General features: G+C 38.0%; 51 protein-coding genes and 1 pseudogene (1 of these 52 only partly in view). 7 read left to right on the forward strand and 45 right to left on the reverse strand.

What is annotated here, in order from left to right; all coding sequences use genetic code 11:
- Positions 1-37: 37 nt before the first annotated feature.
- From EHW90_RS08220 to EHW90_RS08350, 27 genes are all read right to left on the reverse strand, one after another.
- The gene (locus tag EHW90_RS08220) at positions 38-1,522 is read right to left on the reverse strand and encodes a bacterial Ig-like domain-containing protein (protein ID WP_124952331.1); all 1,485 of its coding nucleotides are present in this window, start codon (positions 1,520-1,522) and stop codon (positions 38-40) included.
- Between the two features lie 51 nt (positions 1,523-1,573).
- Positions 1,574-3,994 (reverse strand): phenylalanine--tRNA ligase subunit beta, encoded by a 2,421-nt coding sequence (pheT, locus tag EHW90_RS08225; RefSeq protein WP_124952332.1) that lies wholly within the window; start codon positions 3,992-3,994, stop codon positions 1,574-1,576.
- Between the two features lie 31 nt (positions 3,995-4,025).
- Positions 4,026-5,045 carry a phenylalanine--tRNA ligase subunit alpha gene (gene pheS / locus EHW90_RS08230; RefSeq protein ID WP_009445297.1) on the reverse strand — a complete coding sequence of 340 codons (1,020 nt, stop codon included), beginning with the start codon at positions 5,043-5,045 and terminating at the stop codon, positions 4,026-4,028.
- 76 nt (positions 5,046-5,121) lie between these two features.
- Entirely contained in the window at positions 5,122-6,399 is a 1,278-nt protein-coding gene (locus tag EHW90_RS08235) for an adenylosuccinate synthase (protein ID WP_124952333.1), read from the reverse strand.
- A gap of 15 nt (positions 6,400-6,414) precedes the next feature.
- On the reverse strand, positions 6,415-7,794 hold the full coding sequence (gene purB / locus EHW90_RS08240) for an adenylosuccinate lyase (protein ID WP_448946179.1): 1,380 nt from the start codon (positions 7,792-7,794) through the stop codon (positions 6,415-6,417).
- A gap of 60 nt (positions 7,795-7,854) precedes the next feature.
- Positions 7,855-8,562 carry a phosphoribosylaminoimidazolesuccinocarboxamide synthase gene (purC, locus tag EHW90_RS08245; RefSeq protein WP_040457932.1) on the reverse strand — a complete coding sequence of 236 codons (708 nt, stop codon included), beginning with the start codon at positions 8,560-8,562 and terminating at the stop codon, positions 7,855-7,857.
- 208 nt (positions 8,563-8,770) lie between these two features.
- Positions 8,771-9,367, reverse strand: coding sequence for an ECF transporter S component (locus EHW90_RS08250; RefSeq protein WP_124952335.1), 597 nt, complete (start codon positions 9,365-9,367; stop codon positions 8,771-8,773).
- A gap of 139 nt (positions 9,368-9,506) precedes the next feature.
- A complete protein-coding gene (locus EHW90_RS08255; RefSeq protein ID WP_243113944.1) occupies positions 9,507-10,343 on the reverse strand; it encodes a hypothetical protein in 837 nt (278 codons plus the stop codon).
- On the reverse strand, positions 10,309-11,031 hold the full coding sequence (locus tag EHW90_RS08260; RefSeq protein ID WP_124952336.1) for an ABC transporter ATP-binding protein: 723 nt from the start codon (positions 11,029-11,031) through the stop codon (positions 10,309-10,311). Before EHW90_RS08260 ends, EHW90_RS08255 begins: the two co-directional genes overlap by 35 nt.
- A gap of 26 nt (positions 11,032-11,057) precedes the next feature.
- Positions 11,058-11,921 (reverse strand): Rpn family recombination-promoting nuclease/putative transposase, encoded by an 864-nt coding sequence (locus EHW90_RS08265; protein ID WP_124952337.1) that lies wholly within the window; start codon positions 11,919-11,921, stop codon positions 11,058-11,060.
- Positions 11,922-12,103: 182 nt separating this feature from the next.
- On the reverse strand, positions 12,104-12,940 hold the full coding sequence (locus tag EHW90_RS08270) for a hypothetical protein (protein WP_124952338.1): 837 nt from the start codon (positions 12,938-12,940) through the stop codon (positions 12,104-12,106).
- Positions 12,941-12,959: 19 nt separating this feature from the next.
- Positions 12,960-13,610, reverse strand: a complete 651-nt coding sequence (locus EHW90_RS08275; protein ID WP_124952339.1) for a thiamine diphosphokinase — start codon at positions 13,608-13,610, stop codon at positions 12,960-12,962.
- The gene (rpe, locus tag EHW90_RS08280; protein ID WP_124952340.1) at positions 13,610-14,275 is read right to left on the reverse strand and encodes a ribulose-phosphate 3-epimerase; all 666 of its coding nucleotides are present in this window, start codon (positions 14,273-14,275) and stop codon (positions 13,610-13,612) included. Before rpe ends, EHW90_RS08275 begins: the two co-directional genes overlap by 1 nt.
- A complete protein-coding gene (gene rsgA / locus EHW90_RS08285) occupies positions 14,272-15,189 on the reverse strand; it encodes a ribosome small subunit-dependent GTPase A (RefSeq protein ID WP_124952341.1) in 918 nt (305 codons plus the stop codon). Before rsgA ends, rpe begins: the two co-directional genes overlap by 4 nt.
- Positions 15,182-17,317 (reverse strand): Stk1 family PASTA domain-containing Ser/Thr kinase, encoded by a 2,136-nt coding sequence (gene pknB / locus EHW90_RS08290; protein ID WP_124952342.1) that lies wholly within the window; start codon positions 17,315-17,317, stop codon positions 15,182-15,184. The genes rsgA and pknB overlap by 8 nt, the downstream gene beginning before the upstream one ends.
- Positions 17,318-17,321: 4 nt before the next feature.
- A complete protein-coding gene (locus EHW90_RS08295) occupies positions 17,322-18,050 on the reverse strand; it encodes a Stp1/IreP family PP2C-type Ser/Thr phosphatase (protein ID WP_124952343.1) in 729 nt (242 codons plus the stop codon).
- Positions 18,051-18,052: 2 nt separating this feature from the next.
- Positions 18,053-19,108 carry a 23S rRNA (adenine(2503)-C(2))-methyltransferase RlmN gene (gene rlmN, locus EHW90_RS08300; RefSeq protein WP_124952344.1) on the reverse strand — a complete coding sequence of 352 codons (1,056 nt, stop codon included), beginning with the start codon at positions 19,106-19,108 and terminating at the stop codon, positions 18,053-18,055.
- Positions 19,101-20,435: a 16S rRNA (cytosine(967)-C(5))-methyltransferase RsmB gene (rsmB, locus tag EHW90_RS08305; protein ID WP_124952345.1), complete on the reverse strand. Its 1,335-nt coding sequence runs from the start codon at positions 20,433-20,435 to the stop codon at positions 19,101-19,103. Before rsmB ends, rlmN begins: the two co-directional genes overlap by 8 nt.
- 2 nt (positions 20,436-20,437) lie before the next feature.
- The gene (locus EHW90_RS08310; RefSeq protein ID WP_060931860.1) at positions 20,438-21,148 is read right to left on the reverse strand and encodes a zinc metallopeptidase; all 711 of its coding nucleotides are present in this window, start codon (positions 21,146-21,148) and stop codon (positions 20,438-20,440) included.
- 10 nt (positions 21,149-21,158) lie between these two features.
- Entirely contained in the window at positions 21,159-22,100 is a 942-nt protein-coding gene (gene fmt / locus EHW90_RS08315) for a methionyl-tRNA formyltransferase (protein WP_124952346.1), read from the reverse strand.
- Positions 22,097-22,597, reverse strand: coding sequence for a peptide deformylase (gene def, locus EHW90_RS08320; RefSeq protein WP_207667047.1), 501 nt, complete (start codon positions 22,595-22,597; stop codon positions 22,097-22,099). Before def ends, fmt begins: the two co-directional genes overlap by 4 nt.
- 10 nt (positions 22,598-22,607) lie before the next feature.
- On the reverse strand, positions 22,608-24,833 hold the full coding sequence (priA, locus tag EHW90_RS08325) for a replication restart helicase PriA (protein ID WP_124952348.1): 2,226 nt from the start codon (positions 24,831-24,833) through the stop codon (positions 22,608-22,610).
- Entirely contained in the window at positions 24,814-26,187 is a 1,374-nt protein-coding gene (locus tag EHW90_RS08330; protein WP_124952349.1) for a UDP-N-acetylmuramoyl-tripeptide--D-alanyl-D-alanine ligase, read from the reverse strand. Before EHW90_RS08330 ends, priA begins: the two co-directional genes overlap by 20 nt.
- Positions 26,174-27,664, reverse strand: coding sequence for a UDP-N-acetylmuramoyl-L-alanyl-D-glutamate--2,6-diaminopimelate ligase (locus EHW90_RS08335; protein ID WP_124952350.1), 1,491 nt, complete (start codon positions 27,662-27,664; stop codon positions 26,174-26,176). The genes EHW90_RS08330 and EHW90_RS08335 overlap by 14 nt, the downstream gene beginning before the upstream one ends.
- Positions 27,665-27,681: 17 nt before the next feature.
- A complete protein-coding gene (locus EHW90_RS08340) occupies positions 27,682-29,352 on the reverse strand; it encodes a formate--tetrahydrofolate ligase (RefSeq protein WP_124952351.1) in 1,671 nt (556 codons plus the stop codon).
- A 20-nt stretch (positions 29,353-29,372) separates the two neighbouring features.
- Positions 29,373-32,399 (reverse strand): FtsK/SpoIIIE family DNA translocase, encoded by a 3,027-nt coding sequence (locus tag EHW90_RS08345; RefSeq protein ID WP_124952352.1) that lies wholly within the window; start codon positions 32,397-32,399, stop codon positions 29,373-29,375.
- A gap of 89 nt (positions 32,400-32,488) precedes the next feature.
- Positions 32,489-33,640: an NAD(P)H-hydrate epimerase gene (locus tag EHW90_RS08350; RefSeq protein ID WP_124952353.1), complete on the reverse strand. Its 1,152-nt coding sequence runs from the start codon at positions 33,638-33,640 to the stop codon at positions 32,489-32,491.
- A 237-nt stretch (positions 33,641-33,877) separates the two neighbouring features.
- Here EHW90_RS08350 and EHW90_RS08355 point away from each other — a divergent pair, with 237 nt between their 5' ends.
- A complete protein-coding gene (locus EHW90_RS08355; protein ID WP_124952354.1) occupies positions 33,878-34,195 on the forward strand; it encodes a hypothetical protein in 318 nt (105 codons plus the stop codon).
- A 42-nt stretch (positions 34,196-34,237) separates the two neighbouring features.
- Here the strand turns inward: EHW90_RS08355 and proC are convergent, their stop codons facing one another.
- The 4 genes from proC to xdh form a co-directional block, all read right to left on the reverse strand.
- Positions 34,238-35,020 (reverse strand): pyrroline-5-carboxylate reductase, encoded by a 783-nt coding sequence (proC, locus tag EHW90_RS08360; RefSeq protein ID WP_124952355.1) that lies wholly within the window; start codon positions 35,018-35,020, stop codon positions 34,238-34,240.
- A gap of 8 nt (positions 35,021-35,028) precedes the next feature.
- Complete coding sequence (locus tag EHW90_RS08365; RefSeq protein ID WP_124952356.1) at positions 35,029-35,940, reverse strand: LysR family transcriptional regulator; 912 nt, start codon at positions 35,938-35,940, stop codon at positions 35,029-35,031.
- Positions 35,937-36,587, reverse strand: a complete 651-nt coding sequence (locus tag EHW90_RS08370) for an SGNH/GDSL hydrolase family protein (RefSeq protein WP_124952357.1) — start codon at positions 36,585-36,587, stop codon at positions 35,937-35,939. Before EHW90_RS08370 ends, EHW90_RS08365 begins: the two co-directional genes overlap by 4 nt.
- Before the next feature lie 80 nt (positions 36,588-36,667).
- Entirely contained in the window at positions 36,668-39,247 is a 2,580-nt protein-coding gene (gene xdh, locus EHW90_RS08375) for a selenium-dependent xanthine dehydrogenase (protein ID WP_124952358.1), read from the reverse strand.
- Positions 39,248-39,854: 607 nt separating this feature from the next.
- Between xdh and EHW90_RS08380 the strand changes: the two are divergent.
- A pseudogene (locus EHW90_RS08380) lies at positions 39,855-40,277 on the forward strand (IS1634 family transposase); the annotation flags it as partial.
- A gap of 196 nt (positions 40,278-40,473) precedes the next feature.
- Here the strand turns inward: EHW90_RS08380 and EHW90_RS08385 are convergent.
- Together EHW90_RS08385 and EHW90_RS08390 are read right to left on the reverse strand one after the other, a co-directional pair.
- The gene (locus EHW90_RS08385) at positions 40,474-41,667 is read right to left on the reverse strand and encodes a hypothetical protein (protein WP_124952359.1); all 1,194 of its coding nucleotides are present in this window, start codon (positions 41,665-41,667) and stop codon (positions 40,474-40,476) included.
- Positions 41,668-42,097: 430 nt separating this feature from the next.
- Positions 42,098-42,892 (reverse strand): helix-turn-helix domain-containing protein, encoded by a 795-nt coding sequence (locus EHW90_RS08390; RefSeq protein ID WP_124952360.1) that lies wholly within the window; start codon positions 42,890-42,892, stop codon positions 42,098-42,100.
- A 136-nt stretch (positions 42,893-43,028) separates the two neighbouring features.
- On the opposite strand from EHW90_RS08390, the gene EHW90_RS08395 reads away from it, so the two are divergent.
- From EHW90_RS08395 to EHW90_RS08410, 4 genes are read left to right on the forward strand one after another with little or no spacing between them, the layout of a single operon-like run.
- Entirely contained in the window at positions 43,029-44,060 is a 1,032-nt protein-coding gene (locus EHW90_RS08395) for a FecCD family ABC transporter permease (RefSeq protein ID WP_124952361.1), read from the forward strand.
- On the forward strand, positions 44,060-44,815 hold the full coding sequence (locus EHW90_RS08400; protein ID WP_124952362.1) for an ABC transporter ATP-binding protein: 756 nt from the start codon (positions 44,060-44,062) through the stop codon (positions 44,813-44,815). Before EHW90_RS08395 ends, EHW90_RS08400 begins: the two co-directional genes overlap by 1 nt.
- Positions 44,816-44,832: 17 nt before the next feature.
- Entirely contained in the window at positions 44,833-45,882 is a 1,050-nt protein-coding gene (locus tag EHW90_RS08405; protein ID WP_124952363.1) for an ABC transporter substrate-binding protein, read from the forward strand.
- 1 nt (position 45,883) lies between these two features.
- Positions 45,884-46,534 carry an alpha/beta hydrolase gene (locus tag EHW90_RS08410; RefSeq protein WP_124952364.1) on the forward strand — a complete coding sequence of 217 codons (651 nt, stop codon included), beginning with the start codon at positions 45,884-45,886 and terminating at the stop codon, positions 46,532-46,534.
- 48 nt (positions 46,535-46,582) lie between these two features.
- Here the strand turns inward: EHW90_RS08410 and EHW90_RS08415 are convergent, their stop codons facing one another.
- From EHW90_RS08415 to EHW90_RS08445, 7 genes are all read right to left on the reverse strand, one after another.
- Positions 46,583-46,840, reverse strand: coding sequence for a Txe/YoeB family addiction module toxin (locus EHW90_RS08415; protein WP_124952365.1), 258 nt, complete (start codon positions 46,838-46,840; stop codon positions 46,583-46,585).
- The gene (locus EHW90_RS08420; protein WP_124952366.1) at positions 46,840-47,109 is read right to left on the reverse strand and encodes a type II toxin-antitoxin system RelB/DinJ family antitoxin; all 270 of its coding nucleotides are present in this window, start codon (positions 47,107-47,109) and stop codon (positions 46,840-46,842) included. Before EHW90_RS08420 ends, EHW90_RS08415 begins: the two co-directional genes overlap by 1 nt.
- A gap of 153 nt (positions 47,110-47,262) precedes the next feature.
- On the reverse strand, positions 47,263-49,113 hold the full coding sequence (hcp, locus tag EHW90_RS08425; RefSeq protein WP_124952367.1) for a hydroxylamine reductase: 1,851 nt from the start codon (positions 49,111-49,113) through the stop codon (positions 47,263-47,265).
- Positions 49,114-49,263: 150 nt separating this feature from the next.
- Positions 49,264-49,935 (reverse strand): Crp/Fnr family transcriptional regulator, encoded by a 672-nt coding sequence (locus tag EHW90_RS08430; RefSeq protein ID WP_124952368.1) that lies wholly within the window; start codon positions 49,933-49,935, stop codon positions 49,264-49,266.
- Positions 49,893-50,927: an ATP-binding cassette domain-containing protein gene (locus tag EHW90_RS08435; RefSeq protein WP_124952369.1), complete on the reverse strand. Its 1,035-nt coding sequence runs from the start codon at positions 50,925-50,927 to the stop codon at positions 49,893-49,895. Before EHW90_RS08435 ends, EHW90_RS08430 begins: the two co-directional genes overlap by 43 nt.
- Positions 50,920-51,621 carry a GTP-binding protein gene (locus EHW90_RS08440; RefSeq protein ID WP_009445624.1) on the reverse strand — a complete coding sequence of 234 codons (702 nt, stop codon included), beginning with the start codon at positions 51,619-51,621 and terminating at the stop codon, positions 50,920-50,922. Before EHW90_RS08440 ends, EHW90_RS08435 begins: the two co-directional genes overlap by 8 nt.
- Position 51,622: 1 nt before the next feature.
- Entirely contained in the window at positions 51,623-52,840 is a 1,218-nt protein-coding gene (locus tag EHW90_RS08445) for an ABC transporter substrate-binding protein (RefSeq protein ID WP_124952370.1), read from the reverse strand.
- 194 nt (positions 52,841-53,034) lie between these two features.
- On the opposite strand from EHW90_RS08445, the gene EHW90_RS08450 reads away from it, so the two are divergent.
- Positions 53,035-53,901 carry a DMT family transporter gene (locus tag EHW90_RS08450; protein ID WP_124952371.1) on the forward strand — a complete coding sequence of 289 codons (867 nt, stop codon included), beginning with the start codon at positions 53,035-53,037 and terminating at the stop codon, positions 53,899-53,901.
- 83 nt (positions 53,902-53,984) lie between these two features.
- Here the strand turns inward: EHW90_RS08450 and EHW90_RS08455 are convergent, their stop codons facing one another.
- The 5 genes from EHW90_RS08455 to EHW90_RS08475 all read right to left on the reverse strand — a co-directional run.
- A complete protein-coding gene (locus EHW90_RS08455; RefSeq protein WP_124952372.1) occupies positions 53,985-54,899 on the reverse strand; it encodes a ketopantoate reductase family protein in 915 nt (304 codons plus the stop codon).
- 96 nt (positions 54,900-54,995) lie between these two features.
- Positions 54,996-55,685, reverse strand: a complete 690-nt coding sequence (locus EHW90_RS08460) for a cyclase family protein (protein WP_040457985.1) — start codon at positions 55,683-55,685, stop codon at positions 54,996-54,998.
- An 80-nt stretch (positions 55,686-55,765) separates the two neighbouring features.
- Positions 55,766-56,218: a YhcH/YjgK/YiaL family protein gene (locus tag EHW90_RS08465; protein WP_124952373.1), complete on the reverse strand. Its 453-nt coding sequence runs from the start codon at positions 56,216-56,218 to the stop codon at positions 55,766-55,768.
- A 39-nt stretch (positions 56,219-56,257) separates the two neighbouring features.
- The gene (gene yiaK, locus EHW90_RS08470) at positions 56,258-57,301 is read right to left on the reverse strand and encodes a 3-dehydro-L-gulonate 2-dehydrogenase (protein WP_009445618.1); all 1,044 of its coding nucleotides are present in this window, start codon (positions 57,299-57,301) and stop codon (positions 56,258-56,260) included.
- Positions 57,301-57,671 carry the final stretch of a hypothetical protein gene (locus EHW90_RS08475; RefSeq protein ID WP_124952374.1) on the reverse strand. 397 nt of this gene lie beyond the right edge of the window, so the window shows 371 of its 768 coding nt (coding positions 398-768); its start codon lies beyond the right edge, outside the window; the stop codon is at positions 57,301-57,303. Before EHW90_RS08475 ends, yiaK begins: the two co-directional genes overlap by 1 nt.

Raw genomic sequence — 57,671 nt, forward strand, 5'->3', positions numbered from 1 at the left:
GGTAATATCACTAAACCATAACTATTGCAAGCAAAGATTACTCTATCTTCACACTGCTTCCGCTTTTAATTTCGGCATCTGTCTGTAAAGATTCGTTACCTTCCACAACTTTTACATTTGCACTGTTGCTTATCCAAGTATTCGGCAATATCTCATAGGAATATTTTACAGTGTAGTCGCCCTTTTTCTTTGTATCCACATTGCTTTCAACCTTTATCTTACTTCTATCTATGTCGGTAAATTCACTACCGCTTTGAATTTTTGCAGATATCAGGTTGTCAAATTCATTCCACTCTTTACCAAGTATCACTTCACTGTCATTGCAATCCAGCACTTTTTGAAATTCCACATATACCTTTGAAAGTATATGTCCGTATTTGTCCTTTTTTCCAAGGTTCAGTTCAAGTCCGTCTTCATAAATATGTTTTTTTTCGCCCACTATAAAATCATATTTATTCTCCAATGCAGCATCTTTTATAAGCAGTGAATATCCTCTGTTCTTTACCAAATCCTGTAATCCGTTTGTATCCACACTTACAAAGGTGTAGTCATTTACAAAAGCATCTTTTCTTTCATCCTTGTAAAACATTGAAAAGGAAGCGGTATTAGCATCGCCGAATTTATCTATTATATCACTTGGCAGTATATCATAGCTTTCCTCGTCTCTTTTTGCTATACCTACTATTTTACCGTTTGCAAAATCTTCAGTTTTCTCACTTCCGTGGCAGGTTGCAATGCTTATGTCAAGGTTCTTTTTGATAGGGTATCTGTAGTTTATCTTAAAATCAAAATTATTGTCGGTATTTATCTCTTCAATAGTCTTTAAATCATCTACAAACTCATCTTTTTTCTCAGGTAATGATTTATTTTCAATGATTTCCATAGGTAAAACACCTTCAAACTTCTGTCCTGCAGATATCTTACCCTCTATTTTGATTGTCTTTACTTTATTGAAGTCAAGGCTCTCTCCTGATTTTCTTTGTGCCTCTGTAACGCTGCCTTTATCTGTCTCATACTTGATATCCACACCTGTCAAATCTCCCTTAAAGATATCAAGATTCGAGTTGATAAGCCTTATTGTGGACACACTGCCGTCCGTACCTGGCGGCATTACTATGTCCACGCTTATATCTCTGTCCACATTTGAACCGTTTTCTATATTCGCACAAAAACAAAGGTTGCTGTATATATCCATATCCAGTATATCCGCAAAGTTCTTTATCGTACTTCTTTTATTGTCCTCATCACTTACCGATATAAGTGACATTGCATTGGATCCGTACTCAGCCTCTCCGCTCAGATTATTGAGTGCTCTTAATCTGAACGATGTCTTTACTCCGTTATCATTGCTCTCATAATCCGGATTGACAGGATTTTTAAATATAGCACTTCTTCCTTCTCCATAAGCCCCGGCGTCATCTCCGATCAGTAAAGAAGTAAGTAAGATAACAGCACATACAAAAAGGCAAAAATATCTGACAAAAGCTTTACTCTTTTTTTTCCTTCTCCTACTTCTACCCATTTTTTCTCACTTTTCAAAAAACAATACCGCTAAAAGACTCATGTAAAAGACTTAAGATCTGATTTTTATATTCTTAGCCTCAAGCTTATTTAAAATTTTATCCATAACCTCATTCACTTCAGTATCAAGAAGAGTCCTCTCCTTGTTTCTGAATGTCAGTGAATAAGCAACGGACTTAAATCCTTCATCTATCTGGTCACCCTCGTATATATCAAATAATTTGAATGACTCAAGATTGCTTCCGCCGTTTTGCTCGATAACATCCTCTATCTCGCCGACTAAGATATTTTTCGGTACTACAAGCGAAATATCTCTTGATGTTGCAGGGTATTTTGCTATTCCGGTATACTTTATATCAAAGTTTACAAAAGGAATAATATTCGGCAAATCAAGCACTGCAATATATGTTCTCTCACCCAGCTTATAATTCTCACAAACGCTCGGATGTACCTCACCCAAGTATCCTAAGCGTACACCGTCAAGTATTATATCGGCCTTTCTTCCCGGATGCAAAAACTCTTCCTTACAGCTTGGGTCATAGTGAAGTTTTGAATCAATTCCTATAGTTGTAAGGAATTCCTCCACAACTCCCTTCATATCAAAGAAATCTTCTTTTCCGTAGAATCCGAGTACAAACTGCATTCTCTCGTCAGGTAATTCCTTTAGCGGAAGTTCCTTAGGAATATAGATGTTTGCAAGTTCGAAAAGATGAACATCCTTATTTCTTCTGTTGTAGTTGGTTGATAAAGAATTCAAAATGCCGTTTACAGCCTGCGTTCTCATCATCCTGAAGTCCTCACCGAGAGGATTTGAAATCTCAATAGCGTTTCTGTAGTGACTGTCCTTTGAAAGGTTCAGCTTATCAAAGACCTTGGCACTTTCAAATGAATAGTTCATTGCTTCCGAGAATCCCAAGAATTTTGCAACTTCTCTTGCAATCTCTTCTATCTCAAGTTTTAAATTGATTCCGCCTATAGTTGCACTTGATTTCGGCAATGTGGTAGGTATCTTGTCGTATCCGAAGAATCTTGCCACTTCCTCTGCAAGGTCCGCCATAAAGTGAATATCCTGTCTGAAGGTCGGAGCCACTATCTCATCAGTCTCTTTATCATATTTTAACTCAATTCTGTCAAAGATTTCAAGCATATCTTCCTTTAATATGTTTGTTCCAAGTAACTTGTTAATCCTGTCAGGCTCAAATTTCACCCTTGATTCCACAACCTTTACAGGATATACATCAACACATCCTCCTACAACCTCGCCTGCACCCAGTTCTTCCACCAAAGAACAGGCTCTCATCATTGCATCATATGCATTGTTTGGATCAAGTCCTTTTTCAAACTTACCTGACGAGTCTGTACGAAGTCCAAGTCTCTTTGATGAAAGTCTGATATTTGTACCGTCAAATGTAGCACACTCAAATACCATTGTAGACACATCATCTGTAATCTTTGAGTTTTCACCGCCCATGATACCTGCAATTGCCACAGCCTTTTTGGCATCATTTATCATAAGAATGTCTTTATCAAGCTTTCTTACAACTCCGTCAAGTGTCTCAAACTCTTCCCCGTCTTTTGCTCTGTCAACTACTATTTTATGTCCTTCAAGCAAGTCGTAGTCAAAGGCGTGCATAGGTTGTCCGTACTCCGCCATTACATAGTTTGTAATATCCACTATATTGTTTATAGGTCTTATACCTACGGCACGAAGTCTCTCCTGCATCCATGCAGGTGATGGCGCAAGCTTGATATTTTTTACAACTCTGGCAACATATCTCTTGCAAAGCTCATTATCTTTTACTTCAACACTCAGATAGTCGGCTACATTTTCACTGTTTCCTGTTTCATTTACCTTCGGTAATACAAACTTTTTCTTAAATGTAGCTGCCGCCTCTCTTGCAATTCCTATTACACCGTAGCAATCCACTCTGTTTGATGTTATCTCATACTCAAATACGGTATCTCTAAGTCCCAAAAGCTCTATAGCATCGCTTCCTACCTTTGCATCCTTTGACAGAATATAGATTCCGCTCTCAGGTGCGTCAGGGAAGTAGTTTTTGTCCTGTCCCAGCTCGTCAATAGAGCACATCATTCCAAATGACTCCACTCCGCGAAGCTTACCTTTTTTTATCTTTATTCCGTTCTCAGGTAAAGGACCGCCGTCATGTCCTCCTGCAACTTTTCCGCCGTCCAAAACTACAGGTACCTTATCACCTACCGAAACATTAGGTGCTCCTGTAACTATCTGTATTTTCTCATTGCCTACATCCACCTGACATATAATAAGTTTATCCGCATCAGGATGTTTTTCTATTGAAAGTATCTCACCTACTACTATTTTCTCAAGATTTTTATCTAATTCTTTATAACCCTCTACCTTGGTTCCGGTTAGAGTCATTGCATCTGTATATTCACTTGGTGTCACATCCAAGTCAGGCACATATGCCTTTACCCATGATAATGCTGTATCCATTCTTTACCTCTGCTCTATGTATATTTGTTGACTAAAACTGCTTTAAAAATCTGATATCGTTCTCATATAAGAGTCTCATATCATCTATCTCATACTTTAAGAGTGCAATTCTCTCAAGTCCGATACCGAATGCAAATCCGTTATACTCATTCTTATCAACTCCACACATATCAAATACATGAGGATGTACCATTCCACAGCCAAGTATCTCTATCCAGCCGCTGCCCTTACAGAACCTGCATCCGCTTCCGTGACATTTAAAACATGTCACATCCATCTCCGCACTGGGCTCTGTGAAAGGGAAATGGTGAGGTCTGAATTTAACCTTTGTATCTTCTCCGAAAAGTTTCTTTGCAAATACTTCAAGTGTTCCCTTAAGATCTGCAAATGTGATGTCCTTATCTACGATAAGTCCCTCTATCTGGTTAAATGTAGGTGAGTGTGTAGCATCCACCTCGTCAGAACGATATACTCTTCCCGGGCTTAACATCTTTATAGGAAGCTTACCTGTCTCCATAATTCTTGCCTGTACAGGTGATGTCTGTGTACGAAGTACTATATCCTTTGATATATAGAAGGTATCCTGTTCATCCTTTGCAGGGTGATTTGCAGGTATATTAAGCTTGGTAAAGTTGTACTCGTCAAACTCTATCTCAGGTCCTTCGACAACTTCATATCCCATATTTGTAAATATTTTTTCAACTTCATGTAATGCAATTACATTCGGATGGCTGTGTCCGAACTCTCTTTTGTTGGCAGGTAGTGTAACATCTATGGTCTCAGCCTGCAGTCTTGCCTTAAGTGCAAGCTTTGAAAGCTCGTTTCCTACATTTTCAAGTGTATTTTCAATAGCCTCTCTCGCCTCATTCACTACTTTACCGAACTCGGCCCTGTCCTCAGGAGCTATATTCTTCATATTTTTAAGAAGTGCTGTAAGCTCTCCCTTTTTACCGAGATATGCTACTTTGAGTTCATTTAATCTTTCTTTATTCTCCGCACTGTTTATCTTCTCTAAAGCTTCTTTTTGAAGCTTCTCTATTATGTCTATCATTATTTCTCCTTACTTAATGCATAGTCAAGCCCCATATCAGTCTATTCTGATATGGGGCAAATCACCATTCAGGCTTTTATCTATAGATAATATCGTCTCTGCCCGGTCCGTTGCTTACCAATTTTACAGGCACTTCAAGTTCTTTTTCTATAAACTCGATATATTTCCTACAGTTCTCAGGCAGCTTGTCATATTCCTTTATACCTCTGATATCACATTTCCATCCCGGAAGATATTCATACACAGGCTTTGCAAGCTTTAACTTGTTTGTTGTAGGGAAGTCCTTTGTAATCTCGCCGTTTATATCATAGCCCACACATACAGGAATCTCATCAAGATATCCGAGTACATCAAGTACTGTAAGTGCAACCTCTGTAGTACCCTGTATTCTTACACCGTATCTTGAGGCAACCGCATCAAACCATCCCATTCTTCTCGGTCTTCCTGTGGTGGCACCGAACTCACCGCCGTCTCCGCCTCTTCTTCTAAGCTCGTCGGCTACAGCTTCATCCAAAATTTCACTTACAAACTCTCCCGCTCCTACTGCAGATGAGTATGCTTTAACAACTGTTGTTATATCACTTATTTCATATGGCGCTATACCTGCACCGATTGCACCGTATGCCGCCAATGTGGATGATGATGTAACCATAGGGTAGATTCCGTGGTCAGGATCTTTAAGTGAACCGAGCTGACCCTCTAAAAGAATATTCTTTCCCTCTTTGATTGCCTTATATAAATATGTACTTACGTCACATACAAAAGGCTCTATCATATCTCTGTACTCGTGAAGTGTATTCATAAGTTCACTTTTGTCAAGCTCAGGCATATGATAAAGATGCTTGAACATTACATTCTTAAGTGTGCAGATTTTTTCCACTTTTTCTTCAAGTATCTCATCGTCAAAGAGTTCGCTTACCTGAATACCGATTTTTGCAAACTTATCTGAATAAAAAGGAGCTATTCCCGACTTGGTAGAGCCATATGCCTTTCCGGCAAGCCTTGCTTCCTCATAGGTATCTTGCAAAATATGATACGGCATCAAAAGCTGTGCTCTGTCGGATACCAAAATCTTAGGCCTCGGAACACCTTTTTCTACTATTTCATTTATTTCCTTAATCAAATACGGAATATTAAGTGCAACTCCATTGCCTATAACACTTGTTGTATGATCATAGAATACTCCTGAAGGCAACAAATGCAATGCAAACTTACCATAATTGTTTATGATTGTATGGCCTGCGTTGCTTCCGCCTTGGAAACGGATAATAATATCTGCCTTTGCAGCCAGCATATCTGTAATTTTACCTTTACCCTCGTCTCCCCAGTTAGCACCTACTATAGCTCTTACCATTTAATTCAATTCTCCTTACACATTTATATCAGCCTTTAATCCCAGAATATCCTTGTATTCATCTAAGATAGGCTTGATATTTCTTTTTATAAAATCTTCCACCTGAACACTGCTTCTGCCGATGTATTTTTCAGGCTTCATAGATTCTTCCAACTCTTCCTTTGAAAGATTGAACATAGGATCGTTTGCAATCAAATCAAGCAGATTGTTGTCTTCTCCAAGTTCTTTTACATTTTTTCCGGCGATCATTGAAAGTTCTCTTATTCTTTCATGCAGCTCCTGTCTGTCGCCGCCCGCTTTCACGGCATCCATCATTATATTCTCTGTAGCCATAAAAGGCAATTCCGCCATCAAATGTTTTTCTATAACTTTCGGATATACTACCAGTCCGTCCACCACATTCAAATATAAGTCAAGTATACCGTCTATGCATAAAAATCCCTCAGGCACGGACAGTCTCTTGTTTGCGGAATCATCCAATGTCCTCTCAAACCACTGTGTGGAAGCCACCATCATCGGATTCATAACATCGCTCATAACATAGTTTGAGAGCGATGCAATTCTTTCACTTCTCATAGGATTTCTCTTATATGCCATTGCCGATGAACCTATCTGTGATTTTTCAAAAGGCTCTTCAATTTCTTTAAGGTGTTGTAAAAGTCTGATGTCATTTGAAAACTTATGTGCGGAAGCCGCAATTCCCGCAAGGACATTCAATACCTTTATGTCCACTTTTCTGGAATAAGTCTGTCCTGAAACCGGATAACATTCTTTAAATCCCATCTTGTCTGCAATCATAGGATCTATTTTATCTATCTTTTCATTATCTCCGTCAAAAAGCTCCACAAAAGAGGCTTGAGTACCTGTAGTACCCTTGCATCCCAAAAGCTTCAGATTATCAATGGTGTAGTTTATATCCTCATAGTCAAGCAAAAGCTCATTTATCCAAAGCGTGGCTCTCTTTCCGACTGTAGTCGGCTGTGCAGGCTGAAAATGAGTGAACGCCAAAGTAGGAAGGTCTTTATACTTTAGTGCAAACTTTGAAAGCTCATTTATTACATTGACAAGTTTTTCTCTTACAAGTTCCAAAGCCTCTTTCATAATTATAATATCTGTATTATCACCTACATAGCAGCTTGTAGCCCCGAGATGTATAATTCCCTTTGCCTTCGGGCATTGTACTCCGTAAGCATATACATGACTCATTACATCATGTCTTACCTGCTTTTCTCTCTCAAGTGCCACATCAAAGTTTATATCATCTTTGAATTTTTTCAGCTCTTCTATCTGTTCGTCGGTTATATTAAGACCGAGTTCCTTTTCGGTCTCCGCCAGTGCAATCCACAGTCTTCTCCAGGTTTTAAACTTCTTATCCTGTGAAAAAATATACTGCATCTTTGCACTTGCATATCTTTCACAAAGCGGGCTTATATATCTGTCTCTCAAACCTGCCTCCTAATTTATTCCAAGTCTTCTGAATACTTCGGCATATGCGTCTTCCACTCCGCCAAGGTCTCTTCTGAATCTGTCCTTATCAAGCTTTTCATGTGTTTGCTTGTCCCAAAGCCTGCAGGTATCAGGAGAAATCTCATCAGCAAGAATGATATCTCCTTTATATCTTCCGAATTCAATTTTAAAATCTATCAGGTCTATCCCTAAATTGTCAAAGTAATTTATCAATGTCTCATTTACCTTGAAAGCATATGAAGCAATCTTATCTATCTCTTCCTGTGTGGCAAGATCAAGTGCAAGTGCGTAATATCCGTTGATGAAAGGATCTCCAAGTGCGTCATCCTTATATGAAAACTCAAGAGTAGGCGTCTTTAACTTAATTCCCTCTTCCATTCCAAGCTTCTTTGCAAAGCTTCCTGCAGAATAGTTTCTTACTATAACCTCAAGCGGAACTATCTTTACGGCTTTTACAGCGGTCTCTCTGTCATTCAGCTCTTTAATATAGTGAGTAGGAACCCCCTTCGTTTCCAAAATCTTAAACAAATGATTTGTCATACGATTGTTAATCGCACCTTTACCGACTATAGTTCCTTTTTTCTCTCCGTTAAATGCCGTGGCATCATCCTTATAAGAAACTATCAGCACATCCGGGTCGGCAGTTTTGAACACCTTTTTTGCTTTTCCTTCATATAACTGCTCCAACTTCTCCATTGTATACCTCCATTTGCTTTCAAAATGCAACATTTCTCTGTCCGCTGTCACATAAAGCGGGCAAACACCACGACTGTATTATATACTACTCTATTGAATGTGGCAATATATTAGGGAAAATACTTGCATCCTGTCACATATTTACACATTAAAAAAGATACTTCCACTTACCCTAAGGTAAACGGAAATATCTTTAAAATGAAGTATGCTATTTTATCTTCAGGAATAATCCTGATTTGATAAGTACGGGCCTTAGTGCTGTGTACAGTATCACTATAAGTACTGTACTGACAATCGCATTTATAAGAGTGGTTCCTGCCGCCCATGTAGCCATTATCTTGGCCGCATCGGCCTGAACTCCCAATATATATGTCTTATACAGATATCCTACGATCGGATCGAATATAACATTAAATCCAAGTCCGCATATTGAAGATATTGCAGTCCACTTTATAATGTACTTTGTATCATGGCTCTCTGTGATATGAGCAATCTTATGTGCAACAAAACCTGCTATAAGTCCTATACAAAGCTTCAGTATAAATGTCTTCGGTGCCGATGTAATGTATACAGGATCCAAAACATCCGCTATCGTCATTCCGAGGCTTCCGGCCACTCCGCCATATACACCGCCAAGCAATATTGCCGCTATAACACAGAATGCGTTGCCTATATGCAGTGCCGTCATATCGCCTGATATTGTAGGAATCGGAATCTTCAAATATGTAAAGCTGACATAACATAATGCCGCCATAAGTGCCGTTACCACAAGTTTAAATACTGTACTGTCTTTAATTCTCTCCATTACTCTTTCCTCCATGTCTTAAACTGTCATCATTATATAAAAATAGTGGTATGATTAAAACATCCAATTCAGATAATTTCAATCATACCACTTATAAGTTTTAAATATATTTTCAATTAAATCAATAAAATTTTATTTATTATTCCAGGTTTAATTTTTTGCTTATAATGTAGTAATTGAGTACATATGATATAATAATCACTCCTATATTTATAATTGCAATAAAAATGAGATTGATTATTACACCTGTTCCTCTACTGTAGTAATTCGCTTTGGCCACTTCAGTAACTATCATATTTATAACCCATTCAACAGCCGCAATTATTCTATCTATAACTATAAATGATACAACTCCCATAAGTATTCTGTGTGAATTAAACAGCTGGCCTATGGATGCAGCTAAAAGCAGTATAAATGTTACGGAAACTGTTTGTATAACTGCAGATATTCCGAACATAGTTACCGCCAATACAATTCCGAAACCTGTATAAAAGTATCTGCCCTCAAATATTTGTAACAGACTTGAAATATTATATATCGCATTATCAAATCCGTCTTTTGCCACATAATATCCTAAAAATATAATCACTGCCGATATTATGACCATTAAATCAACTGATATCTGTACCGCTATGGCAGGTATTGTCTTGCCGAGAATAAGCTCATTTGTACTTAAAGGCAATGTATGTGTTAAATATCCTGTAGACGAATACATACTTTTATAGAATCTGTAGCCTATAAATATATTCATCCCTATTGCTATAACCATCAGTATAAAGACATAAGCTAAAAATGAAATGCTCGCCACAAATATAGACCATATGCCTGTTTCCAAATTTTCACCGCCGAAAATTAAAATAGGCAGTACGCCAATCAAAAGTCCTATCAGAGTAACACAAAATAATGCTATAAAAGCGACAAGTAAAACGTGACTCATTTGCTTAAATTCGTACTTTATCATTTTGACTGACATCATACACCTCCCTAAAGTACTCATCTACAGAGCATCCCTTTTCATTTCTTATGGCAGCCGATGTCTCATGCAGTATTATTTCTCCATCCTTTATAAAAATTACATCATCAAGTATCTTTTCAACATCTGCAATAAGATGTGTTGATATAATCACCGTAGCTGTTTTGTTGTAATTTCCCACAATTGTATTTAATATGTAATCTCTTGCCACAGGGTCAACTCCTGCTATCGGCTCATCAAGTACATACAACTTGGCTCTTCTGCTCATCACAAGTATAAGCATAAGTTTTTCTCTGTTTCCCTTTGACAATGCCTTTATCTTAAATTTATAAGGTACCTGCAAATCTTCAAGCAATTTATATGCTATGCCTATATCAAAATCAGAATAAAAACCGGCAAACATCCTCATAGTATCTTCAATACTCATATTTATATCCAAAAAGTCTTTATCCGGCAGATATGATACATATGACTTGGTTACCTTACCGGGCTCCTGACCGTCTATTGTTACTATGCCGCTGCTTGGCTTTATAAGTCCTACAATAAGCTTTATCATAGTGGTCTTTCCGCTTCCGTTCGGACCAAGCAATCCCACTATCTTTCCGCTCTCTATGTTAAGATTGATATTTTTGAGTGCCTGTTTTACACCGTAACTCTTATTTACACTTTTTAAATTCACCGAATCAAACATAAAATTACCGTCTCCCCAATATAATATCATTCCAAATATTTTTTGAAGTCTTCCTCACTCATATCGGCTCTTTTTGCCGCTTCACTAACACTTATTAAGCCGTCTTTAACTAATGAAACCAGACTGCTTAACACACCTTTTGCTATACCTTCTTCTATACCCCTTGCTCTTCCTTCTTCTATACCCCTTTCCATTCCTTCTCTCATGGCCGCTTTCATAGACTCCCTGTCGACTTCTTCTCGCAGCGCTTCATATACTCCTCTTAATGCCTCTGTCATCTTTTCTCCCTTCGTTTCTCTGTTAAATCTAAGTTTCATCTCCGATGTTACAGGAAATTTTAAATTGTATACATCACTTTCTGTAAAAACTCTCATCAGCTCAGCTATGAGACTTCCATCGTTTACCGGGCTGATATAAATTTCCTGTAAGCCGTTATCCAACTCAACCTCAGTCTTATCAATAATTCTTTTTATTACATATAGACTCTTATTAAGTCCAAATATATCAAAATTACAGACATATACTATACAAATATTTGGAACTTTATCAAAACTGTCCCCTTTTTTCATCAGGCTTGTTGTCAACACACTGCCGTAGTACCTGACTCTTCTTTGATGATCTGTATTGTTTGCATTTTGTACCTCTACATTAACTTTCCGTCCATCCTCCAACTCACAATATGCATCCAGTATAACCGATCTGCCTTCTATGCTTGTTACAGAGTGCTGTGAATGATTACTGACAACTCTCAGTTTCGGTTCCTGCAAAAATACCCTCAAAATCTCTTCACAAAACTCTATACTTTCCGCCATCTTTCTGAACACGGCATCTTCTATAGGATTCAATGTTCCTATAGCCTCCATAAACCTTTGCTTTGACTTTAATTCCATAGACCTCCCCCTAATTAACAATATATAGAATAAAATATTACACAGATAACTTAAGAAATATAAATATTACCTACAAATATAATACAATTTTTAATCTGAAAAAACAATAAATTTTATATTAATTAAATCAAAAAGCAGACTGATACCTTGTATAATCTGCTTTTTATTTAAAAGTGTAAAAGTCAACTTTTACGTTTCAGTCGTGTTCCGATAATACGACAACTTAGTAAATAATAGGTTATTGTCAATACTGCATTTTTTAATATTGATGCCGTTGCATAGATATGGCTGTCAAGTTCACCCCATCGGATACCTTCTGGGGCTTTTATACCACCTAAAATCACCTGTCTTACCAAATGTCCTGTAAAATTCTCAGCTAAGAGCAAATTACAAATAACTATAAAAAGTATCATTGCAATTGCACCACCTGCTTTTTTAAAAGATTTACCTATAGAGACACACAACCACAGAAGCAGTGTAGTAGTAAAAATACCGACTATTTTAGCTATAATAACTTCAAATGCAAGTAACCCGGTTACTGATTCTCCATTATTGATTTCCATAAAATAAAACTCCGAGTAATTTACTATATCACTGAAAGATATTCCATATCCATACCCGTATCTTATTGAATCAAATTCACCCATTATCAGTGCTGCAGCTACAAACATTTCAACTCTTACCGCTATTTGAAATATTACCATAGGTATGAATTTACTTAAAATCAGTTTATTTGCAGATGATGTATCTGTAGAATACATACTTCTATAAAATACATCTCCACCATATATATACATAAGTAATGTAAAAACAGGGTATATAAACTCACAAAATAAATTAACAATACCGCTAATTATATACCACAATATTATTGCTGACGTACTCTTTATACCTGAGATTAAGAATATTAATCTTATAAACAAAAAAGCTGTTACTGTCATTATAGCTATTATCGTCGATACAAGTTTCAGCGGTTTTTGTAATTGTTTAAATTCACACTTTATCATTTCTGTAAACATAATATTTCCTTTGTGTCAATTAATCTCTGCTCTCCACTACCAGTATTTCACCGTCAAATATCACACTCATATAGTCATCCACTATCTCATTACTGATAAAAAGGCTTGGATTTTCTATATTGTCAAGATATTTGTTTTCTACAGGATATGCAACTCCTGTAAGAGATTCTATAAAGACCTTTTCTTTCACGGCAAAAAAGCTTATATACTTGCCCCACACCAAGCGCTTTTCCAAAATAAAAGGATTTGACTTTACATATATCCTGTTGCATCTGTCAACGACCGTTATATCCACTCCTAACTTTTTGTACTTTCTAAGCATTAAAATATTTGCAAATGTGTGGTCAAACCTTCTGCCCAGTGCTCCGAAAATTACTATTTCAGTTATATTTCTTTTGTATGCCCAGTCTATTGCAAGCTCAGTATCGGAGAAATCTTTAACCGGATTATGTCTTACTATTTCAATGCCCAAACCGGCATAGTACTCAAGTCTCTTTTCATCCGCCAATGTATCAAAATCTCCGACCATTACATTTGGCAACTTACCTGTCTCTTCAAGCTTTTTGACAGCCGCATCAACACTTATAACAGTCGTATATTTATTTTTACTTATATATGACTCAAGCAGTGATAAATCAATATCACCGCCTGTAACAATTATTGCATTCATTAAACTTTATGCCTTCCCATTGCATTTCTCAAATCAAGTATGTTCTTTAAAATATCTCCTTTAAACACGGAAGAACCTGCAACAAACTCATCCACACCGGCGTCTGAAAGTTCCTTTATATTGTCAACTCCGACACCGCCGTCCACCTGTATTATAAGATTCTTATTTTTTTCATCCCTAAGTTTGGACAGCTCTCTTACCTTGTCAAGGCTGTAAGAAATAAACTTCTGTCCTCCAAACCCCGGATTAACACTCATTATAAGCACCATATCCACTTCACTGATGATATTTTGTAAAAGTGAAACCGGTGTTGCCGGATTTATAGCAATACCGCTTCTAAGTCCGAAGGACTTTATCTGTGAGATACATCTGTCTATATGCTTACAGGCCTCAAAGTGTATTGTAATGCCGTTTGCACCGCTTTTATAAAAATCCTCTATATACCTCTCAGGATTTTCCACCATCATATGCACATCAAAGAAAAAGTCTACAGACTTTCTGAGTGAACTTATAACAGGCATACCGAATGAAATACTCGGCACAAACATTCCGTCCATTACATCAAGGTGCAAAACCTCTATATCTCCTTTTTTAAGCAGTTCAAGCTGTGACGACAAATTAAAAAAATTTGCTGCAAGCAGTGACGGTGCGATATTCTTTTTCAATATTTTCTCCTTTCAGACAGTTCCTCATACATTTTTTTATAACTCTGATATCTTATCCTGCTTATACTCGTGATTTCTAAAGCTTTTTTAACCGCACATTCAGGTTCGTTGATATGTACACAGCCTGCAAATCTGCACTTTCCCTCATACTTATCAAACTCATGAAAATGAAATCTGAGTTCTTCTTTATCAAAGGTAGGAGATTCAACACTTGTAAATCCCGGCGTATCAAAAACAAATGTGTCATCATCGATCATAAAAAGCTCGGAATGTCTGGTTGTATGTCTGCCTCTTTCTATCTTCCTACTGACGGTATTTGTATCCATATTTGCCTTAGGCGCAAGGATATTGGTTATAGACGACTTTCCTACTCCCGACGCTCCGGCAAGTACACTGACTTCACCCTTTAGAGCCTCTCTAAGCTTATCAAGTCCGCCTTCGGTCTTAGTTGATGCCATAATATTTTTAAATCCTGCATTTTCATAAACTTTTGCATATTCTATAGCCTTGGCTTCATTTAAATCGGTCTTATTCCAACATATATCCACTCTTATACCGGCATTTGACATATTTATCAAATACTTGTCCAGATAGTAGAATGCCGGCGATGGAGATTCCACCGCCAAAACAAGCACTACCTTATCAATATTTGCCACCGCCGGCCTTATCAGGGCATTTTTTCTTTTATGAATCTTCACAACATTTCCTTCAAGATCCTCGGTATCTGTAATCTCAAAATCCACATTGTCACCGACAAGCGGTTTCATACCTATATTTCTGAAAATACCCTTCGCCTTACAGGAAAAAATCTGCCCTTTTCTCTCACACTCATCAAGTATTATACAGTAATAAAAACCTGCAATTCCCTTTATTATCTTCGCAAAATAAACTTTGCCTTCATCCAAATTACTCAACTCTAAAGAACTCCACCGTATATGATTTCAATACTTCTCCGCTATCCACATTTACAATCTCAACCTGTCCCTGATCGACTCCGTTTGCACCTACAATGGTTCTGAATCTTACAGGAAGTATGGTATCACCTGTTACGGTTCTTGCATCCATAAGTGTTGAATATACATCGCTGCCGTTTACAGTCTGCTTAAGTCTTATCATAACTTTTACACTGGTGAGTCCCGAGCTTGGTCCTATCACATCCTGCAACGAATAGTTAGTATCGATTGAACCTACATATCTGTAATTTGCCGCTACACTGGTAGGTGCTACAGTTGCCTTGGTAGGCTGTGTCTGCTGCTGTTCATTTGTACTTTGACTTAACTGTTCACTGCTTGCCTGAGTTGTTTCAGGCGCAACACCGTTACTTACCGCATAGTCTACACTGCTTCCGCTGTCCACGCTTGAACCTGCCGCAGTCGACTGACCTATTATAATTCCCTTTGCTACGGTCGCACTGTGTTGTTCGGCCTTATTTCCAAGCATAAGACCGTTTGTCTCAAGCAATGTCTTAGCCTCAGACTCACTCATGCCTGTGATATTAGGAACCACCACCTTTGTTACCTTCTTGCCGCTGCTGACGGTAAGAGTCACTCTTTCACCGTTTTTCGGCTTTGTAGGTGTATACGATATAACTGAGCCCTTCGGAACCGTATCTGAAGGTTCTTCTTTAGTATCTGTAGAGAATCCGTTTTCCTTTAACAAACTTTCCGCACTCTCCTTTGTCTTACCTACAAGATTTAACTTGGATATATCAAAAGCGTCCGAACCCAGACTTATTACCACACTTACCTTTGAATACTTTGATACCACTTCATCGGCCTTCGGCTCCTGTGATATAACATTTCCCTTTTCCACGGTATCCGAGTACTCACTTGACTTTACCTGCATCTGAAGATTGTTATCTGAAAGCTTCTTATCAGCCATCTTCTCGGACAGTCCCACTACATCAGGCATTTTTGTCTGTGTGGAGTCAAGCTTACTCTGTGAAGTATCTGAACCCTTACCTCCGAATACTCCTGTAAATCTGCCAACAAAGAACACCAAAAGTACCACAATAATTACCGCTATGATAACACCCGCAACGGACATAATCTTATCCATCTTTTCATCTTCCTCATCATAGTCGTCATCGTCGTCTTCTTCCTCTTTGTCGTCTCTTTCGTACTCATCATCACTCATATCGTCGATAGGCTCCACCTGACTGAGCATTGCGGTATCCTCAGCCTTAATTATCTTTGTTGAACCGCTTATCTCATACGGCGTATCAGGGTTTAAAAGCACATTTTCAAGGTCGTCAAGAAGCTCAGTAATATTTTGATATCTGTTGGCAGGGTCCTTCTTTGTACACTTTAATATAATTCTTTCCAGATTCGGTGAAATTTTATTATTGTATACACTCGGAGGTGTCATAGCCTGCTCAAGATGTGCAAGCGCCACCGCTACAGTCGATTCACCTGTGAAAGGAACTCTTCCTGTAAACATCTCATACATTGTAATACCCAAAGAGTATATATCACTTCTGGCATCACATCTTCCGCCCCTTGCCTGTTCAGGCGAAATGTAATGTACCGAACCTATTGCATTCGCATTTACAGTCTGCTCGGATACGGCTCTTGCTATGCCGAAATCCGCAACCTTTACTTTACTGTCATCTGTTATAAGTATATTCTGAGGCTTTATATCTCTATGCACTATATGCTGAGCATGAGCCGTCTTAAGCGCTCTTGCCACCTGTATGGCTATACTTACACCCTCCGTTATATCAAGCTTTCCCTTTATCCTTATATATTCTTTCAGGGTTATACCGTCTACAAGCTCCATTACTATAAAGTGGTATCTACCCTCATCCACTACATCATAGATATTTACTATATTTTCACCCAAAAGACTTGCCGCCGCCTGTGCCTCTCTTTTGAACTTTTCAACAAAGTTTAAGTCGGTACAAAACTCATCCTTTAAAACCTTTATAGCGACCATTCTTCCAAGTTTTAAGTCTTTGGCTCTGAATACATTGGACATACCGCCTGAGCCTATCTTTTCTATGATTTCATATCTTCCTTGCAAGACAACTGATTCAAGATTCATAATATTACCTCGCACTCACATCTACAAGCAAAATTGATATATTATCACTTCCGCCTGACAGATTTGCCTCCTCTATTAGTCTTTTTGCACTTGACTCTACACCGGCTCCTGAAGATATTATATTAAAAATCTTCTTATCATCAACCATGTTTGTAAGTCCGTCCGAACATAATAACACATACTCGTTTCCCAAAAGTTCCACCTCAAAGCTGTCAATAAGCACCTTTGCTTCCGCCCCTACAGCTCTGGTTATCTTACTTTTGTTCTCTTTGTACTCGTCGCTTTCTCTTGTAATTTCGCCCTTGGATACAAGCATCTCTACAAGAGAATGATCCTTTGTTATTTGAGCTATTCCGTTCTCATCCAATATATAGCATCTGGAATCACCGACATTGAAAACATACAATGTATTATCTATTATACTTGCCGCCACTACGGTGGTTCCCATACCTGTAAGGTTAGGATTTTTAATACCTTCAGCATACAAATTTTCATTTGCATACTCTATGGCTTCTCGGATAGCCACCACAGGCATTTTCATTGTATTTTCAATATATGTTATCATATATCCGATAAGAGACTTTGATGCATAATCTCCTGCCTTTTCTCCTCCCATGCCGTCAGCCACAATATATAAATTCGGCAGTACCCCTATCGGTACATCACTTACATATACTGTATCCTGATTTATGAGTCTGATCCTGCCTACATCGGTCAATGCAACCGAATACATATTTACACCTCCAAGCTTTCAGATCCACCGTTTGTCTCGATAAATCTTCTTCTCAACTGTCCACAGGCACCATCAATATCTCTGCCCATCTCTCTTCTGACTGTGGCATTGACACCCTTTTTTTTCAAAAACTCTCTGAAAGCCTTTATTTTAAGCTTATCCGACTGCTTAAAATCCCTCTCTTTTATCGGATTTACAGGTATCAAATTGATGTGTATGTTTCTTCCGTTTACAAGTTTTACAAGTTTTTTTGCCTCCTCTATGTTGTCATTCACTCCCGCCACCAAAGAGTACTCATATGATACTCTTCTGCCTGTCTTTTTAAAGTAGTAATCACAGGCGGAAATAACATCTTTTAACGCGTATTTATTGGCTACAGGCATTATAGTCTTTCTTATCTCATCATTCGGTGCATGCAGCGACAGTGCCAATGTGATATTAAGTCCCTCATCTGCAAGCTGCCTTATCTTCGGTACAATACCGCAGGTTGAAACTGTAATATTTCGTTGGCTGATATTTAACCCCATATCACTGCTTATAATCCTGACAAATTTTACTATATTTTCATAGTTGTCCATAGGCTCTCCCGAACCCATCACCACTATATTTGATACTCTCTCTCCCAAAAGTCTTTGAATGCTGTACACCTGATCAAGCATCTCACCTACAGTAAGATTTCTTACAAGTCCGTCCAGTGTGGAAGCACAAAACTTGCATCCCATTCTGCATCCCACCTGTGATGAAATACATACAGAGTTGCCGTGTTCATACTTCATTCTCACACTCTCTATAATATTTCCGTCAGACAGTGCAAACAAATACTTTCTTGTATCGTCTATCTTTGATTTAAAGACCTCCACCGGCTTAAGCTCTGTAAGTTTCGCCTCTGAATTCAGCCTTTCTCTGAACGCCTTTGAAAGATTCGTACACTCATCAAAGGACTCTATAAGTGACTTATGCATCCATTCAAACAACTGTTTTGCTCTGAATGCCGGTTCACCCATATCTTTTATGAAGGTCTTTAACTCATCCAAATCCATTGACTTTATATCAGTCATTATCTCTCCTAAATACTGCAATGAAAAAACCGTCGCAGTCGTCTCTTCCGGGTATCAACTTAAGATACCCCTTCTTTAATTCCTCCGTATCAAAATGTTCAAGCAATTTGCCTGTCAGTCTGTCAGTCAGATCCACAGGCTTAAAATCACTGTGATTTTTCAAAAAATTTGACACGTTCTCTTCGTTTTCAGCCCTGTTTAATGTACAGGTTGAAAATATAAGTTCTCCACCCTTTTTTACATACTTTGATACATTATCAAGTATTTCTTTTTGTAAAGCGGAAAGCAATTCCGTTCCCTCAGGATCAAGTCTGTATTTTATATCAGGTTTCTTTCCTATAATACCTATACCGCTGCAGGGAAGGTCGGCCAATACCAAATCACTTTCTGCAAATCTTTCGTCAAATACTCTTGCATCCGCCACCACAGGATTTATATTTTTAAAGCCCTGTACTTTTACATTCTCTATTATCAAATTGACCTTATTTTCACTGACGTCACAGGAATAAATCACAGCTTCACCGTCTGCTTTATCAGCCAGCAAAAAGCTCTTTCCTCCGGGCGCCGCACATACATCTACAGCCTTTTTTATATTATCAGGTATTATAAGCTTTGATATCATTGAGGATGAAACATCTGTAATATAACACTTCCCCGATTTTATTGCAGGAATATCATCCACTTTATCAAATCCGCTTATATACAAAACAGAATCGTTAAGCTTTGAATTTTCAACCTTGATATTGCCATCTTCCAGTTCCTTAATCACATCAGTAACATCTGACTTTGATGTATTCACTCTTACGGATAAAGGTCTGTTTGAGAGAAAGTACTCCAAGGTTTTATCAAAATACTCACCGGTATTTTCTTTTATTATATCAAGTAAAAATTCGGGCATGGAGTACTTAATACCTATATCATCAAAACTTATAGATTCTTTTTCAGCGCTTATCTTTCTTAATATACCGTTTACAAAGCCTGTAAGTGCATTAAGCCTCCTTTGTTTTACAAGGTTTACGGCTTCATTTATTATTGCTCTGTCAGGTACTCTGTCCATATAAAGCATTTGATAAATTGCCATTCTCAGTATTTCTCTGATTACAGGCTTAACACGCTTGCCGTTATTATATTTTTTTATAATAAAATCAAGTTGCAACCTGTACTCCACAACTCCGTGAACCACCCTTGAAAAGAAGCCTCTGTCCGCCTTTGACAGATATGAATACTTTTCAAGTGCCATATCTATGACCTTGTGGCTGTACTCGCCTTCAACATCTATAAGCATCAGAGCTTCCAAAATAAGAGCCCTTATATTTGTTTTTTCCATTGTCAGTCTCTTCTTCCTCTACCGTTAAATAATAGCAAAAGTCTCAGTAACTGCAATACTCCCGAAGCTGCCGCCGCCACATATGTCATAGCTGCCGCAAAAAGCACCTTTCTTGCACTCTTATCTTCATTTGACGGTAATATATTGTTGCTTTGCAGCTCTATCAACGCTCTTCTTGAGGCGTCAAACTCTACAGGCAATGTTATTATCTGGAATATTACCGCAAGCAAAAACAGTCCTATTCCAAGCTGTATAAGTATATTTGACATATTTCCGTAACCAAGTAATATACCTATAAATATCATAGGCCAAGACAGTCTGCTTCCCCAACTTGCTATAGGTACAAATGCACTTCTTAAGTTTAGCGGAACATAGCCTACATTGTCCTGTATGGCATGACCGCATTCATGTGCCGCCACAGCGATTGCAGCCACTGATGTTGAATTATAGATAACCTCACTGAGGCTGACTGTCTTATCTCTCGGATCATAGTGGTCTGTAAGTCTGCCTGATACCGGTCTTACTCCGACATCGTAGATTCCGTTTGCTCTAAGTATTCTCTCAGCCACCTCTCTTCCTGTAAGATTTGACTCCGATCTCACTCTCTCATACTTTGCAAATGTCGCCTTCATTCTCCATGAAGCAAGCAATGTGATTACCATTCCGATTATTACAAATATGTATGTTATATCAAAGCCGTAACCGTAGTACATAAGCCCCTCCTTATTTTCCTAATACATATCCCTGCTTTATCTCTCTGCCAAGCAAAAAGTCCTTTGCAGACATTCTTTTCTTACCTTCAAGTTGTAAAGACAGCACCTTTAAGACGCTGTTATTACATATTATAAAAATGTCTTTATTAAAGCTATATATTTTGCCGTAATTTTCGCTTAAATTTATATTTGGTAATTCCGATATATTTTCAGAAACCTTGACTTCCCAAATCTTTAATACCTTACCCTCATACTTTGTATATGCACTTGGCCAAGGATTCATTCCCCTTATAAGTCTTTCAATCTCTGTGGCGGATTTATTAAAGTCTATCTCGCCCATCTGTTTTGAAATCATCTTTGCGTACTCTGTGGTCGCATTTCCCTGAGGTGTAGGGTTAATACTGTCAAAATTTGCTATAGTATCCACTATAGCCTCACCGCCAAGGATTGCCAACTTGTCAAAAAGCGATCCTCCGGTTTCATCATCTGCGATAGGCAGTTCATACTGCTTTAAGATATCTCCGGTATCAAGCCCTTCATCCATAAGCATTGTGCTAATACCGGTCTTTTTCTTACCGTCTATAATCGACCACTGTATAGGTGCCGCACCCCTGTACTCAGGCAAAAGTGATGCATGAATGTTGATACAACCAAGCCTCGGAATATCAAGTATTTCCTTAGGTAAAATCTTACCGTACGCCACCACCACAAAAAAATCGGCATTTTCAGACTTAAGTCTTTCAATCAACGCTTCATCTTTCATCTTTGAAGGGGTAAGCACCGGAATATTTAATTCCTGTGCCAGCTCCTTTACAGGTGTAGGGCTAAGTTCTCCTCTGTTTCTTTTCTTATCCTCTCTTGTAAGTACCAGGCTGACATCATGTCCCGCTTCTACCAAGCTTTTAAGAGGCTGTAGTGAAAAATCGGGAGTTCCCATAAAAACTATTTTCATTCTTCATCTTCCTCTTCTTCATACATTTTTTCAAGCTCCTCATTGTCTATAAGCTCACCCTCTACAAGGTCGACATACAGCTCTCCGTCAAGATGTGCGCACTCATGACAGACAGCTCTTGCAAGCAATCCCTCTCCCTCTATGGTGTACTCATTCATATCAAGGTCAAATGCCTTTGCAACCACATGGTTAGGTCTTTTTACTATACCGCTCTTTCCCGGAACACTGAGACAACCCTCATATCCTACCTGCTCTCCGTCCTGCTCAAGAATAACAGGATTTATAAGAACATGTACATTTTCAGGTTCAGTCTCTATTACCACTATTCTCTTTAAAACACCTACCTGAGGAGCTGCAAGTCCTACACCGTTAGCCTCTCTCATTGTGTCAATCATATCTTCCACCAAAACTCTTGTTCTGTCGTTTACTTCTTTTACTTCTTTGCACTTCTTGTTTAAAACATTGTCTCCCATTACTCGTATTGCTCTTATTGCCATATCTATCTCCTTAATTAAAGTCATATACCGCTCCTACATTCCTGTAAGAGACAAGACTTTCTTCTATTTTTTTTTGTATATCTAAAAGTATATCATAATTAGCATTTTTTATGTATACCAGTTTTCTGTAATAGTCCTTTACCTTCACAACACTTGGATCTGTAGGGCCTATTATCACAGATTTTTTGAAAATATTGTCTGATTTTAATGTATTAACTATAGCAGTTGCACATTTATTCAGTTCTTCCTCTCTTATACTGCTAATCATCACTGTAAGCATATGACAGACCGGAGGGTAACCTCCAAGTTTCCTGTAGGCAATCTCATTTTCAAAATATTTTTTATAGTCCTGCGCCGCCGCAGCCACTATCGCGTAGTTTTCAGGCTTATATGTCTGTATCACGGCTTCACCGCTCTTTGCTCTGCCCGCCCTGCCTGCAGCCTGTGTAAGCAGCTCAAAAGTTCTCTGTGCACTGTTATAATTACTCACATACAGTGAGGTGTCTGCCGCCATTATTCCCACAAGCGTCACATTGTCAAAATCATGTCCTTTAACAATCATCTGTGTACCGATTAAAATATCCGCATCACCCCTTGCAAAATCTCTTATCATATCATTTGCACTGTTCTTCTTTGAAACACTGTCCGTATCCATTCGTAAAACTTTAGCATTTGGAAATACTTCCCTTGTCATGGCTTCAAGCTTCTGTGTACCTGTTCCGAAGTTTGCAATATACCTTGAGCCGCAACTTGGACAAACCTTCGGCAAATCAATACTGTAGCCGCAGTAGTGACATACAAGTTTATTGTTGTTGTGCAAAGTCATAGTCACATCACAGTGCTTACATTTTATGGCTTCTCCACATGAGCGGCAGGATACGAAGCTTGAATATCCTCTTCTGTTCATAAAAAGCATTACCTGCTCATGTTTTCTTAATCTGTCTTCTATCAAGGTTTTCAACTTGTTGCTGAAAATGCTCCTGTTGCCCATTTTCAACTCATCTCTCATATCGACTACACTGACTTTAGGCAGTGTAGTATTTCTTGCCCTTTCTTTCAGCTCCAAAAGTTTTATCTCCCCCGTCACAGCCCTGTTATAAGTCTCAGGTGTCGGGGTCGCAGATGCCAAAAGCAGTGAAGCCCCTGCTATATTTGCAAGTTTGCCTGCCACATCTCTTACATTAAAAGTAGGCACATTCTCATTTTTGTAGGCGGAGTCATGCTCTTCATCTATTACTATAAGCCCCAATCTTTTTACAGGGGCAAATATTGCCGACCTGGGACCTATTATCACATCGGCATCACCGTTTTTTATTCTGTCAAACTGATAGAACCTCTCATTTTTTGAAAGCTTTGAATTGATTATGGCCACTCTGTCTTTAAAATGCTCAGCCATTCTAAGCACAGTCTGATAAGTCAATGAAATCTCAGGTATAAGTACTATAGCCTGCAACCCCTTACTTATCACATATTTAATCATATTTATAAATACAAGAGTCTTACCGCTGCCTGTAATACCGTGCAGCAGATAGGTATTTTTATTTCCGGAATCAAAGTCTTTTTTGAAAATATCTACTGCAAGCTTTTGCTCCTCATTTAAAATATATTCATTGGTCGCCTGTATCTCATTAAAATCTTCCACTCCCAAGGACTTAAGTATAGGCAAAAGCGGATTTGATTTTCTCTGTTTATTTCCTACCGTGATATATCCCTCTTCTGCCATCCTCTTTATTGTGGCGGAATTTACTTTAAGCTCTTTATTTACATAACTTTGTGGCAGACTTTCAGTTTTCTTAAGCTCTTTTAAAAGCCTTACCCACGCAACTTTTCGCTTCTTTGTAAGTTCTTTAAGGATATCCTCTCCGATATCTTGATTTAAAAAAATTTCATTGGTTGTCTTTTCTTCCACATTTGACTTTACAGGCATTACAGTGGAAATAGCTTTATCAAAAGTCACACCGTATCTGTGCTTTATCCATATGGCCAGACGCAGAAGGTTTTCATCTGTGCTAAGCTCTCCATTTTCTATATCCTTAATATATTTTAACTTGGATATATCTACATCACTTTCTTCTTTTATATCTATTATATAACCCTTTTTGGTCAATTTTCCAAATTCAATCAAAACAGGACAGCCCGGAGTAACCTTATCCCTCAAATTCATGGGGATAAGGTATGTAAACGGTCTGTCCACATTTGTATTTGCTACAATTATATCAGCGAATAAATTTTTCATAATTTTTTATTTTGTCTACTACATCAAAAAGCCTCATACTGTTTGAACCCTTTAAAAGGCATACATCGCCTTCCTGTAAATATTCAAGCAGATAACTTTCCAGTTCTTCATTATTATCAAAACTTTTGTTGAATGTATTTAAACAGCCTGTAATCTCTTTTGCCAAATCTCCCACGGCAAATACGGCATCAAGCTTAAGATTTTTTACTATAAACTCTCCAATCTCTTTATGAAGTTTGATTTCATCAACTCCGAGTTCTTTCATATCCGCCAAAACCGCCAATTTTCTTTTTGCATCAAAGTCCTTTAATATAGAAAGCGACGCCTTCATAGAGTCGGGAGAAGCGTTGTAGGTGTCATCTATCACAGTGATATTCTTAAGCTTTAAAAGTTCCTGTCTGTGTGCGAAACCTCTAAAAGATGCCAGATGTCTGCTTGCAGATTCAAGGTCCAGATTATAGTGATCTGCTACAGCCAGCGCCGCAAGCGCATTTGATATCTGATGTTCGCCGAATACATTCAAAGCCACCTTTACACTTTTACCGCAGATATGTGCCACAAATTCAGGAAGTGCATTGTGAAATACAATATCGCTTGCATAATAATCACAATCCGTATTTCCCTTAGCACTGAAAAACTTATATATTATGCCCTCTTTTTTGGGAGGATCACAAAGCATATCATTGTCGGCATTTAAAAACATCACACTGCCTGACTTCATTCCGTCAGTTATATGGAACTTTTCAGACCTTATATTCTCTCTTGTATGAAGATTTTCAATATGTGCGGTGCCTATATTTGTGACTATGGCACAGTCACATTTGACTATTTTTGCGATACGCTCCATCTCACCGAACATACTCATTCCAAGTTCTATAACACCTATCTCTTCATCATTTATTCTGCTGATTGTGACAGGTACGCCAAGCTGTGAATTGAAATTGTTAGGAGTCTTAAATACCTTAAGATCTGAGAGTGCAAGTGCCACCATCTCTCTTGTGGTTGTCTTTCCGACGCTTCCTGTTATTCCTACAAGCGGCAGTGAGAGTTTGCTTCTAAGATATATGCCCAGATCCTGCAATGCCTTTGTAGTATTCTCTACAAGTACTATATTAAAGTCGGGTTTTAAGAAAATATCTTTTCTTGAGCTTATCGCCACTTTGCATCCGGCAGTATATACAGCTTCCAAAAATTTATGCGCATCGTTTCTTTCACCCACTACAGGTACAAAGAGGCTGTTTTTATTTGCCTCTCTTGAGTCGATCACAATATTTGAAAATACGGCATCTTCACTTCCTGAGATAAGAACTCCGCCTGTCGCAGCTATAAGCTCTCTTACACTAGTTTTTTTCATTCATCTTCTCCAAGCATTCTTCTACAACTTCCCTGTCAAGGAAATGATGTCTCACCCCGTTTATCTCCTGATAGTCCTCATGTCCTTTACCTATTATCGCAATGATATCTCCCGGCTTAGAGTTTTCTATAGCGTAGAATATCGCTTCTTTTCTGTCGGGAATAGTGATATACTTTCCGCCTGTTGCAGATAATTTCTCAACAATATCCGCAATAATGTCCTCTGTCTTTTCATATCTTGAGTTATCTGCTGTAACTACGGAAAAGTCCGCCATCTTTCCGCAGATTTCGCCCATTGAATATCTTCTGTCCTTAGACCTGTTTCCTCCTGAACCGAAGACTACTACAAGTCTCTTCGGCTTATACTGACGAAGTGTATTTATCAGACTTTCGGTACTTATTGCATTATGTGCATAGTCAATAATTATCTTTATATCGTGTGATGAATATGCCACTTCCATTCTGCCGTTCACCTTGATATCTTTTAAGGCACTCTGTAATACCTTAGGCTCTACCTTACAGATAATTGCGGCACTCAGTGCGGATAATGCATTGTATACATTAAACTCTCCGGGAATTCCTACAAGTATATCGCCAACGCTTTCTATACCGTACTTATCCTTTATCACATCTGAGCAACTTATACAAAAGCTTGTACCTAAAAAGTCCTTATCTGAAATATAATTGATATGATTTATAACAAAATCTCCGGTCTTTCCGAACTTATACTTCTCATTTGATGTTGACTGCTTTAACACATAGTCTGAGTGTTCGTCATCTGCATTTACAATTGTCTTTTCACACTGTTTAAAGAAAAGCGATTTGTACATAAGATACTCTTCAAAGTCCTTATGCTCGTCAGGTCCTATATGGTCAGGTGAAATATTTGTAAAGATACCTATATGGAAGTTTATTCCCTCTATTCTCTTTAACATTACAGCCTGTGAAGATACCTCCATCACCACATATTCACAGCCTGCATCCAAACATTCTTTAAAAGTCTTTTGTAATTCATATGACTCAGGTGTTGTATTCAGTGTGCTTCTATGTATATCACCTATAGTTATACCGTTTGTACCTATAAGCCCTACCTTGGCATTTTGCTCCAAGAGTTTTTTCAACATATGAGATGATGTTGTCTTACCCTTTGTTCCCGTGATACCTATTATCTTCATCTTTTTTGAAGGGTGATTAAAGTATGCTGCTGAGAGTCTTGCAAGTGCGGCTCTTGTATTATCCACCTTTATAACACAGATATCATCTCTTTTTATATCCTTTTCCACTACCACAGCCTTGGCACCCAGCTTTACAATCTCATCTATTGCATCATGCGTATCAAAGTTTCTTCCCTTAATACATACAAATAAGCAATCCTTAACTACCTTTTTTGTGTTGAATACCAAATCTGAAAAATTATCATCAAGTTCTCCCGATATTATATCAATATCAAGACCTTCCGTATTTTCTATAAGTTTCATTTTTTCTCCCAAGTCCTTTAGAAAAGCCCTACTATATTTCCGTTTTCATCCACATCCACAGCCTCGGCAGCAGGTACCTTAGGAAGTCCAGGCATTGTCATAATGCTGCCTGTGATTGCAACCACAAAACCTGCACCGGCATTTACATAGGCTTCTCTTACATTTATATCGAAGTTTTCAGGTCTTCCAAGCTTTTTTTGGTCATCTGAAAGTGAATACTGATTCTTTGCCACACATACAGGCAAATTTCCATAACCAAGTAACTTCGCCTTTTCAATAGCCTTTTTTGCGGCAGGAGAATATGTCACATTCTTTGCGCCGTATATCTTTGTCGCGATAGTGTAGAGCTTATCTTCAATGCTCATATCGTCAGGATATAGCGGTGTAAAATGACTTTCTTTGTTTTCAAGTGTATAAAGAATCTTCTTTGCAAGTTCGACTCCGCCCTTGCCGCCTTCTTCCCATACCTTTGAGATTGCAAACTCACAGTTTCTGCTTTCACAAAACTCTTTTATAAAGTTAACTTCAGCTTCACTGTCGGTTACAAAGTGATTTAATGTAACCACCACAGGTACGCCGAAAAGTTTGATATTTTCGATATGCTTTTCAAGGTTTACAATTCCTTTTTTAAGTGCTTCAAGATTTTCTTTTGAAAGCTCGTCCTTTGCAACTCCTCCGTTGTACTTTAAAGCTCTTACGGTAGCCACAAGCACTACACAATCAGGCGCAATACCGGCCTTTCTGCACTTTATATCAAAGAATTTCTCAGCTCCGAGGTCCGCACCAAATCCCGCCTCTGTAAGTGCGATATCCGCCATACCCATAGCAATCTTTGTGGCTCTGACAGAGTTACATCCGTGTGCAATATTTGCAAAAGGTCCTCCGTGAACCAAAGCAAGCGAATGCTCAAGTGTCTGCACGATATTAGGCTTTATTGCATCCTTTAAAAGTGCGGCCATAGCACCCACAGCCTTTAAATCTTTAGCAAATACAGGCTCACCGTTAAAATTGTAGGCCACGATAATATTTGAAAGTCTTTCCTTCAAATCATTCATATCGTCAGCCAGACAAAGTATTGCCATTATCTCCGAGGCCACCGATATTACAAAGTGGTCTTCTCTCACCACGCCGTCAGCCTTGCCTCCGATACCTACCACTATGTTTCTGAGCACTCTGTCATTCATATCTATACATCTTTTGTGGATAATCGCATTTGTATCTATTCCGAGTGCATTACCCTGCTGTATATGATTGTCAAGCATTGCCGCCAGAAGGTTGTTTGCGGATGTTATAGCATGAAAATCTCCTGTAAAATGGAGATTCAGCTCATCCATAGGTACTACCTGAGAAAGTCCGCCACCTGCAGCTCCTCCCTTTATACCGAAACAAGGTCCCAGCGAAGGCTCTCTAAGTGCTATCACAGCCTTTTTGCCCAGCTGTTTAAAGCTTTGTCCAAGTCCTACAAGTGTAGTGGTCTTACCCTCTCCTGCAGGTGTCGGATTGATAGCTGTAACAAGTACAAGCTTGCCTTTTTTGTTTTCTTTGCGGGATTTTAAAAACTCCTCACCAAGTTTTGCCTTATATTTGCCGTACATTTCAAGGTCGTCAAAGCCTATCCCGTACTCACTTGCCACATCTGCAATATTTTTCATCTCAACGCTTCTTGCAATTTCGATATCACTACGCATACATCCTCCTTAGGACAAATCTATAACACATCCAGGAATTCGTCCATATTCATTAGTATTTCTCTTCTCTTTGTTCCTGCTTCATCACCTACCACACCTGCACTTGCAAGCTGATCCATAATCCTTGCGGCTCTGTTAAAGCCAATCTTAAAATTCCTTTGAAGATTGCCTATTGAAGCTCTGTCTTTTTCTATAATATATCTGCCTGCAGCCTCGAAAAGCTCATCTCTTTCAGATACCTCTCCTGACGCTCCTGCAGTCTTTTCACTCTCTTCTATATGCTTTATGGTGTCTTCGTCATACCTTGCCTGCATACCTTGATTTTTTAAAAAGTCCACTACGGCGGACACTTCCTCATCCGATACAAAGGCGCCCTGTACTCTTATAGGATTCGGCGATCCGTACGGAGCGAACAGCATATCACCCTTTCCGAGAAGCTTTTCGGCACCGTTACTGTCAAGAATAGTTCTTGAGTCCGTACCTGATGATACAGCGAAAGCGATTCTTGAAGGAATATTTGCCTTTATTATACCTGTTATGACATTGACACTCGGCCTTTGTGTAGCGATAACCAGATGTATACCGCAGGCTCTTGCAAGCTGAGCAAGCCTTACTATAGCATCCTCAACCTCCGCATTTGCCACCATCATAAGATCTGCCAACTCGTCAATAATTATAACAATCTTAGGCAGCTTCTCAGGAAGCCCCTCGATATTTCCTCTTCTTTTCGCCTCATCTATTCTCTTATTGTATGCGGTCAAATCTCTGACACCTGTAGCCGCAAACTTCTTATATCTCTCACCCATCTCTGCAACAGCCCAGTTAAGTGCCGATGCGGCCTTCTTCGGCTCCGTCACTACAGGAATAAGCAGATGCGGGATACCGTTATAGACTGAAAGTTCCACCACCTTCGGATCCACCATAATAAGCTTCACTTCATCAGGTGAATACTTATATATGATGCTCATAATCAATGTGTTGATACATACCGACTTACCCGAACCTGTAGCACCTGCAATAAGTACATGAGGCATCTTTGCAATATCCGCAACAATAACCTTACCCGAAATATCCTTACCTACCGCAAAGCCTATGCTCTCTCCACCGTTTCTGAATGCTCTGCTCTCGAAAAGATCGCGTAAAAATACGGTCTGCTTTTGCTTATTGGGAACTTCTATACCGATGGCCGATTTTCCCGGAATAGGAGCTTCTATTCTTATATCACTGGCGGCAAGCGCAAGTTTTATATCGTTTGCAAGCGACAATACCTTGGATACCTTAACTCCCTGCTCCGGCTTAAGCTCATACAGTGTAACAGACGGTCCTATACTTATATCTTCCACAGTCACATTTACATCAAAGCTTGCCAAAGTCTCCTGTAATGTGATGGCGGTCTGTCTGTACTCACTGTCTGAAAGTACCTGATTGTTATTGTTGCTCTTCTTTAAAAGATATGTGCCCGGATATGCGTAAGGTCTTATGGCGGCCTTTTTCTTTTCAATCTCAGACCTTATCTTGCCCTGCGGCGTGGCCGCCCTTTGCTCTTCCATCTTCTTTTGAAGTGCGGATGTGTCTGAAACTATCACCTTACCTGCAGCTGTAACTAAAGTTCTCTCACCGTCACTGCTTACCAATGAATTGTTCCCTTCCGTATCCGAATTAACAGACTTTTCATTATCTGTATAATTATTGTATATGGTTTCGTTATGATTTTCGTTATAAGGCTTTTTATAACTGTCGTCTTTTTGATACGGTGCATCATAAGCAGAAGTGTTTTGATGAGTATAGCCCTCATCATCACCGTATTCTTTTCTGAATTCTATATCATTGTTTATGTTTGCCACACCTACAGGTGTATTGTCATTTATATAGCTGAAATCCTCATGTGCATCATCCTCGGTGATACTTATAGTGGAAACCGGCTGTGAATAGATATCTATCTCATCTTTTCTGGCAAGTATCTCATTGGCTCTTCTTAGAGTCTCCTCATCTATATCATTTTCAAACCTTGAATCGTCATTGCCTCTGTTTATATTGCCGTAGAAGGTATCGGCCCTCTTATTCATTATTATAGAATCCTGCACAGACTCCTCAGCTCTTTCATTTGAAAAGTTATAGTTTGTATCTATTACTCCGTCGTCGGCATCCGTTTTCTCAAAGTCTACATTGTTCTTACTGTCAAAAAGTCCGCCTATAGCTTCATTCTTTTTTGCACCTGAATTTGAAGGAGGCAAATCCACTCTGTGCCTAACCTTTCTCTTTGAAAAGTCTATCGCACCGAGGTCTATATTCCCTCTGTTCGGTCTTTTATTGTAATCAAGAAGTTCTTCTATATAACCGTCTTTTTTATTGTCAATGTCAAGCTCTTCAAAGTTGTCCTCATCGTAATCTTCATAATCGTCTTCATACTCGGCTTCTTTTCTTTGCTTCCTTTGCTCCATCACTCTTGCCACATCACTTTTTGCCTTTGATATGGTCATCTGTCCGCCTGTCTTTACCATGGACACGAATGACTTACCTGTAAGTATGACAACGGATACTATAAACATTGCCAAAAAGAATATAATTGCACCGATCTTACCAAGTACTAACGATATAATAAGGCCGAGACTTCCTCCTATAAAGCCTCCATACCAGCCTTCAGTATAAAATTTCAAAAATCCGACTGCCTTCAGGCTCGGAATACCTATCAGTGATATAAGGGTATCCACCGCCAAAACAGCCAATACCACTCCGATAAACTTTGTTTTTGCGACACTTGAACCTACATTTGACAGAAGGAATGCACCGCCTATAAAGACAAACATAGGCACCGCATAGCCAAGTATGCCGAACAGTCCCATCTGCAATGATCTGAAAAACTTTCCCACTACTCCCATAAGTCCGAAATGGCTCAAAAAAAGCACCAAGGACACGACAAAAAGGGCAATCATAAGAATTTCGGAATTCAAAAATTCCAATTGCTCATTGTTCTCCGCCTTTTTGCTCACTCTATTTGTACTACTACTCTTTTTTGTTTTTTTGGTTGTTTGTTTTCGACTTGCCACATCAATTCTCCACTTCCATAAAGTCTACCCTAGAGTATACCTAATATGGATATTATTTGCAATAAGCTTAAAATATTCAGACATATCATTTACTCTTCAATAATAATACCTATATCCATATTTACAAGCTTTCCTATATGCTTTTTGCCCTCCTCGCTTACAAGCCCCTTTTTTAGGAATCCTATACTTACCGTAAGGTCGGAATTTACACAAATATTCGACTCTCCCGTATCTCCGTTCATGCCTGAGTTGATATCCGCACTGACTACAAAAGCTTTTGAGTCGTTTAAAGCTTTTATAAGTGAATATACAGGTTCTCTCACCTCACCTCTAAATCCTGTTCCGTATATGCAGTCCAGAACATAGTCGTATGAATCGAACTTTCCTCGCAAAGTATCATAATCCGTGTTCTCATCCAATACGGTGTACTTAATATCTTTTTGAAGGCATCTGTTAAAATAATATTTTCCGTCCTCAGAGAATTTATCCTTGATAAGCAAAATCTCGACTTCAATTCCTTCAATATTCAATAAGTCGGCCACAACATATCCGTCACCTGCATTGTTGCCGCTGCCTGCCACTATAAGAACCCTGTCTCCTATATTCCAATCACCTACATAAAATATAGCCTCTCCGGCTCTGTACATAAGTTCCTTACTGTCAACAAAGTTTTTTATTGTGTAGGCGTCCGCATCCCTCATCTCCCTTACGGAAAGCACTCTCTTATCCTTATCAAAGGAGTCGAAGAACTTCTTTACAAGTGATTTGTAGTCGTTCTCTTTTATTTCCATGCCCTTTGCACCCATAAGCTCAAACTCAACTCCCATCTCTACAACTCTTGTATCCAGAGTCTCAAATCCGTTCTTCTCATAGAATGCAAGTCTTTTCTTTCTCTGTTTTATATTGTCACTGTCCTCTTCTATAGGTTCTATAGCAAGCGAAAGTTTAGGATGCATCTTCTTATATTCACGTATTATCTTGCTTCCGTATCCGCTCTGTCTGAGACTGCCGTCTATAGCAAAATAAAAGATATATGAAAGCTTTTCTCCCACCAAGGTATGTATAAATCCAAGCCAGGTATCGTCATCGTAAATTGATAAGAATTCAACACCTCTGTCATTTCCTACCGATACCATAATATAAAAAGGTATTCGCTCATCAAAAGGAAAGGCATCCATATATAACTGTTTTATATCTTCCAAGTTCTTCGTATTTTCGTCTATCTTCTCAAATCTTATCATAATACTCCAATCTGTAATACCGCACAATAATATACCAAGCCGATATTTTATACCATATCAAAATGCCGATTCGGTCATCTTAAAAACTTATCTCTTATTTTTAATTCATTCTTTCGAAAGTTTTTCCGTTTTTTTTAGATACAAAGCATAATTTCATTTGACTTTTTTGATGAATAGGTATAAAATCGGTTTTTGTTAAAGGACATAGGAAAGTGTCTATTAAGGGAGGTATTAAAAATGTTAAAATTTAAATTATTCGCTGTTGCTGCTGTAGCTATGCTTGCTTTCACTGCTTGTGGTTCAAGCGCACCTAAGGCTGACGCTTCAAGTGCTGTTGAGTCTGCTGCTAAGGATGCTTCAAGTGCTGTTGAGTCTGCAGGTAAGGAAGTTTCAAGTGCTGCAGAGTCTGCTGCTAAGGACGCTTCAAGTGTTGCAGAGTCTGCTGCTAAGGATGCTTCAAGCGCTGTTGAGTCTGCAAAGGACAACGCTGCAAGCGAGGCTTCAAGTGAGTCAGGTGCTGAGACAACAGCTGTAGAGTCTACAACTGCTAAATAATTATACAAACACCTTTAGGTCAGCCTTCCGGCTGACCTTTTTTTATTTCATGGATTTTAATGTCGCTTTTGATACCGCTTCTATCACACCGGCCCTGAAACTGTAATCTTCCAATACCTTTACTCCCTCTATAGTAGTGCCTGCAGGTGAACAGACCATATCCTTTAAAACTGCAGGATGAATATTTGTTTCAAGAATTTGTGCAGCACTTCCAAGTACCGTCTTTGCAGCCATCTTTAATGCCACATCCCTCTTTAATCCGTGAAGCACACCCGCATCCGCCAACGCCTCTATAAACATAGCAACATATGCAGGTCCGCCGCCTGAAAGTCCTGTGACTACAGGGAAAAGTCTCTCCTCTACCCATTCAACCGTACCTATCTTAAAAAAAGCGTCCTCAAAAATCTTTTTTTCTTCATCTGTAGCGTTTGAATCACTGTCAAGTGCAAACACACCCTCACCTACAAGTGCGGGAGTATTCGGCATAATCCTAAGAATCCTCTGTTCACCTATATATGACCTTATAACTTCGCTTTCAAGTCCTGCGACTATAGATACCACAAGCTTACCGTCAAGGTACTTTGAAATTTTTTCAAAGAGTGATTTTGCATGTATAGGCTTTACCGCCACAAGTACGGCATCACAGGATTTTACCAATTCCACCTCATCACTGTATACAAAAAAACCGTCTTCCTTTGCCTTTTCTCTTGATTTTAAGTATGTATCAAAAATACCTATATCTTTAATATCCATTGCATTTTTGTTTACAAAGCCCTTTGCAATGGCTGAACCCATATTTCCGAAACCTATTACTCCTAATTTCATAAATACTCCTATTCTAAAGTCTTATCCTTAAACTTTGCCACTTCTTCCAAATATTTCTTACCGAGTTCGCTGATAGATATATCTTTTCTTATGATATACCCTATAGTCATCTTTTCATTTGAATCAAGCTTTATCGCCTTATACTTTTCACCGTTTAGCTCCTCACAGATTATACCTGAACAAAGTGTATACCCGTTAAGTCCCACCATGAGATTGAGTAATGTCGCTCTGTCATTTGCCTTTATCAGTCTGTGGTACTCATAAGTGGAAAGCACCTCCTCCGCAAAGTAAAACGAGTTATATTCGCCCTGCTCAAACGACAGACAAGGATAGTCCATAAGCTCTTCCATCTTTATCTTATCATGATTTGCCAAAGGATGATCTTCGTAAAGATATACATAGATGCTACATTCCATCAACGGAGTAAATAAAAGATTTGAATCCTTAAAAAGCTTAGTCAAAATATTTTTATTAAAATCATTTAGATAAAGTATACCAATCTCACTTTTAAAGGTCTTTACATCATTTATAACATCATATGTCTTTGTCTCATTTACCGCAAACTCGTACTCGTCCATTCCGAACTGCTTTACAAGATTTACAAAGGCACTGACTGCAAATGTATAATGCTGCATGGACACACTGAACTTCTTTTTTAAATTCTGATTTGAGATATACTTTGCTTCTATAAGATTAAACTGCTCCACAACCTGCCTTGCATATCCTACAAACTCGCTTCCTGCAGGCGTCAAAAATATACCTCTGTTGTTTCTTGAAAAAAGCTTTATACCTATCTCGGCCTCAAGTTCGGCAATGGCCGACGAGAGACTGGGCTGTGTGATAAAGAGATTACCCGCAGCCTTATTTATAGAACCGGCATTTGCAACCTCTATAGCGTATTTCAGTTGTGTTAATGTCATATCTTTACTTCTTTATTATCCAATGTGCTTTTTATAACTTCACTTACTTTTTTTGCAAGCACCCTATGTGAATCCTCCGTCAAATGCATAAAATCAATGTCATTCATCTCTACATAAGGAGCGGCATCCAAAAATCCAACATTAAGTTCCTCGGCCACAAGCTTGTACTCCTTGGCAAGCTCATATGATTTATCCGAACACTTACCCATATTTTTGCCCACATCCGAGAGCTCACATTCCTTTAATATAGGACCCGGTGCAATTATAAGTATATTCGGCTTATCTCTCCATACATCAGCCACTAAAGCTTTCATAACAAGTCTTCTCATTCCAAGTGCAATATTTGCACCTGTCAGTGAAAATCTTTCCTTACAGTCGTTGGTACCAAGCATTATCACCAACATATCAAGAGGTGAATGACTCTGAAGACATGGTAAAATATAGCTAAGCCCTGAAAGTCCCTCATTAAAAGGGTCGTCAAGACAGGTGGTTCTGCCGCAAAGCCCCTCTTCATAGACTCTGTAACTCTCTCCAAGCAGCTTTGCCGCTACCATTGGCCATCTGATTTCTTCATTAAACCTGCCTCCGCTCTTTGCGTCATAACCCCATGTATTTGAATCTCCAAAAATAACTATTCTCTTTTTCATATATTTTCCTATCTCGTTTTTCTTTCTATTATATAAATAAATAAAGGGATTGGCAAATGCCAACCCCTCTTAAATATAAATTATTTTTTCTTCTTATTTGAATAGTAAGTATCGTCCATAGGAAGCTTCGGTCTGAGCTTGCCGTCTCTCTTATAGTAAGCATTCTGTACAGCAGGAGCTGTAGGAATGGTAGCAATCTCTCCGATACCCTTAGATCCGTATGCAACTCCTAAGAGTTCCTTCTTCTCAACATAAATAGCCTGAATTTCAGGTATATCAACAGATCTCATAAGAACGAGTGTACCGAATTTTGACTTAGGTACACAATCCTGAAGCTTAAAGTCCTCAGTAAGTGCATAACCGAGTGACATAAGTACGCCGCCTTCAATCTGACCCTGTATAGAAATAGGGTTTACAACCTTACCTGAATCATGTGCCGCAATAACCTTTGAAACCTTGCCCTCATCATCAAGTACGACAAGGTGTGTGGCATATGCATAGGCTACGTGAGACTTAGGGAAAGGTACATCTGCACCAAGCTTATCTGTAGGTTCAAAGTACTCTGCATAGAACTCTCTGCCGTTAAGCTTGTCAAGGTCACCGCCTGCTTCATCAAGTGCCGCCTTAACTTCAACGGAAACTCTTCTGATAGCCTCACCGCTTATAAGTGTCTGTCTTGAACCTGAAGTAGTACCGGAATCAGGATCCACCTCGGAGTTGCTGCCCATATTCTTAATCTTGGACTTAGGAAGTCCAAGTGACTCTGAAACCATCTGTACAAATACTGTTGCACATCCCTGACCTATATCTGAAGCACCGCAGTATATCTCTATCTTACCGTCATTTATCTTCAGTCTCGCACGACCGGTATCCGGAAGTCCGACACCTACACCTGCATTCTTCATGGCACAGGCAAGACCTACATTCGGGTAATACTTTTCATAGTAAGGCTTTACAGCTTCCAAAGTCTCTTTAAGTGCTGTAGAGCAGTCCGCTATCTGACCGTTCGGAAGTACTTTCTCAGGCTCAATGGCATTTCTGTATCTTATTTCCCATGGTGAAATACCCACCTTTTCGGCAAGCAAGTCGATAATTGACTCAAGTGCAAACTCACTCTGACAAACACCGAATCCTCTGAATGCACCTGCAGGCGGATTGTTGGTATAGTAACCGTATCCTCTGATATCGTGGTTCTGATAGCAATAAGGTCCGACCGCATGTGTACAGGCACGCTCAAGTACAGGACCGCAAAGTGATGCATAAGCACCTGTATCAAAATAGATATCGCAGTCAAGTCCTGTAAATATACCGTTTTCATCACAACCGAGTGTAAATGTACCGTGCATTGCATGGCGCTTCGGGTGGAAGGCAAGTGACTCGTCTCTGCTAAACTTAGCCTTTACGGTTCTTTGTAGCTTATATGCACAAAGTGCAGCTATATGCTGAGTTGTAACATCCTCTTTTCCTCCGAATCCGCCACCTACAAGCTTGTTCTCAACAACCACCTTTTCAGGATCCCAACCGAACATGATTGCCACTTCTTTTCTTGTATCAAATACACTTTGGTCTGAACTGTATATCTTTACTCCGTCCTTATACGGGAATGCTATAGCACACTCAGGTTCAAGGAATGCATGCTCCGTAAAAGGTGTATCAAAAGTCTCTGTAATTACATACTTTGAATTCTTGATTGCAGCCTCTGTATCGCCTCTTCTTACATGCCTTGACTGGCACAGATTGCCGTTAGGATGAATACTCGGTGCATCCTTTGCCATAGCTTCAGTAATATTTCTTACAGGCTCAAGTACTTCATAATCCACCTTCACCAAAGCCTTAGCCTTCTTTAATATATCTTCACTCTCTGCTACAACAAGACATATTGCATCACCTACGAATCTGGTAATCTCGCCCTTCGGAATCATTACATCCCAATCCTGCTGTAAATGTCCGACTTTATTGTTCGGTACGTCCTCAGATGTATAAACTGCAACCACACCGTCCATTGCCAAAGCTTCTGAAAAGTCGATATCAAGTATTCTTGCTCTCGGGTACTTACTTCTGACAGCAGATACATGAAGCATATCATCCATCTCCACATCATCACAGTACTCACCGTATCCAAGTACTTTCTCTCTTACGTCAATTCTGAAAGCATTTGAACCTACACCGAACTTATCACCCTTTTCAAGTTCCTTATCTATCTGCTTTTCACCTCTTTTTATCTGTGCAACCAAATCGATAGCTTCGATAATCTTCTTATATCCGGTACATCTGCAGATATTTCCCTTGATAGCCTCTTTTATTTCAGCTTCGGTAGGGTTAGGATTCTTATCTACAAGAGCCTTGCCGGCCATTACCATTCCCGGGATACAAAAACCGCACTGTACCGCTCCCTTTGAGCCGAATGCATATACAAAAATTTCTTTTTCCTCGTCACTTAGTCCCTCTACCGTAACGATGTTCATACCCTGAGCTCTCTTGGTAGTCATAACACAGGCTCTGGTAGCCTTACCGTCAATAATAATAGTACAGGTACCGCACGCTCCCTGGCTACATCCGTCCTTTATAGATTTGAGCTTTAAGTCGTCACGCAAAAACCTTAACAGTGACACCTCTTTTTCAGTTTCAACCAATTTTCCGTTTACTGTAAAACTGTACATCAAAATTCCCTCCATGATGCATTTATATACCTAAATCTTTTTTAGATAAGATATACAATATAATTAGTAAATCTAATTGCATAAACAACATTTACTATTTCGAAATTTATTTATTGAAATTATCTATATATGATAATGTTAACAATGTAACATTGGTAGTTCTATATTATTTCAAAAGTAAATTTCATAAATTCATTCACATTTTCAAACAATGTAATAACATTATTATAACACAACTATCTCAATAAATAAACTCATTTTTATTTAGGTTCTCAATAATTTATTCTCTATAAACACAACTTTCCTTTATTTTTGCTATATGTTAGCTGTATAAAGCCTAAATATTTTTTATATGATTTATATACCCGGGTCTTTGACAGTTTGTTTACATAAATAAGCCTAAAAAAAATCTCACAACCCGCATATAGCCTACATTTCTTGGTTGAAAAATTTGTCAAAATTTTCGTTTTATTATATAGTATTGTATGATGTAATGGGGCTTTGAGGTTCCCTATGAAAGTTACTACATCTTATTATTTTGAGATTGAAGATGAAGACGGAATTAAGAAATACGGCAGTAGTAGATTTGGCAGAAATATCAAAGGATGACGGTATGTATGCCATCTCAACAGACCTACTTGACGATAATGTAAGTGAAATACTAAGTATAAGTGAAAAGTGATGGCAAATCGAAGAGTGCTTTAGAATTATGAAAACCGAGTTTGAAGCAAGGCCTGTGTACTTACAAAGAGTTGACAGAATTACAGCTCACTTCTTAACTTGTTTTTTAGCATTGATTATTTACAGATATCTTGAGAAAGCTTTAGAACACAAATATACATGTAAAGAGATTCTAAAAACCCTAAAGGATTTTAATTTTGCATATGTAAAAGAGCAAGGTTTTATACCGCTATATAAAAGAACGGAGCTTACAGATAAGCTACATGAAATTTGTCATTTTAATACAGATTTTGAATTTATAACAAAAAGTCAAATGAGAACAATTAAAAAACAAAGTAAGGGAAAATAAAATACTATTTTTTTAGTTTCAAAACGAAATGTAAATACCCTCCAAAGCCGCTAAAACACAGGGCTTGAAGGGTATTTTATATTTCAAAACTGTCAAAGACGGGACTATACTACTTTTGCAGGAATTTGAGTAATTTGAGTAATACTTTTTAAGAAATCTCAGCAATTTATCAATCACAATGTGATAAATGATATAACTACTTTAAAGCCGCCTCAATGTTTGCATCATTAATGTCCGTATCAATATCCGACTCACGAAGTTTTATAGGCTTTTTGAGAAGCTCTCTCAAATAATCTCTGTCACCGTTTCTGTATTGACCTTCTTTTACCAATGTAAATCGTGATATATCCGGATCATAACTGTAATAATGGAATTCACTTCCATAGGTACCATATTCACTGAAATCTACGGACAACAGTGTATTGTCATCAAAAACAAAGAAATCTCCTCCACTGTTGGTAACAAATCCGATAAGACGAGGCTTGTCATCTACAATACCGTAAATACCGTAAATCCCATAAAAATCCTCCCCTTTTGGCATAACTTTAACTATAAGCTCATCACGGTTGTCACCTGTGATATCCATTAATTTGAATTTTGAAGTATCATCATGAAAGTCATGCAATATAGGTGAATATAAGCTTTTGTAGGAAGATGCAATGCCTTTAGACTCTTTAGTAATATTATGATATAGATCAATCCCCGGATCAGGCAGCTTTTCCACCGCTTCAGCAATATTTTCCAAAGTTACAGGAAAATCCATAATACTGTCTGAACTCAGTTTTACTCTGTTATTTTGCAATGAGTCCTTTGCAGAGGCAATCAATTCACTGTCTTTACCGTCATCTAACAATGTAAAATTGCAAATGGATGTATCATATGCCCAAATACCTATATCATCCCTATTGCATTCACTATAATCTTGAACGATGATATTATTATCAAGGAACAGATATGGACTATAGGATCCACTTTCAAAAATCTGTACAGCCTTACCGTTAAATATCTTGTAAATACGCATATATTGTACTACGGAATTAAAGAACCAATTTGTACGTCTTTTTAAAATTATTATTTCACTTTGTCCGTCACCTGTAACATCTGCAAGAGTAAAATAATAAAAATTCAATATAGAGTCATCAATAGATTTGTAGGTATCTACATCCGGACTGTCATAAAACTCATCAACACTGCCTATTACACCTGTATTATAAAAATTTGTAAGGATATCTCTGTAAATTTTTTTATAATTATCATCACCGGTCACAGAATTTTGTGAAGCTTTTTGAACCCCGTCTTTTATAACACCGGCAGAAAAAGGTGTTTGCAGAAAACCTGCAAAAATCGAAAAAACAATGGCGAACGGAACACTTAAAAATCTTTTTCTCATACATACCTCCTTAAAGTACACTTTTACAATAGAGAATGATCAAATTAATTTTGCTCTAAACAATCAAAACATATACCACATCGCTATATTTTCATTGATATTTTAAATATTCTATTTTATCTATAATTTTTTCAATAATAACCTCTTACAATTATTATAAAATCACATACCGCTAAAAATAATATGAATTTTCATATATTTATTTTAATAATATTCTATCATAGTTTAATAGTTAGGTCAACTCTCACAAATAATTAATATAAATTTCTGCTTTTTATTTCTAAACATTTATAATTTTATATACACACAAAAATATCCACTATATCTCTTATTTCTTCCATTATAACAGTTTTCTTTTTTCTCCGGCTCAATGCATATTTAACTCACCAAAAATTTTCTTACAGTATAACAAATTTTATTAAAAATATCACTATTTCCTCCACGTCTTACTGGGCGGGATACCGAAATATTTTTTATACAACCTGCTGAAGTAAAGCGGATCCTGATAGCCTACATTTATAGAGGCTTCAGTAACCGACATTCCGTCAAGCAACATCTTGGCCGCCTTTCTGAGTCGGAGCCTTATAAGATAATCAATAGGTCTAATATTGTAGATTTTATTGAATGTATATGAAAAATGTGCCTTGTTCATATCTGCGGCAAGAGCCAAATCTTCAAGTCTCAGACTCTTTTGATATGAGCTTTCCATCAATTCTATAGCATTTTCAATCTGCATTATTTCCTTATCAGGCATCGAATAACAAAAAGAACTCAGTATCAGCTGTCCGGCTATCATCCTGCTTCTGATTTGATCGTCAAAACTTACACTGTTTGCACATTTTTTGAGCTTAGAGAGTAATTCAGATGTATTTTCCTTATTAAATTCACTTATTTCATATGCCGTATTCATTATATCGCTGCATCCGTGCCAAGGATTTTCAGGATCGTAATAGATATTTAAATGCACAAAAGGCACATCCGAAACTACACTAAAATCTATTTTCTGATTACTTGCACCATGTACTATCGTATTTTCGTCCGCCGTAAAACTTTCATCATTAAATTGTACCAAGGCCTCTCCGGATAAAGTATAGATAAATGCCGAGTGAACTGTATCATATGAGATATGCATTCCCACATCCTTACTTTGTAGAGAAATCCCGGTAATAAAATATTTTCTTGCACTGTACTCCTTTTGACAGCTTATCAGGAAATCCTTTTCCATAATACCCCTTTCTATGGATTATATTTTTAATAATAGTCCATGTCTTTATATTATACTATATTGAAATTTAATTAAATTCAACTATAATTTATATGTTGTTAGGGGTATCTAACTATTTTAAAAAGAAAGGATTCTTATGACAAGGAATAAGACCGATATAAAGTTTAATATATTATTGATTGTACTTTTTATAACCTTGGTATTTTCACTGCTGTCAGGTATATCTTTAGGCGCCGTAAGAATAAGCCTGAAAGATACCTACTCAACCATACAATCAAATCTGTTCCATATAAATGCGGCAAGTTTGTCAAAATCAACTATGGCTATTGTATGGAATATAAGAATACCCAGAGTGATTATGGGGCTTATAGTAGGTGCGGGGCTGGCACTCTGCGGAACTGTAATGCAGACCACTGTAAACAACCCTATTTCAGAACCGTATATTCTCGGTATCTCCGCCGGCGCTACATTCGGCGCTACATTCTTTATAATACTGGGCCTTAAATCAATGACAGGAATAGGTGCATTCTTCGGCTCCGTTATATCCACAGCCATAGTTATGTTTATCGCATCCATAGGTAAAAATATTACTACAACCAGCCTGATACTTTCGGGTGCTGTTGTAAACGCTTTATTCAGTGCATTTTCAAACTTTATCATATCAATAGGAGCAAACTCCGACAGTATGATGACCATCAAGTTTTGGACTATGGGATCGCTGGCAAGTGCAACATGGGCAGATATTCTTCTTCCGCTTTTTGTGGTACTTATCTCACTTATATTTTTTATGACACAGTACCGCACAATGAATACCATGCTTATGGGAGATGAGGTAGCCATAACACTTGGCATAAATCTTCAAAAGTACAGACTTGTCTATATGCTGTTTATATCAATGATTACAGGAGTGCTTGTAGCAAAATGCGGAATTATAGGTTTTGTGGGACTTATCACCCCACATATATCCCGCATTCTTATCGGCACCGACCACAAAAAAATCATTCCGCTCTCAGCCTTGCTTGGAAGCCTGTTTGTGCTTTGGGCCGATATACTTGCCAGATGCCTGATAGATAAGGCGGAGTTACCTATAGGTATATTCACCTCACTGGTCGGCGGACCTTTCTTTATATATATTGTTATAAAAAATCAGAAAGGCGGTCAAAGATAATGGATTTAACTTGTAAAAATATATCCTATTCCATAAAGGACAAGCAGATATTAAAAAACGTGTCTCTTAATGTTTCCGGAAACAAGTTTTTTACAATACTCGGTCCTAACGGCTGTGGAAAGACAACCCTTTTAAAGACTATCTACAGAGTATTAAAGCCGACCTCGGGAGAGATTTTATTAAACAATAAAAATATTGAAAACATCAGGCTGAAGGACTCTGCAAAAGAGATGGCTGTGGTGGCGCAGTTCAATGAAATAAATTTCGACTGCAATGTGGAGGATATCGTTATGCTTGGCAGAAGCCCGCATATAAGTTTTTTGCAGTCTGAAAAGCAAAACGATTTTGATATTGTAGAAGACGCCTTAAGAGATGTGGGAATGCTTGACAAGGCAAACCGCTCCTACTCCTCACTTTCAGGAGGTGAAAAGCAAAGAGTGGCTTTGGCCAGAGCTATAGCACAAAAACCTTCGTTACTTTTGCTTGACGAACCTACAAACCATTTGGATATCAAATATAAGCTTGAAATACTTCATATTATAAGGGAGCTTAATATAAATGTACTTGCGGTACTTCACGATATTCAATTGGCATGTAAGTTTTCAGATTGTCTATTTCTTATGAAAGGGGGTGAAATAAAGTACGAGGGTATACCGAGACAAACTGTAACAGAAAGTTCAATGAAAGATGTATATGGAGTAAATTGTAAAATATCATGGACTGACGACAACCAAGCCATGATTGAATATATTTAAAATGAAAGGAAAAAATAATGAAAAAGATTCTAAACTTAACTTTAACAACTTGTATAGCACTTGCAATTGTAGGATGTGGAAGCACCAATACTACAAAAGAAAGCTCCTCCACAGAGCAGGCTTCTACAACCGTTGAAAGCACTGCGGCACAAAGTAAATCCGAAAGCACAGCAGACGCTAAAGAGACCACATATCCTGTCACAGTTACAACATATGATGCCGACGGCAAGGAGATATCACAGGTATTTGAAAAGGCTCCGGAGCGAGTAATCACAAACAACTTATCTTCTACCGAAATGCTTATAGACCTTGGATTACAGGATAAAATAGTCGGAATGTTAAATCCCGACAATGAAGTAAGCTCCGACTATGCCGCAGCTATCTCTTCCATACCTCATATAGGTGATAAGAAGAGCGTATCCAAGGAAGTTGTGCTTTCAAACACTCCTGATATACTTATCGGAAGAAATATGATGTTCTTAGATAAATCTCTGGGCAGTGTGGATACCTGGAATCAAAACGGAGTACCTGTATACACTCAAAAAGCTTCCGTTTCAAATATGAAGCAAAGTCTTGAAAGCGTTATTGACGATGTGAAAAATATAGGTATCATCTTCAATATACAGGACAAGGCAAATGCTTATGCTGATGAATTACAAAAAAGAATCGACGCCGTAACAGCCGCAAACAAGGCTAATGCCGGTGAATTAAAGAACGCCCTTATTATGTGTGCATACAACGACCAGACCTTCGGTGCTTATAAGTCCGCATTGCAGGAGAGTATCCTTAATACACTCGGATATACAAATGTTGCAACAGGTACATCGGACCTCACTCTTGAAAACCTTGTTACCATGTCTCCTGAAGTTATAATCTATGTTACAAGTGACAGAAACAAGGAACTTGACGCCAAGGCAGTCGACCTTATGAAAGCCAATGCGGTAATCTCCGAGGTTCCTGCAATAAAGAACGACAAAATCATGACCATCTCATATGATGAGTTTATGGACTACGGTACTTCTTCAATAAACGCGTTGGAAGATATCAACTCATTCTTAAATAAATAGTATGTTCGATACAAAAATATCCTTGCCTGACAACTATAATGAAGAAAACAGATATCCTTTGATCCTTTTAAATGACGGCGAAATAAACTATCTGGGAGATTTAAAAGATAGAGCCATATTGGTGGGGTTGATACCACAAAACAGATTGGATGCCTTCACACCTTGGAAGGCACACAATTTAAAACCCTCCACGCCTGATTTTGGAGGAAAACTGGATGAGTACCACAATCAGGTGTTTGAGCATCTGCTTCCTGAGTTATTGTGTAAGTACAGCATTGATGAAAGTAAAATCGCCTACGGCGGCTACTCACTTGGCGGATTGGCGGCGGTATACAGTCTGTATACCGCCGGTGCTCCAAGTATTATATTTTCACTCTGTGGCTCGTTTTGGTATCCTCAATTCTTAGATTATTGTGAGAACCATGATGTACTTAATAAAAAAGCATCTCTTTATTTGCAAAACGGCAAGACTGAGGGCATCAAACACAACAATATACTTTCAAACGCACCGATACTTTCCGCCAGGCTCCACGAACTTCTAAGTGACAGATTGGATAAAGTCACATCTGTCTTTGATGAATACGGGCACCACGAAAATATCGCAGGAAGATATAAAAATCTTATTGATTGGCTGAAAGAAAATTTAAAATAAAAAAATGTAGCCTAAGAATCTCAAGTTCTTAGGCTACAACTAAATATTCTAATCATAATGTCCTTTACATGAAACTATATATATAATGCCCGACTGTTCATAGTATACAATTCTGTTAGTATCATCAATCCTTCTACTCCAAAATCCCGAAAGACTGTCCTTTAGAGGTTCAGGCTTACCAATTCCTTCAAATGTATTTCTCTTTATATCTTTTATAAGTTCGTTTATCTTTTTCAGCGTTCTTTTATCTTGTCTTTGCCAATACAAATAGTCATCCCATGCCCTGTCTTCCCATAGAATACCCATTATTCCACCTCAATCAAATCATGCTGTGAAAACTTTGCTTTACCGCTCTTTATATCGTCCATCATTCCTTCAAGATAACGAATATTGCTTTCAGAATAGAACGGGTCAAGTGATAATTCAAAAGGAATGCGTTTTTCCCTTGCAACCTTTTTTGCAAAAATAGTAAAGGCGGCACTCATAGAAAGTCCTAATTGTGAACATACCTGCTCCATGTCTTTTTTATCTGTTTCATCTAAATAAAAATTTATGTTTGTCTGTGTATGTTGCATTGATAAACCTCCTCTCATAACCTTAAAATAAGCTCAATACTTTATATAACCATATTACTTATATTTTTATACTATGTCAACATTATACAGATACCCGCTTTTTCAACAACACAAAAAACCTCCCGGCAAGCACCGGGAGGTCGTTATATATTATTATCCAAGCATATTTAATCTGTCGATAAGCTCATTTACATCGATACCGTGTACCATAGCGGCCTCTGCAAGTGACTCCATCTGTGATGATGGGCATCCGAGGCAGTGCATACCGATATCCATAAGAACGCTTGCCGCTGCAGGATTCTCTGCAAGAACCTCACCGATAAGCATATCAGGATTGTACTTTCCCTCAGCTGCAGGCTTCTCAACCTTTCCGAAGAAAAGCTCGATATCATCCTCAACTGTTCCGATACCTGCAATACCGAAGTTCTCAACCAAAACCTTAGCTACATTTGGTGAAAGGAATCCCGGAAGTGTAGGTCCCAGGTGAATATTCTTTACACCTAAGTATAAAAGTGCAAGTAAAACGATAACAGCCTTCTGCTCATACCATGCAATGTTGAACTCAAGCGGAAGATCGTTGATATCGTCAAGTCCGAATACTTCCTTAAGCTTAAGTGCGATAACTGCAAGTGAGTAAGAGTCATTACACTGTCCTGCATCAAGAACTCTAGGAATACCGCCTATATCTCCAAGGTCAAGCTTGTTGTACTTATACTTTGCACAACCTGCTGTAAGGATAACCGCATCCTTCGGAAGAGCCTTAGCAAAATCTGTGTAGTAATTTCTTGCCTTTGAACGTCCGTCACAACCTGCCATTACAACAAACTTTGAAATAGCACCTGACTTAACAGCGTCAACTACCTTATCTGCAAGTGCAAGAACCTGTGCATGAGCAAAACCGCCTACGATGCTTCCGCTCTCAATCTCTGTAGGAGGTGCACACTTCTTAGCCTGTTCGATGATCTCTGAGAAATCCTTCTCCTCACCGATATCACCTGCGATATGCTTACATCCCGGATATCCTGCAGAACCTGTTGTATAAAGTCTGTCGATGTAGCTTGCCTTAGGCGGAACGATACAGTTTGTAGTCATAAGGATAGGTCCGTTGAAGCTCTCAAACTCTTCTTTCTGCTTCCACCAAGCATTACCGTAGTTACCCTTAAGGTTAGGATACTTCTTAAGCTCAGGATAATACTGACCTGCAAGCATCTCTGAGTGAGTATAAACATCCACTCCGGTTCCCTGTGTCTGCTTTAAGAGCATCTCAAGGTCTCTTAAGTCATGTCCTGAAACAAGGATACCGGGATTCTTACCTACACCGATATCAACTGTTGTGATCTCAGGGTTACCGTAAGCTGTTGTATTAGCCTTGTCAAGTAAAGCCATACCGTTTACACCGTACTTACCTGTCTCAAGTGTAAGAGCTACCAAGTCGTCTACGCTTAAGCTGTCATCAAGTGTTGAAGCCAATGCTCTCTGTAAGAACGCATCAACCTCACCGTCATCCTGTAAAAGTGCATTTGCATGCTTTGAGTATGCTGAAAGTCCCTTAAGTCCGTATGTGATAAGCTCTCTAAGGCTTCTTACATCCTCATCCTTTGTTGCAAGAACACCTACTGTAGATGCCTTGTCAAGGTACTCGCTTTCATCAAATGACTCCCAAAGAGCAGCCTCAGGAAGATTGTCCTTATTTGAAAGTTCGTTTAAAAGCTCCTTCTTAACTTCAAGTGTCTTCTTAATTCTTGCTGTAATAGCATCATTGTCGAAGTTTGCATTTGTAATTGTGATGAAAAGGTTTAATGTAACAAGGTGGTTTACTTCCTTGCTTACTTCCTTACCCTCTGCACGAAGTCTTGTTGTTATAGCTGATATACCCTTACTTACATAGATAAGTAAATCCTGCATCTTTGCAACTTCCGGCTTCTTACCGCATACACCTACCTGTGTACATCCTGTATTACCTGCTGTCTCCTGACACTGATAACAAAACATTTTGTTTTCCAATTTATACCTCCTCTTACTATGACTGAAATTCAGTCTATGAGCAATCTGATTAACAGATTTAATTTTTATTCTTCTGCATCACTGCATGGCATTATAATATCAGATTAAAAGTCTAAAAACTGTAACTTACATTACCGAGCGATGTTTTTTTTAAAGACTTTTAAGTCCTTCAAGATTTTTTACAATCAAATCTTTTCTAACCACCTTTATAAATCCGTCATCCTGCATCTTCATAAGTTCTCTTGAGAGTGAAGGCCTTGCAGCATTCAAAAAGTCCGCAAACTCTTCTCTGCTCATCTTTAAAGTAACTCTGTCTCTCTCATTCATATTTTGAAGTATGAATCTTGCAATCTTTTGCCTTAATGTTGAGCATGAAAGTACCTGTAATCTGTTATTAAGATAAAAGGTTCTTTCGGCAAAAATTGTAATCATATTTGAGAGCATTCTGCTCTGTAATGCTGACGGATTTGCACCCGGCCTTGTAAGATACTCCTTCGGTATCTCCAAAATCTTACTTGGTGAACTTGCATAGGCATAGTTCACATATTCATTATGATTTAAGAAAAGGAACACCTCACCGAAAAGCTCTCCCGGATTTGAGAACATTCCCATTATACTTCTCTTGCCGTTTACAGAGTCGTTACCTATAGATACACTTCCTTCCACAAGCATTGTAATATATCTGGGTGTATCTCCCTGATTAAATATTGTCTCACCTTTTCTGAATCCGACAATATCAGCCTTCGCTTCCTTTAAGCAAAGTTCTATCTCTTCTTCTGTCATTCCCCTAAAGAGTGGGGATTGTGTATAACTTCCTGACATAATTCTCCTTCAAGCGTCATACCCGCACGCAGTCTCTTTCTAGCTTCTTGCATAATTTCATCAATACTGTTCAGTTGCACCAAAACTTCCTTTTCCTCTGCGGTTGTCTCTATGATTTTGTCAATTCCGCCGTTTTTGATAACTATTCTTCTATCGGCCATCAACGCCAAAAGAGGATCATGAGTAGCCATAAGGACAATCTTGTCCTGTGAAACCAAAAGATCCAGTGCTTTCTTTCTGTCTATTCCGGCATTTTCTATCTCATCTATCAAAACTATAGGTGAAGAGCTAAGCACTGCAGTATCTGCAATCATCAGCGCTCTGGATTGTCCTCCGCTTAGAGCCGTAACCGCAGTCTCAGGTGCAAAATTCTCACCTGCAAGCTTATTTGCCTCTTTCAATATCTTCTCAACTGTAGCCTCGATATCCTCAATCATTCTGCTTTCGGCATGCATAGTTATAAATTCACGGGCTGTAAGATCCATAACAAAATTCATATTTTGTGAAAGTTGTGCAACCAATTTATTATTTGTCGAATATCGCCATTTGGGATCCGGTTTTCTACCATTTATATATATGGTACGACCGGTAGGGGTATCATTTTGTGCTGCCCATTCAATATCAGCCAACAATCTACTTTTTCCGGACCCTGTAGCTCCAACTATAGACACAATTTGTGAAGAAAATATGTCTAATTTTTGAAATCTTTCTTTTTCTCCACTTTTGTTATGACCGGGGAAAATAGTTAAACTTTCTATATTTTCCCTTTTATCACCAAGGAATTGTAACATTTGTTCGATGAATGTGTCAAGACGGTTTTTTATTTCTTTCTTATCTATTGCCTTATCTTCCAGCTCTTCTTGTGATATATTATCCAAAAATTCTGAAAATGTAAGACTAAGACTGCTGTCTATACAAAATCCCGTACTTTCAAAAAAATCACTCACAAACGGATACTTTTCAAGTAATTCCCCAAGCTTTAATTCACTCATTTTTATCCTCCCACTGCATTTTCTTTGTGTTTCCAAGCTGATAGTCCTCGCCTATCCTTGTCTCACCCAAACAATAGGAACACATAGCCGAAGGCATTGCAAACCTAAGTTTCATTCCTTGTACCGATTTAATGTCTATATTATTGTCATATATTAAGGTGGAAAGTTCAAAAGCTCCCTGACCGCTAAGTCCGTTTACATTCATGACCATGGCCCTCGGATTTACCGCACAAACTCTACCGCTGAATACTTCCCTCTCCGCCTGGCTCACTATATCACCCTTTGTAATAACCACTATATCTGCAGACTTAAGCATAGGACCTATCTTTTTAGGTGTATTGATACCTGAAAGATTGTCTATCACACATACTCCCTTTATATCGGTAATATACGGTGAACAACGATTACAAAGTCCTGCCGATTCGGTTATAAGTAAGTCCAGTTTTTGGTCATTTCCCCATTTTACCACATCTTCTATATTTGATGCAAAGAAATGATCCGGACAAAGTCCGCCTGAAAGTCCCTTTTTTACAGGAATATTTGCTTTTTCATATATCGCATCATCATCTGTATACAGGCAGTCAAACTTCACAACTCCCGCCTTTATCCCCCTGCCCTGCATGGCTTCAATAGTCTTTAAAATAACCGAGGTCTTTCCTGATGAGGGAGGACCTGAAAATATAACCAGATTCATACTACTCCTCTCCGTAAAACCACTTTTCGGTATTAGTCAAAATTTCACCTATATCATTTGAGCGTATAAAATCCCATCCCGCCCAAAGGAAATTTTGACTTTCTTCCAATTTATTGTCATACTCAGGATTCGTCTGTGGGAACTTACCGTCCGCACCCAAAACCTCAGCCACCTGTTTTGAAAATAAGAAATCAATAAGCGGCTTACTGTTTTCATAGTTTTTCTTCTTTGTCAAGAGAAATACCGGGCTTATAACGGCTCCGTCCTTTGGCCATACAACCGAAAGATTTGAGTTTTCTTTGATAGTCTTTGAAAAGAAGTAAGGCATAATGCTGATTGCCGGAGTGTCAATGTCCTTTCTTCCTCCGCTCTTTACCATCTGTGCAGGATGCATTGACTTAAGCAGTCCTCTTCCCAAAGCCTTTACACCTTCTTTTCCATACTTGGAATATATACCAAGCATTATAGCATTGAACATATCAAGATCGGATGTAGGCAGCGCTATAGAATTTTCAAACTCTTTTTTAAACAGATCTTCCCAAGATGTCGGAGCTTTTCTATCACCTAATACAGCTTTATTCACAATAAATATAGCCGGAACAACGCCTATTATAGAATATTCTCCCTCCGGATCTTTTACCGAAATATTTTCATTATCTAAAGATTTATTTAATTTTCCGATTCTGTGGTCTTTAAATACGCCTTTATCTCTAAATCTGCCCATATACTTATTATCAAAGAAAAGATTAAAGCCTGCAGACATATATATATCCGAGAGATCGTCCTCAGTCTTTGCATTCATTATTTCAGCTTCTATAGCATCCATACCCATGCTTGCCGCATTAAGATTATAGTTTATCTTATAATCCTGACTCTCTACAAACTTTTCAAAGCTTTCAATGAACTGCATCCTCACAGGACATGGCAAGATACCCTTTATAGATACTTTAGCATTTTCGTCAACATTTTTTACAATCCCGTTGTTGTCCGTCATATCCGACTTTCTCTCGATAGCCTCTACTAACTGCTTCTCGAAAACATCCACATTTATATTCTTACTCTTAAGTGCCGTCTCAATGCTCAAAAGCTTACCCATGGATTTTCTCATCATATCATTCTTCAGATTTTCAAATCCGGCATTTGCAAGCACCTCTATAAGCTCAGGATACTTCTCGGTAACATCATACACTTTATCTTTTATATCAAAATACTTATTCATATATTCTCCTTTACTATACAAACCCTAAGGGTATACCTGTAAATGTTTTTTATTCTACTCTGTATACACAAAAAAGTCTGTAACTATTGTTAAATGAGAAAGAAATTGTGGGGAGAGGGAATCCGATGTATATATTTCAAAGAAAATAGTCTATAATAACATAAGTAGGAAAATTTTAATATTTGGGGGATAAAATGAAGAAAGAAAAAATACAAGCTTTTCTTGCACTGTTTACAGCAACATTTTTTTGGGCTTCCGCCTATATTTTTGTAAAACAGCTCTTAGACAATGTATCACCATATGTGATGTTGGTTGTAAGATTCGGCTTGGCATCTCTGATACTTATTACTATTTATAACAAAAGACTTTTACAAATAAATAGGGAGATTCTTAAAGCAGGTATTATAATGGGAGTATTCCTGTTCGGTGAGTTCTTTACCTTTACAGTGGGACTGCAATATACCACCACATCCAGGTCATCACTAATCATCGCATCGTACATTATAATTTTACCTTTTGCATACCTTTTAATAATGAGAAAAAGGCCCTCACTCTCCGACATTATAGTCTCAATCATATGTATGATTGGAGTCTTTTTTATACTGGGCAATGACCTTGGCAGTTTTCACTTGGGTGATGTATACTGCATACTTTGTGCACTGTCTTATGCACTTTATATTGTTATATCTTCAAAATATTCAAAGCGTTATGATTCGGGTATTTTGAATGTGCTGCAGGTATCAACTACCGCCATACTGTCTATAGTGATATTGCTCTTTGTCAAAGACCACAGATTCTATGTCACGTTTAGAGACGGATTCCAACTTATATATTTGATTATACTATGTACTACACTGCCGTTCTTCCTTATACTCTACGGTATGAAACATATCTCGGCAACAACAAGCGGTATACTGCTTTCATTTGAGAGTGTGATGGCGGCATTTATGGGCATAATGGTATTGCATGAGCCGTTTACACTGAATCTGTTTATAGGCGGTACTATTATCATATTGTCATTTATATTGTCTGAGGTATTGCCGAAGATATTGAAAAAGTGAAAACAATTCTGAAATGACCTTAGTTTACTATATTTACTAACTAAGGTCATTTATGTTAAATATGTTTCTATATAATTCTTACCTTATTTCTCTTTACATTCCATAGCATGTACCATATTTACAACAAATTCATGTGTAGGAACTTTTACACCAACTTTATTTGCCGCTCTAACTACTGAACCACTTATAGTATCTACCTCGGTTTTTCTACCTGCACCTAGATCTGCACATATAGATGTGACTCCTTCAGGTGACTTTATAGAAACATTCTCTACATCCTTTGTAATCTTTTCTTCATCTGCCTCAAGTCCCATTTTATGTGCTACTTCTACCGCTTCATGTATTAAGGCTTTTGTCATATTCCATGCATACTCATTGGATCTAATATACCCAATTTTAACTTGTAAAATACCTGTTACAACACTTAATGAGACATTTGTAAATAATTTATTCCATATTAGTTGTTGAATGTTATCATGTATTTTAACATTAAAACCACAGCAATCAAAAGTATCCTTCACTTTTAGTAGAAATCCTTCATTATCCTCCACCAGCATACCGATATTTGTATTACCGATACCACCTCTTCTAATATGTCCAACTCCAAGTACAGCACCATTATCCTCAGTAGTTCCTATAATAATGTGCTTATCATCTACAAACTCTCCCAATATATCTTCATGTCCCGAACCATTTTGAAGAGTCATCAAGTATGTGTTTTCTCCTATTAAATTCTTATTTCCTGCAAGCGCAACCTTTGAGTATAGTGATTTTACAAACAGTACAACCAAATCCATCTCAGGGAGTCCTTCACTATTGGTCACTGCCTTCGGTCTATACACATTACTTTTTCCATTTTCTTCTATTATCAATCCATTATTATTTATACTACTTATAATATCTTCATTTGTATCAATTAAATACACTTCATTTTTTAATGAAAGGTGTCCGCCGTAAATAGAACCCATAGCACCTGCACCAATTATAGCAATTTTCATAAAACTCCTTTTTCGTATAAAATATAAACTCTACAATACCTAAAAGAGATAGTAATAAAACATTTTATCACTGTCTCTATCACTTTTAAATTTTATTTAGCTAAAATCTGCAAGTCCTTCAATAGCATATGCACGAACAGGGCTTGAATCGAGTCCTATAATTGGAAGTGGAGAATATGACATAAAGAATATATTCTTCTCCAGCAATTCAAGATTTCTTAAAACCTCTAAGAATACAATATTCTCAGCTAACAGTATATCGTGGAACGGCTTAACATCTTCATTGCAATTTTCAATTGATACACCATCTCCAAAACCTACACATTTCACCTTATGATCACTAAACCACTTTGCAGTTTCTCCATTTACAAACAATCTCTTGTCTATCTCTGTATTTGTATCTTTTGTAAACGGTGTAAGCTTATATGAAGAATCTATGATAACAATATCTCCCTCTCTTACCATACCTGCTTCCCTATCAAGATCTGCTGCTGTAATGTGTGAATTTGGAGCAACAGTCTCTTTAAAATCAACATAAACAGCTCTACCAAGAAATGTTGATAATGGCAATTCTGCAACACTTGGCCAATTATCATCATGATGATATGGACACTCACAATGTGTTCCTAAATGACTCATTATATCTATATTTGTATGAAAATCCGGAATCGGACCACCTGTATTAAAACGGAACAAATGACATCTTCTCTTTTCTGTTTCCGGGTCCAGGATTTTTGATAAATCTATAAGTCTAAGACCATTACCTAAATCAAATACTTTTTCCATAATTTTCCTTTCTTGTGGCATAACCACTAACAAAATTTATAATAAAAATCAAATAATTAATTCCTATTACTTTGCTTAAATCAAATTTTCACCTTTATAACTACCTTTTTTACCTGTATAGGGCTATCTACACAGCAACCCGGCATATGTGCATCCTCAGGTGCAACCACTATAAAATCTCCCGGATTTAATATAACATAACCATATTCTTTTGGCATATCATAAAATTTAACATCTTTTTCAGGATTTGAAGATTTTTCAACCAATCCCTCCCTTTTACATACGCCAAAAAGTTCTATTCCCTCTACAAGGTACTGAACATCAAAAAACAAGTCATGTGTTTCAAATCTTTTTTCTTCCACAGGAAGTGTACTGTACTCCTGCACATTCGCTACTACGTCATCATTAAGTATAGGATAACTTCCTACATCTAATGACTTTAAATCCTGTTTTTTAAGCCATTTATAGGCGGATAAAAATTTATCTTCTAAATAATCATATTTATCAGCTATCTTTATATCTGAATAAAACATATTTTACCTCTAAACTCAGACGATAAATTGATCTATTTGCTACGAAATGTCTACTATATCCAAATCACCCTCAGCAATAGCTTGTATTTGACTCCATATCTTTTCATCAATATTAACGCCGTTTTCTATACTATATTTTCTTCTCTCTATTGTCCCTTCACCTGGAGACTTTACCGGATATTTAGGATCAGATGGATGTGCACTGTCTGCTCTTTCTACTCTATAATCCCATTTTTCTTGAATACTTTTTTTATCACCAAACAAATATGGATCGATGGCTATAAAAACTTGTGAACATCCTGTGCAACTTCCTCTTCCCTCATCGTCAAGATCGGCACCTGATCTGCCATTGGCTAATGCCGCTGCAACCAAATCCAATATCAACGCAAATGAAGATCCTTTCCAATAACCTGTCGGCAAAATTCTTCGTGATTTTTCTATTTCACCCGGATCTGAAGTCAAATTCCCATTTTCGTCAAACCCTCCGGGATATGGTAATTTTTTTCCTGCTAATCTATATACTCCAAGCTTTCCATAAGCATACTGGCTCATTGCCATATCAAGAACTATTTCACCATTTTCTCTCGGTACCGCCATACAGAAAGGATTATTTCCTACACTAGGTTCATCACTACCCCACATAGGCATGCAACTCTCTGTCGCAATCCAACTAATACCTATTTTGCCACTTTCAGCCATTCTCCAAGCATAAGTACCACCGCGCATCCAATGAGTAGTATTCTTAAGTGTAACTAAACCTATACCATGTTCATTAGCCAGCTTGATTGCTCTATCTGTGCAAAAAATCGCATTACTTATCCCGGGACCCAGATTACCGTCATAATTTTCTGCCAAACCCTTTTGACAAACAAGCTCAGGTTCTCCTTTTGGGTTAACCCAGCCCTTTTTTACATAATCAATGAATCGTGGAACTCTATTTGCACCATGACTTTCCACTCCGTCTGCACTTGATTCTGTATGTATTCTGGCACAAAGTGTAGCTTTATCTTCATTCAGCCCTGCATTCATCAAAGCTTTTCTTATAGTATTTTCCAATATATCAAAACCGACTTTAGTACTCATTATATTTCCTCTAGCCTTCTATTAAATAACTCTATCATCTCCTCATAGAGACCGGATGCCTCATTTTGTGAATAACCATATACAAGTATCACATCTATAAGATACGGCGAAAACTTTATTCCTGAGTATCTATATGCAAATGCCATAGCGGCTATTTCGCTCAATGCTACTAAGCATGAATCATAATGGAAAAAACCGATAGACCAGAGCTTTATCTTTTCAATCCTGGTATAAATCTCTTTTTTATGCTTTTCTTCTATACTATGAAAGAGTTCATGTAGTAATAAAATATCAGCAATATTTGTATCACCTATTATATCTTTTATACTATCCGAATTCAAAAATTCTTCCACTCTGTTTATAGCATCCA

It is taken from the genome of Lachnoanaerobaculum orale (genome assembly GCF_003862485.1).
Classification (GTDB): domain Bacteria; phylum Bacillota; class Clostridia; order Lachnospirales; family Lachnospiraceae; genus Lachnoanaerobaculum; species Lachnoanaerobaculum orale.

What these genes read in the sequence shown, in the direction of transcription:
- pheS (WP_009445297.1), bottom strand. Translation starts at nt 5,045, where the DNA reads ATGATAGACATAATAGAGAAGCTTCAAAAAGAAGCTTTAGAGAAGATA.
- yiaK (WP_009445618.1), bottom strand. Translation starts at nt 57,301, where the DNA reads ATGAGTACTAAAGTCGGTTTTGATATATTGGAAAATACTATAAGAAAA.
- EHW90_RS08370 (WP_124952357.1), bottom strand. Translation starts at nt 36,587, where the DNA reads ATGAAAAAGAGAATAGTTATTTTTGGAGATTCAAATACATGGGGTTAT.
- EHW90_RS08295 (WP_124952343.1), bottom strand. Translation starts at nt 18,050, where the DNA reads ATGTATTCGGTTGCATTGACCGATGTAGGCAGGATCAGACTCATAAAT.
- EHW90_RS08340 (WP_124952351.1), bottom strand. Translation starts at nt 29,352, where the DNA reads ATGCGTAGTGATATCGAAATTGCAAGAAGCGTTGAGATGAAAAATATT.
- EHW90_RS08400 (WP_124952362.1), top strand. Translation starts at nt 44,060, where the DNA reads ATGGATTTAACTTGTAAAAATATATCCTATTCCATAAAGGACAAGCAG.
- rlmN (WP_124952344.1), bottom strand. Translation starts at nt 19,108, where the DNA reads ATGACTGATATAAAGTCAATGGATTTGGATGAGTTAAAGACCTTCATA.
- EHW90_RS08335 (WP_124952350.1), bottom strand. Translation starts at nt 27,664, where the DNA reads ATGAAACTTATAGAAAATACGGAAGGTCTTGATATTGATATAATATCG.
- EHW90_RS08265 (WP_124952337.1), bottom strand. Translation starts at nt 11,921, where the DNA reads ATGGAATTAAAGTCAAAGCAAAGGTTTATGGAGGCTATAGGAACATTG.
- xdh (WP_124952358.1), bottom strand. Translation starts at nt 39,247, where the DNA reads ATGTACAGTTTTACAGTAAACGGAAAATTGGTTGAAACTGAAAAAGAG.
- EHW90_RS08250 (WP_124952335.1), bottom strand. Translation starts at nt 9,367, where the DNA reads ATGGAGAGAATTAAAGACAGTACAGTATTTAAACTTGTGGTAACGGCA.
- EHW90_RS08235 (WP_124952333.1), bottom strand. Translation starts at nt 6,399, where the DNA reads ATGGTAAGAGCTATAGTAGGTGCTAACTGGGGAGACGAGGGTAAAGGT.
- EHW90_RS08450 (WP_124952371.1), top strand. Translation starts at nt 53,035, where the DNA reads ATGAAGAAAGAAAAAATACAAGCTTTTCTTGCACTGTTTACAGCAACA.
- EHW90_RS08310 (WP_060931860.1), bottom strand. Translation starts at nt 21,148, where the DNA reads ATGTACTACGGTTACGGCTTTGATATAACATACATATTTGTAATAATC.
- EHW90_RS08330 (WP_124952349.1), bottom strand. Translation starts at nt 26,187, where the DNA reads ATGAAAAAAACTAGTGTAAGAGAGCTTATAGCTGCGACAGGCGGAGTT.
- purB (WP_448946179.1), bottom strand. Translation starts at nt 7,794, where the DNA reads ATGCAGTATATTTTTTCACAGGATAAGAAGTTTAAAACCTGGAGAAGA.
- EHW90_RS08385 (WP_124952359.1), bottom strand. Translation starts at nt 41,667, where the DNA reads ATGAGAAAAAGATTTTTAAGTGTTCCGTTCGCCATTGTTTTTTCGATT.
- EHW90_RS08270 (WP_124952338.1), bottom strand. Translation starts at nt 12,940, where the DNA reads ATGTTTACAGAAATGATAAAGTGTGAATTTAAACAATTACAAAAACCG.
- EHW90_RS08275 (WP_124952339.1), bottom strand. Translation starts at nt 13,610, where the DNA reads ATGAATGCAATAATTGTTACAGGCGGTGATATTGATTTATCACTGCTT.
- EHW90_RS08430 (WP_124952368.1), bottom strand. Translation starts at nt 49,935, where the DNA reads ATGTCAGGAAGTTATACACAATCCCCACTCTTTAGGGGAATGACAGAA.
- EHW90_RS08455 (WP_124952372.1), bottom strand. Translation starts at nt 54,899, where the DNA reads ATGAAAATTGCTATAATTGGTGCAGGTGCTATGGGTTCTATTTACGGC.
- pknB (WP_124952342.1), bottom strand. Translation starts at nt 17,317, where the DNA reads ATGAATCTTGAATCAGTTGTCTTGCAAGGAAGATATGAAATCATAGAA.
- rsmB (WP_124952345.1), bottom strand. Translation starts at nt 20,435, where the DNA reads ATGGAAAAAACAAATATAAGGGCTCTTATTTTGGAAGCTCTGATGCTT.
- fmt (WP_124952346.1), bottom strand. Translation starts at nt 22,100, where the DNA reads ATGAAAATAGTTTTTATGGGAACTCCCGATTTTTCACTACAGCCTCTT.
- EHW90_RS08405 (WP_124952363.1), top strand. Translation starts at nt 44,833, where the DNA reads ATGAAAAAGATTCTAAACTTAACTTTAACAACTTGTATAGCACTTGCA.
- EHW90_RS08420 (WP_124952366.1), bottom strand. Translation starts at nt 47,109, where the DNA reads ATGCAACATACACAGACAAACATAAATTTTTATTTAGATGAAACAGAT.
- EHW90_RS08465 (WP_124952373.1), bottom strand. Translation starts at nt 56,218, where the DNA reads ATGTTTTATTCAGATATAAAGATAGCTGATAAATATGATTATTTAGAA.
- EHW90_RS08365 (WP_124952356.1), bottom strand. Translation starts at nt 35,940, where the DNA reads ATGACATTAACACAACTGAAATACGCTATAGAGGTTGCAAATGCCGGT.
- EHW90_RS08255 (WP_243113944.1), bottom strand. Translation starts at nt 10,343, where the DNA reads ATGATGTCAGTCAAAATGATAAAGTACGAATTTAAGCAAATGAGTCAC.
- EHW90_RS08220 (WP_124952331.1), bottom strand. Translation starts at nt 1,522, where the DNA reads ATGGGTAGAAGTAGGAGAAGGAAAAAAAAGAGTAAAGCTTTTGTCAGA.
- EHW90_RS08415 (WP_124952365.1), bottom strand. Translation starts at nt 46,840, where the DNA reads ATGGGTATTCTATGGGAAGACAGGGCATGGGATGACTATTTGTATTGG.
- EHW90_RS08435 (WP_124952369.1), bottom strand. Translation starts at nt 50,927, where the DNA reads ATGAGTGAATTAAAGCTTGGGGAATTACTTGAAAAGTATCCGTTTGTG.
- EHW90_RS08260 (WP_124952336.1), bottom strand. Translation starts at nt 11,031, where the DNA reads ATGTTTGATTCGGTGAATTTAAAAAGTGTAAATAAGAGTTACGGTGTA.
- EHW90_RS08350 (WP_124952353.1), bottom strand. Translation starts at nt 33,640, where the DNA reads ATGATAAGATTTGAGAAGATAGACGAAAATACGAAGAACTTGGAAGAT.
- EHW90_RS08440 (WP_009445624.1), bottom strand. Translation starts at nt 51,621, where the DNA reads ATGAATCTGGTTATATTTTCAGGTCCTCCCTCATCAGGAAAGACCTCG.
- EHW90_RS08390 (WP_124952360.1), bottom strand. Translation starts at nt 42,892, where the DNA reads ATGGAAAAGGATTTCCTGATAAGCTGTCAAAAGGAGTACAGTGCAAGA.
- pheT (WP_124952332.1), bottom strand. Translation starts at nt 3,994, where the DNA reads ATGGATACAGCATTATCATGGGTAAAGGCATATGTGCCTGACTTGGAT.
- EHW90_RS08355 (WP_124952354.1), top strand. Translation starts at nt 33,878, where the DNA reads ATGTTAAAATTTAAATTATTCGCTGTTGCTGCTGTAGCTATGCTTGCT.
- EHW90_RS08460 (WP_040457985.1), bottom strand. Translation starts at nt 55,685, where the DNA reads ATGGAAAAAGTATTTGATTTAGGTAATGGTCTTAGACTTATAGATTTA.
- purC (WP_040457932.1), bottom strand. Translation starts at nt 8,562, where the DNA reads ATGGAGAAGTTGGAGCAGTTATATGAAGGAAAAGCAAAAAAGGTGTTC.
- def (WP_207667047.1), bottom strand. Translation starts at nt 22,597, where the DNA reads ATGGCAATAAGAGCAATACGAGTAATGGGAGACAATGTTTTAAACAAG.
- EHW90_RS08445 (WP_124952370.1), bottom strand. Translation starts at nt 52,840, where the DNA reads ATGAATAAGTATTTTGATATAAAAGATAAAGTGTATGATGTTACCGAG.
- priA (WP_124952348.1), bottom strand. Translation starts at nt 24,833, where the DNA reads ATGAAAAATTTATTCGCTGATATAATTGTAGCAAATACAAATGTGGAC.
- EHW90_RS08410 (WP_124952364.1), top strand. Translation starts at nt 45,884, where the DNA reads ATGTTCGATACAAAAATATCCTTGCCTGACAACTATAATGAAGAAAAC.
- EHW90_RS08395 (WP_124952361.1), top strand. Translation starts at nt 43,029, where the DNA reads ATGACAAGGAATAAGACCGATATAAAGTTTAATATATTATTGATTGTA.
- proC (WP_124952355.1), bottom strand. Translation starts at nt 35,020, where the DNA reads ATGAAATTAGGAGTAATAGGTTTCGGAAATATGGGTTCAGCCATTGCA.